This is a genomic window from Billgrantia campisalis, assembly GCF_022341425.1.
GTDB classification, from domain to species: Bacteria; Pseudomonadota; Gammaproteobacteria; order Pseudomonadales; family Halomonadaceae; genus Halomonas; species Halomonas campisalis.
The window spans coordinates 1-54498 of sequence record NZ_JABFUC010000008.1 but is presented as its reverse complement, the minus strand read 5'-3'; the positions used below and the strand labels follow the sequence as shown (position 1 = coordinate 54498).

At 67.6% G+C, this 54498-nt stretch carries 55 protein-coding genes, 1 tRNA gene, 1 rRNA gene and 1 pseudogene (1 of these 58 only partly in view); 26 read left to right on the top strand and 32 right to left on the bottom strand.

Annotation, left to right across the window (positions count from 1 at the left end; genetic code table 11):
• The 4 genes from HOP52_RS11060 to HOP52_RS11045 all read right to left on the bottom strand — a co-directional run.
• Window positions 1-369, bottom strand: the 5' portion of a protein-coding gene (locus HOP52_RS11060; RefSeq protein WP_238977443.1) for a hypothetical protein. The gene continues 18 nt to the left of window position 1, outside the view; 369 of the gene's 387 nt are visible here — the first part of the coding sequence; its start codon is at window positions 367-369; its stop codon lies off the left edge, out of view.
• 277 nt (window positions 370-646) lie between these two features.
• The gene (gene lysS, locus HOP52_RS11055) at window positions 647-2197 is read right to left on the bottom strand and encodes a lysine--tRNA ligase (RefSeq protein WP_238977442.1); all 1551 of its coding nucleotides are present in this window, start codon (window positions 2195-2197) and stop codon (window positions 647-649) included.
• Window positions 2198-2201: 4 nt separating this feature from the next.
• A protein-coding gene (gene prfB, locus HOP52_RS11050; protein ID WP_238977589.1) for a peptide chain release factor 2 occupies window positions 2202-3297 on the bottom strand; the annotation gives its coding sequence in 2 pieces (ribosomal slippage) (window positions 2202-3224 and window positions 3226-3297; 1095 coding nt in all).
• A gap of 197 nt (window positions 3298-3494) precedes the next feature.
• On the bottom strand, window positions 3495-4826 hold the full coding sequence (locus HOP52_RS11045; protein WP_238977441.1) for an OmpP1/FadL family transporter: 1332 nt from the start codon (window positions 4824-4826) through the stop codon (window positions 3495-3497).
• A 303-nt stretch (window positions 4827-5129) separates the two neighbouring features.
• Between HOP52_RS11045 and HOP52_RS11040 the strand changes: the two genes are divergently transcribed.
• The 3 genes from HOP52_RS11040 (at window position 5130) to HOP52_RS11030 (ending at window position 8711) form a co-directional block, all read left to right on the top strand.
• Window positions 5130-5570 carry a MerR family transcriptional regulator gene (locus HOP52_RS11040; protein WP_238977440.1) on the top strand — a complete coding sequence of 147 codons (441 nt, stop codon included), beginning with the start codon at window positions 5130-5132 and terminating at the stop codon, window positions 5568-5570.
• On the top strand, window positions 5567-8146 hold the full coding sequence (locus HOP52_RS11035) for a heavy metal translocating P-type ATPase (protein ID WP_238977439.1): 2580 nt from the start codon (window positions 5567-5569) through the stop codon (window positions 8144-8146). The genes HOP52_RS11040 and HOP52_RS11035 overlap by 4 nt, the downstream gene beginning before the upstream one ends.
• Window positions 8147-8291: 145 nt before the next feature.
• Window positions 8292-8711, top strand: coding sequence for a VOC family protein (locus tag HOP52_RS11030; protein WP_238977438.1), 420 nt, complete (start codon window positions 8292-8294; stop codon window positions 8709-8711).
• Between the two features lie 13 nt (window positions 8712-8724).
• On the opposite strand, the gene HOP52_RS11025 is transcribed toward HOP52_RS11030, so the two are convergent.
• The 11 genes from HOP52_RS11025 to ffh all read right to left on the bottom strand — a co-directional run bounded on the left by HOP52_RS11025 (window position 8725) and on the right by ffh (window position 20204).
• A complete protein-coding gene (locus HOP52_RS11025) occupies window positions 8725-9342 on the bottom strand; it encodes a YitT family protein (protein ID WP_238977437.1) in 618 nt (205 codons plus the stop codon).
• A 124-nt stretch (window positions 9343-9466) separates the two neighbouring features.
• The gene (locus HOP52_RS11020) at window positions 9467-11269 is read right to left on the bottom strand and encodes a single-stranded-DNA-specific exonuclease RecJ (RefSeq protein WP_238977436.1); all 1803 of its coding nucleotides are present in this window, start codon (window positions 11267-11269) and stop codon (window positions 9467-9469) included.
• Between the two features lie 335 nt (window positions 11270-11604).
• The gene (thrC, locus tag HOP52_RS11015) at window positions 11605-12993 is read right to left on the bottom strand and encodes a threonine synthase (RefSeq protein ID WP_238977435.1); all 1389 of its coding nucleotides are present in this window, start codon (window positions 12991-12993) and stop codon (window positions 11605-11607) included.
• Between the two features lie 210 nt (window positions 12994-13203).
• Window positions 13204-14520: a homoserine dehydrogenase gene (locus HOP52_RS11010; protein ID WP_238977434.1), complete on the bottom strand. Its 1317-nt coding sequence runs from the start codon at window positions 14518-14520 to the stop codon at window positions 13204-13206.
• 75 nt (window positions 14521-14595) lie between these two features.
• Complete coding sequence (locus tag HOP52_RS11005) at window positions 14596-15342, bottom strand: DsbC family protein (RefSeq protein ID WP_238977433.1); 747 nt, start codon at window positions 15340-15342, stop codon at window positions 14596-14598.
• Window positions 15343-15345: 3 nt separating this feature from the next.
• Complete coding sequence (gene xerD, locus HOP52_RS11000; protein ID WP_238977432.1) at window positions 15346-16245, bottom strand: site-specific tyrosine recombinase XerD; 900 nt, start codon at window positions 16243-16245, stop codon at window positions 15346-15348.
• Window positions 16246-16369: 124 nt separating this feature from the next.
• Complete coding sequence (gene rplS, locus HOP52_RS10995) at window positions 16370-16726, bottom strand: 50S ribosomal protein L19 (protein ID WP_238977431.1); 357 nt, start codon at window positions 16724-16726, stop codon at window positions 16370-16372.
• A gap of 164 nt (window positions 16727-16890) precedes the next feature.
• Window positions 16891-17652, bottom strand: coding sequence for a tRNA (guanosine(37)-N1)-methyltransferase TrmD (gene trmD / locus HOP52_RS10990; protein WP_238977588.1), 762 nt, complete (start codon window positions 17650-17652; stop codon window positions 16891-16893).
• A gap of 35 nt (window positions 17653-17687) precedes the next feature.
• Complete coding sequence (gene rimM, locus HOP52_RS10985; RefSeq protein ID WP_238977430.1) at window positions 17688-18245, bottom strand: ribosome maturation factor RimM; 558 nt, start codon at window positions 18243-18245, stop codon at window positions 17688-17690.
• A gap of 23 nt (window positions 18246-18268) precedes the next feature.
• Window positions 18269-18517, bottom strand: a complete 249-nt coding sequence (rpsP, locus tag HOP52_RS10980) for a 30S ribosomal protein S16 (RefSeq protein ID WP_102652817.1) — start codon at window positions 18515-18517, stop codon at window positions 18269-18271.
• A gap of 259 nt (window positions 18518-18776) precedes the next feature.
• A complete protein-coding gene (gene ffh / locus HOP52_RS10975; protein WP_238977429.1) occupies window positions 18777-20204 on the bottom strand; it encodes a signal recognition particle protein in 1428 nt (475 codons plus the stop codon).
• Window positions 20205-20550: 346 nt separating this feature from the next.
• Between ffh and HOP52_RS10970 the strand changes: the two genes are divergently transcribed.
• A complete protein-coding gene (locus tag HOP52_RS10970) occupies window positions 20551-21351 on the top strand; it encodes a cytochrome C assembly family protein (RefSeq protein ID WP_238977428.1) in 801 nt (266 codons plus the stop codon).
• A 75-nt stretch (window positions 21352-21426) separates the two neighbouring features.
• Complete coding sequence (locus tag HOP52_RS10965) at window positions 21427-22722, top strand: HlyC/CorC family transporter (protein ID WP_238977427.1); 1296 nt, start codon at window positions 21427-21429, stop codon at window positions 22720-22722.
• A gap of 155 nt (window positions 22723-22877) precedes the next feature.
• Here the strand turns inward: HOP52_RS10965 and HOP52_RS10960 are convergent, their stop codons facing one another.
• Both HOP52_RS10960 and HOP52_RS10955 read right to left on the bottom strand, forming a co-directional pair.
• Entirely contained in the window at window positions 22878-23603 is a 726-nt protein-coding gene (locus HOP52_RS10960; RefSeq protein ID WP_238977426.1) for a 1-acyl-sn-glycerol-3-phosphate acyltransferase, read from the bottom strand.
• A complete protein-coding gene (locus HOP52_RS10955) occupies window positions 23600-24217 on the bottom strand; it encodes a TetR/AcrR family transcriptional regulator (protein WP_238977425.1) in 618 nt (205 codons plus the stop codon). Before HOP52_RS10955 ends, HOP52_RS10960 begins: the two co-directional genes overlap by 4 nt.
• A gap of 137 nt (window positions 24218-24354) precedes the next feature.
• Between HOP52_RS10955 and HOP52_RS10950 the strand changes: the two genes are divergently transcribed.
• Window positions 24355-25041 (top strand): SOS response-associated peptidase, encoded by a 687-nt coding sequence (locus HOP52_RS10950; protein ID WP_238977424.1) that lies wholly within the window; start codon window positions 24355-24357, stop codon window positions 25039-25041.
• Window positions 25038-27929, top strand: a complete 2892-nt coding sequence (locus tag HOP52_RS10945; protein ID WP_238977423.1) for an insulinase family protein — start codon at window positions 25038-25040, stop codon at window positions 27927-27929. The genes HOP52_RS10950 and HOP52_RS10945 overlap by 4 nt, the downstream gene beginning before the upstream one ends.
• Window positions 27930-27999: 70 nt before the next feature.
• On the opposite strand, the gene sbcB is transcribed toward HOP52_RS10945, so the two are convergent.
• The 4 genes from sbcB to minC all read right to left on the bottom strand — a co-directional run bounded on the left by sbcB (window position 28000) and on the right by minC (window position 31601).
• The gene (gene sbcB, locus HOP52_RS10940; protein ID WP_238977422.1) at window positions 28000-29490 is read right to left on the bottom strand and encodes an exodeoxyribonuclease I; all 1491 of its coding nucleotides are present in this window, start codon (window positions 29488-29490) and stop codon (window positions 28000-28002) included.
• An 83-nt stretch (window positions 29491-29573) separates the two neighbouring features.
• The gene (gene minE / locus HOP52_RS10935; protein WP_102588074.1) at window positions 29574-29825 is read right to left on the bottom strand and encodes a cell division topological specificity factor MinE; all 252 of its coding nucleotides are present in this window, start codon (window positions 29823-29825) and stop codon (window positions 29574-29576) included.
• Window positions 29822-30640 carry a septum site-determining protein MinD gene (minD, locus tag HOP52_RS10930; protein ID WP_238977421.1) on the bottom strand — a complete coding sequence of 273 codons (819 nt, stop codon included), beginning with the start codon at window positions 30638-30640 and terminating at the stop codon, window positions 29822-29824. The genes minE and minD overlap by 4 nt, the downstream gene beginning before the upstream one ends.
• 229 nt (window positions 30641-30869) lie before the next feature.
• Complete coding sequence (gene minC / locus HOP52_RS10925; protein ID WP_238977420.1) at window positions 30870-31601, bottom strand: septum site-determining protein MinC; 732 nt, start codon at window positions 31599-31601, stop codon at window positions 30870-30872.
• 268 nt (window positions 31602-31869) lie between these two features.
• Here minC and HOP52_RS10920 point away from each other — a divergent pair, with 268 nt between their 5' ends.
• A complete protein-coding gene (locus HOP52_RS10920) occupies window positions 31870-34653 on the top strand; it encodes a DUF349 domain-containing protein (protein ID WP_238977419.1) in 2784 nt (927 codons plus the stop codon).
• A 147-nt stretch (window positions 34654-34800) separates the two neighbouring features.
• Here the strand turns inward: HOP52_RS10920 and phbB are convergent, their stop codons facing one another.
• A complete protein-coding gene (gene phbB / locus HOP52_RS10915; protein WP_238977418.1) occupies window positions 34801-35547 on the bottom strand; it encodes an acetoacetyl-CoA reductase in 747 nt (248 codons plus the stop codon).
• A gap of 196 nt (window positions 35548-35743) precedes the next feature.
• Between phbB and HOP52_RS10910 the strand changes: the two genes are divergently transcribed.
• The 3 genes from HOP52_RS10910 (at window position 35744) to HOP52_RS10900 (ending at window position 37299) form a co-directional block, all read left to right on the top strand.
• Window positions 35744-35820: transfer RNA gene (locus tag HOP52_RS10910), tRNA-Met, on the top strand.
• Between the two features lie 511 nt (window positions 35821-36331).
• Window positions 36332-36802, top strand: a complete 471-nt coding sequence (gene parS / locus HOP52_RS10905) for a type II RES/Xre toxin-antitoxin system antitoxin (protein WP_238977417.1) — start codon at window positions 36332-36334, stop codon at window positions 36800-36802.
• Window positions 36802-37299 carry an RES family NAD+ phosphorylase gene (locus HOP52_RS10900; protein ID WP_238977416.1) on the top strand — a complete coding sequence of 166 codons (498 nt, stop codon included), beginning with the start codon at window positions 36802-36804 and terminating at the stop codon, window positions 37297-37299. Before parS ends, HOP52_RS10900 begins: the two co-directional genes overlap by 1 nt.
• A gap of 45 nt (window positions 37300-37344) precedes the next feature.
• Here the strand turns inward: HOP52_RS10900 and HOP52_RS10895 are convergent, their stop codons facing one another.
• Window positions 37345-37602: a hypothetical protein gene (locus tag HOP52_RS10895; RefSeq protein WP_238977415.1), complete on the bottom strand. Its 258-nt coding sequence runs from the start codon at window positions 37600-37602 to the stop codon at window positions 37345-37347.
• Between the two features lie 276 nt (window positions 37603-37878).
• On the opposite strand from HOP52_RS10895, the pseudogene HOP52_RS10890 reads away from it, so the two are divergent.
• The 3 genes and pseudogenes from HOP52_RS10890 to HOP52_RS10880 form a co-directional block, all read left to right on the top strand.
• A pseudogene (locus HOP52_RS10890) lies at window positions 37879-38046 on the top strand (IS3 family transposase); the annotation flags it as partial.
• Window positions 38047-38368: 322 nt separating this feature from the next.
• The gene (locus HOP52_RS10885) at window positions 38369-38572 is read left to right on the top strand and encodes a hypothetical protein (protein WP_238977414.1); all 204 of its coding nucleotides are present in this window, start codon (window positions 38369-38371) and stop codon (window positions 38570-38572) included.
• Between the two features lie 9 nt (window positions 38573-38581).
• Complete coding sequence (locus HOP52_RS10880; RefSeq protein WP_238977413.1) at window positions 38582-39244, top strand: hypothetical protein; 663 nt, start codon at window positions 38582-38584, stop codon at window positions 39242-39244.
• Window positions 39245-39306: 62 nt separating this feature from the next.
• On the opposite strand, the gene HOP52_RS10875 is transcribed toward HOP52_RS10880, so the two are convergent.
• The 3 genes from HOP52_RS10875 to HOP52_RS10865 are packed head-to-tail and all read right to left on the bottom strand — an operon-like array spanning window position 39307 to window position 41867.
• Entirely contained in the window at window positions 39307-40209 is a 903-nt protein-coding gene (locus HOP52_RS10875) for a protein phosphatase 2C domain-containing protein (RefSeq protein ID WP_238977412.1), read from the bottom strand.
• On the bottom strand, window positions 40199-41182 hold the full coding sequence (locus HOP52_RS10870; protein WP_238977411.1) for a kinase: 984 nt from the start codon (window positions 41180-41182) through the stop codon (window positions 40199-40201). Before HOP52_RS10870 ends, HOP52_RS10875 begins: the two co-directional genes overlap by 11 nt.
• Before the next feature lie 16 nt (window positions 41183-41198).
• Window positions 41199-41867: a vWA domain-containing protein gene (locus HOP52_RS10865; protein ID WP_238977410.1), complete on the bottom strand. Its 669-nt coding sequence runs from the start codon at window positions 41865-41867 to the stop codon at window positions 41199-41201.
• A gap of 186 nt (window positions 41868-42053) precedes the next feature.
• Between HOP52_RS10865 and HOP52_RS10860 the strand changes: the two genes are divergently transcribed.
• On the top strand, window positions 42054-42983 hold the full coding sequence (locus HOP52_RS10860; protein WP_238977409.1) for a tetratricopeptide repeat protein: 930 nt from the start codon (window positions 42054-42056) through the stop codon (window positions 42981-42983).
• A 79-nt stretch (window positions 42984-43062) separates the two neighbouring features.
• On the opposite strand, the gene HOP52_RS10855 is transcribed toward HOP52_RS10860, so the two are convergent.
• Window positions 43063-44256 (bottom strand): MalY/PatB family protein, encoded by a 1194-nt coding sequence (locus HOP52_RS10855; RefSeq protein WP_238977408.1) that lies wholly within the window; start codon window positions 44254-44256, stop codon window positions 43063-43065.
• 45 nt (window positions 44257-44301) lie between these two features.
• On the opposite strand from HOP52_RS10855, the gene HOP52_RS10850 reads away from it, so the two are divergent.
• From HOP52_RS10850 to HOP52_RS10815, 8 genes are all read left to right on the top strand, one after another.
• Window positions 44302-44736: a hypothetical protein gene (locus HOP52_RS10850; RefSeq protein WP_238977587.1), complete on the top strand. Its 435-nt coding sequence runs from the start codon at window positions 44302-44304 to the stop codon at window positions 44734-44736.
• A 31-nt stretch (window positions 44737-44767) separates the two neighbouring features.
• Window positions 44768-45595, top strand: coding sequence for a hypothetical protein (locus HOP52_RS10845; protein ID WP_238977407.1), 828 nt, complete (start codon window positions 44768-44770; stop codon window positions 45593-45595).
• A gap of 100 nt (window positions 45596-45695) precedes the next feature.
• Entirely contained in the window at window positions 45696-46109 is a 414-nt protein-coding gene (locus HOP52_RS10840) for an acyl-CoA thioesterase (protein WP_238977406.1), read from the top strand.
• A complete protein-coding gene (gene ybaK / locus HOP52_RS10835; protein WP_238977405.1) occupies window positions 46106-46576 on the top strand; it encodes a Cys-tRNA(Pro) deacylase in 471 nt (156 codons plus the stop codon). The genes HOP52_RS10840 and ybaK overlap by 4 nt, the downstream gene beginning before the upstream one ends.
• 87 nt (window positions 46577-46663) lie before the next feature.
• Window positions 46664-46993 (top strand): hypothetical protein, encoded by a 330-nt coding sequence (locus HOP52_RS10830; RefSeq protein WP_238977404.1) that lies wholly within the window; start codon window positions 46664-46666, stop codon window positions 46991-46993.
• Entirely contained in the window at window positions 46965-47486 is a 522-nt protein-coding gene (locus HOP52_RS10825; protein ID WP_238977403.1) for a DUF501 domain-containing protein, read from the top strand. Before HOP52_RS10830 ends, HOP52_RS10825 begins: the two co-directional genes overlap by 29 nt.
• A gap of 57 nt (window positions 47487-47543) precedes the next feature.
• Window positions 47544-48095, top strand: coding sequence for an LOG family protein (locus HOP52_RS10820; RefSeq protein ID WP_238977402.1), 552 nt, complete (start codon window positions 47544-47546; stop codon window positions 48093-48095).
• Window positions 48096-48128: 33 nt separating this feature from the next.
• The gene (locus tag HOP52_RS10815) at window positions 48129-49100 is read left to right on the top strand and encodes an NAD(P)H-quinone oxidoreductase (protein WP_238977401.1); all 972 of its coding nucleotides are present in this window, start codon (window positions 48129-48131) and stop codon (window positions 49098-49100) included.
• A 35-nt stretch (window positions 49101-49135) separates the two neighbouring features.
• On the opposite strand, the gene HOP52_RS10810 is transcribed toward HOP52_RS10815, so the two are convergent.
• Window positions 49136-49636 carry a 3'-5' exonuclease gene (locus HOP52_RS10810; RefSeq protein WP_238977400.1) on the bottom strand — a complete coding sequence of 167 codons (501 nt, stop codon included), beginning with the start codon at window positions 49634-49636 and terminating at the stop codon, window positions 49136-49138.
• Window positions 49637-49690: 54 nt separating this feature from the next.
• On the bottom strand, window positions 49691-50209 hold the full coding sequence (locus tag HOP52_RS10805) for a tetratricopeptide repeat protein (protein ID WP_238977399.1): 519 nt from the start codon (window positions 50207-50209) through the stop codon (window positions 49691-49693).
• 224 nt (window positions 50210-50433) lie between these two features.
• Between HOP52_RS10805 and HOP52_RS10800 the strand changes: the two genes are divergently transcribed.
• On the top strand, window positions 50434-51465 hold the full coding sequence (locus HOP52_RS10800) for an NADP(H)-dependent aldo-keto reductase (RefSeq protein WP_238977398.1): 1032 nt from the start codon (window positions 50434-50436) through the stop codon (window positions 51463-51465).
• Window positions 51466-51556: 91 nt separating this feature from the next.
• Window positions 51557-52336 (top strand): peroxide stress protein YaaA, encoded by a 780-nt coding sequence (yaaA, locus tag HOP52_RS10795; RefSeq protein WP_238977397.1) that lies wholly within the window; start codon window positions 51557-51559, stop codon window positions 52334-52336.
• 29 nt (window positions 52337-52365) lie between these two features.
• Here the strand turns inward: yaaA and HOP52_RS10790 are convergent, their stop codons facing one another.
• A complete protein-coding gene (locus HOP52_RS10790) occupies window positions 52366-52941 on the bottom strand; it encodes an isochorismatase family protein (RefSeq protein ID WP_238977396.1) in 576 nt (191 codons plus the stop codon).
• 131 nt (window positions 52942-53072) lie between these two features.
• On the opposite strand from HOP52_RS10790, the gene HOP52_RS10785 reads away from it, so the two are divergent.
• Window positions 53073-53900 carry a Tim44 domain-containing protein gene (locus HOP52_RS10785; protein WP_238977395.1) on the top strand — a complete coding sequence of 276 codons (828 nt, stop codon included), beginning with the start codon at window positions 53073-53075 and terminating at the stop codon, window positions 53898-53900.
• A gap of 53 nt (window positions 53901-53953) precedes the next feature.
• Here the strand turns inward: HOP52_RS10785 and HOP52_RS10780 are convergent, their stop codons facing one another.
• On the bottom strand, window positions 53954-54148 hold the full coding sequence (locus HOP52_RS10780) for a hypothetical protein (protein WP_238977394.1): 195 nt from the start codon (window positions 54146-54148) through the stop codon (window positions 53954-53956).
• A gap of 233 nt (window positions 54149-54381) precedes the next feature.
• Window positions 54382-54497 (bottom strand): 5S ribosomal RNA (gene rrf / locus HOP52_RS10775).
• Window position 54498: the final 1 nt, after the last annotated feature.

Sequence of the window (54498 nt, the reverse complement as noted above, 5' to 3'; positions counted from 1 at the left end):
CAGCAGCAAGGAGTCGTCCACCTCGGAGATTTCCAGCGCCGCTTCGTTGTCCAGATCGATGGCCAGGTAGCTGTGCTCGATCTGCAGGAAGCGCTGGAACAGCGACCAGTCGATGGTCTCGGGCCACTGCCGTTCGTCCTCTTCCCAGGCACGCAGCTCGGTCTCGAGGATCTCCAGGTAGCGCTCGCGCACGAACCCCTCCAGGGCCTCGGGCGTGTCCATCTCGGGGATCAGGTAGACGGTGCTTTCGCGTTCGACGTCGGACAGCGTCAAATCGTCGTCCCCCATGGTGGGTTCGAGCGCATTGATCCAATCCACGAAGTGCCGGGTCGGCCTAACGCTCAGGGCGGAGCGGTTGAGCAGTTTCATCACGGTCTCCTCGACGTCGAAACGGTGATCATTATGGGCGCTAGCGCTGCTGCTTACCAATACTTCCGCTTTAGAGGCAAGGCTGCTGAGGCAAGGCCGCTCGGGGCTGATCTGGCAACGGGTCTTTGGGGAGGCATGGCGCAGGGGGAATACCTTCGAGGAGGCGCACCGAGCCCATCCCTGGGAGCTACCGGCGCCATCCATGGCGCCGGACCTCCACTGCGGTATTCCCCCTGTGCTTACTACGGCCACAACGCCTGGCCGAAGCGCAGCCCCCTCACTCCACCTCAGGCCGCATGGCGGGGAACAGCAGCACATCGCGGATCGAGGCGCTGTCGGTGAACAGCATCACCAGGCGGTCGATGCCGATGCCCTCGCCGGCGGTGGGCGGCATGCCGTACTCCAGTGCCCGGACGTAGTCGGCGTCGTAGTACATCGCCTCCAGGTCGCCGGCCTCCTTCTCGGCCGCCTGGGCGCGGAAGCGCTCGGCCTGGTCCTCGGCGTCGTTGAGCTCCGAGAAGCCGTTGGCGATCTCGCGGCCGCCGACGAAGAACTCGAAGCGCTCGGTGACGAAGGGATTGCTGTCCTTGCGCCGCGCCAGGGGGCTCACCTCGGTGGGGTACTCGGTGATGAAGGTCGGCTGCTTGAGGCGGTGCTCCACGGTCTTCTCGAAGATCTCGATCTGGACCTTGCCCAGGCCCCAGCCGTCCTTGACCTCGATGTCCAGGCGCTCAGCGATCTGGCGGGCGGCGGCCTCGTCGGCCAGCGCCTCGGCATGGATATCGGAGTTGTACTCGAGGATGGCATCGAACACCGTGATCCGCTTCAGCGGGCTGCCGAAGTCGTACTCGAAGGTCTCGAGCACTTCGCCCTCGCTGTTGCGCACGGTGTTGACCACGGTGGTGGTGCCCAGTACCTGCAGGGCCACGCTGCGCAGCATCTCCTCGGTGAGGTCCATCAGGTCATTGTGATTCGCATGGGCCTGGTAGAACTCGATCATGGTGAACTCGGGGTTGTGCCGCGTGGAGAGCCCCTCGTTACGGAAGTTGCGGTTGATCTCGAAGACCTTCTCGAAGCCGCCCACCACCAGTCGCTTGAGGTAGAGCTCAGGCGCGATGCGCAGGTACATGTCGATGTCCAGCGCATTGTGGTGAGTGACGAAGGGACGCGCCGTGGCGCCGCCGGGAATCGGCTGCAGCATGGGGGTTTCCACCTCCATGAAGCCGCGCTCCTCGAAGAAGCGACGCATGGCGCTGATCACCCCGGCGCGGGTCTCGAACACCTGGCGCGAATCGGGGTTCATGATCAGGTCCACGTAGCGCTGGCGGTAGCGCGCCTCCATGTCGGTGAGGCCGTGGAACTTGTCGGGGAGCGGGCGCAGGCTCTTGGTCAGCAGCGTGGCCTCTTCCATCATCACGTAGAGGTCGCCCTTGCCCGACTTGTGCACCGGGCCGCGGGCGGCGACGATATCGCCGATGTCCCAGCCCTTGATGTCCTCCAGCACCTCGGCCGGCAGCCCCTTCTTGTCGACGTAGAGCTGGATCAGCCCAGAGGGGTCCTGGATCACCAGAAAGGGCCCCCGCTTGCGCATGATGCGCCCGGAGACCGCCGCCCGGCGATTCAGCGCCTCCAGCTCAGCCTTGTCCTTGTCGCCCAACTCATCGACCAGCGCCGCGGCCAGGCTGTCACGGCGAAAGTCATTGGGAAAGGCGCTCGCGCCGCGCGCGGCGGCCTGCTCCCGGCGCGCCGCCAGCTTGGCGCGGCGCTCGGCGATCAGGCGGTTCTCGTCGTTCTGCGGGCTATCCTGGGAGGGGCTCTCGTTGGCCATTTCGTTACAGTCCTTGCTTGAGGCTGGCGACAATAAACTGGTCCAGATCACCATCCAGCACCTTGTCGCAGTTGCTGGTCTGCACGCCGGTGCGCAGGTCCTTGATACGCTGGTCGTCCAGCACATAGGAGCGGATCTGGCTGCCCCAGCCGATATCGGCCTTGGAGTCCTCGGCCTCCTGCTTGGCGGCGTTGCGCTTCTGCATCTCGTGTTCCCACAGCTTCGCCTTGAGCTGCTTCATGGCGAAGTCGCGGTTGGCGTGCTGGCTGCGCTGGCTCTGGCAGGCCACTACGATGCCGGTGGGCTCGTGGGTGATACGCACCGCGGAGTCGGTGGTGTTGACGTGCTGGCCGCCGGCGCCGCTGGAGCGGTAGGTATCGACGCGCAGGTCCGACGGGTTGATCTCCACTTCGAAGCTGTCGTCGATCTCCGGCGAGAGAAACACCGAGGCAAAAGACGTGTGCCGACGACCGCCGGAGTCGAAGGGACTCTTGCGCACCAAGCGGTGCACGCCGGTCTCGGTACGCAGCCAGCCGAAGGCGTAGTCGCCCTGGATATGCAGCGACGCCGACTTGATGCCCGCCACCTCGCCAGCGGAGGCCTCGATGATCTCAGCCTTGAAGCCGTGATGCTCGCACCAGCGCAGGTACATGCGCAACAGCATGTTGGCCCAGTCCTGGGCCTCGGTGCCGCCGGAGCCGGCCTGGATATCCAGGTAGGCGTTGTTCTGGTCCATCTCGCCGGCGAACATGCGCCGGAACTCGAGGGCCTCCAGGCTGGCGGCCAGCCCGTCGAGCTCCTTCTGGACCTCGGCGACGGTGGCCTCGTCCTCCTCCATCTCGGCCAGCTCCAGCAGGTCGCGACTATCGCCAAGCCCCTGATCGAGCTCGTCGATGGTGGCCACGATCTGCTCCAGGGAGGCGCGCTCCTTGCCGAGTTTCTGGGCGTAGTCCGGGTCGCTCCAGATGTCGGGATCCTCGAGCTCGCGGGTGACTTCCTCTAGCCGATCCTTGCGTTCGGCATAGTCAAAGATACCCCCTCAGGACATCTGTCCGCTCAGACAGGTCCTTGATGAGGTTGTGAATCGGGTTGGTTTCCAGCATGGGGCGTCTCGCCTTGATCTGCAGTGGAAAAGCGGCCGGCGCGGCGCGGCCTCTGGCCAGCGCCCCGACGGCACGGAAAAGGCGCCTATTGTAGCGAAACTGGCGCCCCCCCGCATCCGCCGCGGCCGCAGTGCCTGAACGCAGACGACCCGGCCGAAGCCGGGTCGTCTGCATCGCGATCAACGGACCCGCCGTCAGAAGCGGTAGGTCAGCTGGGCGCCGAAGCCGTGGGCCTCGTTCTTGTAGTCGGCGGAATAGGTGGCACCGCCAACCCCTTGGAGCAGGTCGTCACGCTCCTGGCTGACGAAGGTGCTGCGCTCGGAGAGATAAGAGTAGGCGAAGTCCAGGGTCAGGTCGTCAGTGGGACTCCAGCCGGCGCCGATGGAGAAGATCCGGCGATCATCGGACGGAATCCGCACGCTGCGGAACTCGTCATCGGTCGGCGTGGTGTCGATGGTCACACCAGCACGCAGGGCCAGCTGGGGATTCAACTGGTACTCGCCCCCGACGGAGTAGGCCCAGGCATTGGAGTAGTTCTGGGTTTCCTGGGTGATAGTGTCGCCCTGGCTGCCGGTGACCAGGATCTGGTCGAAGCGACTCCAGCGCGCCCAGGAGGCCCCGAACATCAGCTTGAGGTTATCGCTCATCTGCTGGGTGACCGAGAGGTTGACGGTTTCCGGGGTGGTCAGATCCAGGTTGGCATCGTCCGCGCGAACCACGTTGCCCATGGGATCGAAGGCGCGAAAATCCCCGGTGAGCGTATAGGAGACCTTGGAGCGGTAGGTCAGGCCCAGAGTGGTTTCCGGCACCGGCTGGAAGATCACCCCCAGGTTGTAGCCCCAGCCATCGTCATCACCGTCCACCCGTGAATCGATATCGGCCGACGAATTGAAGCTCGGCTCCGACGGCAGCTGGCGGCGCAGTTCGCCATTGATCCGGTTGTAGGTCACGCCGGCCCCGACGGCCCACTGGTCATTGAAGCGGTAGGAGACGGTGGGCTGGGCGCTGATGACGCGCACCTCGGTGTAGTCGCCAAAGTAACGGCCCTGGAAGTCGTTCTCGTAATCGGTCTTGGCGCCGAAGGGCGCATAGACACCAAAACCGAAGGCCAGACGCTCATTCACGGGCTGAGCGTAGAACGCAAAAGGCACCAGTGTACCGGGCACCATATCCCCTTCGTTTCCGCCCGGAATCTCGCTCACCGGCACCTGCATGCCGACGGGAGCCCCGCCCTGGGCCACTCCCGCATCCAGGGTCCGCTGGGCCTGGACGTTTTTGATATCGCTGTTGACGTTCAGATAGGTCCCGCCAGCGGTGACCTGGGCGCGATCCAGAAACGACATCCCCGCCGGGTTGCCGAACACGATGGTAGCGTCGTTGACATTGGAGCTGCGCCCGGCGTGGCCGTAGCCCTGGCCGCTGACGCTCTGCTCATTGATCTGGTAGCCGCCGGCGCTGGCCTGGCTGGCGAAGGCAGCGGCGGCGATGGCCACCGCCCAGGTGAGCTTGTTGAACTTGTTATGCATGATTCTCGACGTCCTCTTGCTGAAGCGTGCTGAAGCGCGTTTGTAATGCACCCTCCCCGGGGCGCTGGCCTGCTGCTCCCCGTTTTCGCCTATCGCCGCGCCAGGTTCAAGGGCAAACGTTCGTTTTAATGCGCAATCCTCTAATACTTTGGTAGCACGGTCGTTTGAATGCATGAACTTTCATGATCTTAGCCAACACCTCCGCAAATTACTCATGCGCCCGATTGTCGCCCTTGACCTTTGGGTAACCCAAAGGTTTTACACTACCCCCCCCAGACACTCAAAGCCATTGAGGCCCTCCCCATGAAGGTCAGTGAACTGGCAAGGCAGGCCGGCGTCACCGCCGAGACGGTACGCCACTACACCCGCGAGGGGCTGCTGCATTCCGAACGCCACTCGGGCAACGGCTACCACCTCTACACCCAGGCCGACCTGGAGCGGCTGCGCTTTATCCAGCGCGCCCGCACTCTGGGCTTCGGCGTGGCGGAGATCCGCGACATTCTCGACCACGCCGACCAGGGCGACTCCCCCTGCCCCATGGTCCGCGACCTGTTGGCCAGCCGGCTCCCCGAGATTCACCAGCGCATCGCCGAGCTGCAGGCCCTGGCCGAGCGCATGGAGCAGGCCCTGGACGCCTGGGCCGAGATGCCCGACGGCACGCCCGACGGCCACAGCCTGTGCCGACTGATCGAAAGCCTCCCCGAACCGCTGAGCCGCGACCGCGTGGCCAAGGAGACTCAATGACGACGTCCCAGCCCCAGGTACGCACCGTGCCGGGAATGAACTGCCAGGGCTGCGTCAAGCGCATGCGCGAGGCGATCCAGGCCGCTGACCCAAGCGCCGAGGTAGTCGGCACCCCCGCGGAGAAGCACCTGGCCGTTACCACAACGCTGGATGCCAACACCCTGGACCAGGCCCTGGCCGATGCCGGCTATCCGCCCGGCGAGCTTGAAGAGGCAACAAGCGAAGCCGCGAGCGTCGGCACCGGGCCACAACGAGCGGCAGAGGCGAAGCCCACAGCGGCCCTGGAGGCCACCGCCGACGAGCGCGCCGTCACGCGGCGACTCTCGATCAGCGGCATGACCTGCGCCAGCTGCGTCAGCAGCGTAGAGCAGGCCCTCACACGCGTGCCGGGCGTGGTCGGCGTGGAGGTCAACTTCGGCACGCGCAGCGCCCAGGTGCGTGGCAGCGCCTCCGAGGCCGAGCTGGTCGCCGCGGTGGATGCCGCCGGTTATGACGCCGAGCCGATCCACGACCTGCGCCAGGCCGAGCAGGCCCGCGCCGAGAAGGACGCCCGGGAATACCGTCGCCGCCTGCGGGGAAGCGCCTGGTCGCTGGCCCTGGCGGTGCCACTGATGGCCAGCATGTTCGTCTACCATCCCCACCCGGTGGGCATGGGGCGGCTGTTCTGGCTGGTGGTGGGGCTGCTCACCCTGGCGGTACTGGTCGGCCCCGGTCGCCACTTCTTCGTCAACGCCTGGAAGAACCTCAAGCATCACCAGGCCAACATGGACACCCTGATCGCCATGGGTACCGGCACCGCCTGGGTCTACTCCATGGGCGTGGTGGCCTTCGCGCCCTGGCTGCCCGAGGTGGCCCACGGCATCTACTTCGAGGCCTCGGCGATGATCATCGGCCTGGTGCTGCTGGGCAACGCCCTGGAGCTGCGCGCCCGGGGCCGCACCAGCGAGGCGCTCAAGCGCCTGCTCGACCTGCAGAGCCGCACCGCCCGGGTGATCCGCAACGGTGAGGAACGCGAACTCGACATCGACGAGGTGCGCCAGGGCGACCATATCCGCGTGCGCCCCGGCGAACGGCTGCCGGTAGACGGCGTGGTCACCGAAGGCCAGAGCCATATCGACGAATCGATGCTGACCGGCGAGCCGCTGCCGGTGGCCAAGGGTGAGGGCGAGGAGGTCAGCGCCGGCACCGTCAACGGCAAGGGCTCGCTGGTCTATCGTGCCACCCGGGTGGGCGCCGACACCCGCCTGGGGCAGATCACCGAGCAGGTGGCCAGCGCCCAGAACTCGCGCCCACCCATCGGCCAGCTGGCCGATAAGGTATCGAGCATCTTCGTGCCGGCGGTGATGATCATCGCCGTGCTCACGGCGCTCGCCTGGTTCAACTTCGGCGCCGAACCGAGGGTGATCCATATGCTGGTGACCGCCACCACGGTGCTGATCATCGCCTGCCCCTGCGCCCTGGGCCTGGCCACGCCGATCTCCACCATGATCGGGGTCGGCAAGGCCGCCGAGCACGGGGTGCTGGTGCGCAGCGGCGATGCCCTGCAGACCGCCAGCAAGCTCACCACCCTAGTAGTGGACAAGACCGGCACCCTCACCGAGGGCAAGCCCAGCGTGACCGAAGCCGAGGTGCTCGACGGCGACGAGCGGGCCATCCTGGGGCTGGTCACGGCCCTGGAGCGCGGCTCCGAGCACCCCCTGGCGGCGGCGCTGATGGCGCACGCCGAGGAGGCCGGCGCCGAACCCGCCGAGATCCGAAACTTCGATAGCGTCACCGGCGGCGGCGTGAAGGCCGAGACCGCCGACGGCAGGCCGCTGCTGCTGGGCAACGCCCGCCTGCTCGAGGAGGCCGGCATCGACCTGGCCGCCGGCGCCGAGCGGGCCGACGACTGGGAGAGACAGGCGCGCACCGTGGTGTACCTGGCCATGGACGGCCGACTTGCCGCGCTGTTCGGCATCAGCGACCCGCTGCGCCACGATACCATCGAGGCAGTGAAGCGCCTGCAGGCCGACGGCCTCAGGGTGGTGATGCTGACCGGGGACAACGTCCACACTGCCGCGGCCATCGCCCGGGAGGTGGGCATCGACGACTTCCGGGCGGGGCTGTTGCCCGAGGACAAGCACGCCGAGATCGAGCGGCTGCAACAAGCCGGCGAGGTGGTCGGCATGGTCGGCGACGGCATAAACGATGCCCCGGCCCTGGCCCGCGCCGACGTGGGCTTCGCCATCGGCCAGGGTACCGACGTGGCCATCGAGAGCGCCGGCATCACCCTGATGCGCGGCTCGCTGCACGGCATTGCCGACGCCATCGAGATCAGCCGGGCGACACTGACCAATATCAAGCAGAACCTGGTCGGTGCCTTCGGCTACAACACCCTGTGCATTCCCATCGCCGCCGGGGTGCTCTACCCCATCACCGGCATGCTGCTCTCGCCGATGATCGCCGGGGCGGCCATGTCGCTGTCGTCGATCACCGTGGTCAGCAACGCCAATCGCCTGCGCCTGATGAAGACCCGGGGCGGCGGCAAGCGCGCCGCCCCGGACCCCGCGGGCACGCAAGAGGAGGCCGTCGCATGAGCTGGATCGTCAATCTCACCGGGCTGATCCTGATCGCCGCCATCGTCTGGTGGTTTTGGGCGGCCGGCTAGGTGGGCCCGCCTAGGGGCGGCCCGACGCTGACAGCTGCTAGGCTAATAACAGATGGCAAGACAGGGAGGAATGCATGCCCAGGCTCAACGGCGTACTGGAGACCGCGCTCTACGTGGAGGACATGGACCGGGCGCGGGCCTTCTTCGAAGGCGTGATGGGCCTTGCGCCCTTCAACGCCGACCACCGCTTCACCGCCTATGACGCGGGCGCCGGCACGGTGCTGCTGCTGTTCGCCCAGGGGGAGACGCTGGAGACGGTGATACTGCCCGATGACATGGGCACCATCCCGCCCCACGACGGCAAGGGTCGCGTGCACATGGCCCTTGCCATCTCCGCGCGGGAGCTGGCCGCCTGGGAGCGCCAGCTCGAGGATCACGGCATCGCCATCGAGGGCCGCACTCACTGGCCCCGCGGCGGCGAAAGCCTCTATTTCCGCGACCCCGACGGCCACCTGCTGGAATTGGCGACGCCCGGCGTCTGGCCTACCTATTGAGCGCGGCCCCGTTTCAGCTCACGCCCATATAGCGGCCGGGCTTATGGTTCAAGGCAATGATCAGGTTGAGGGCCACGGCCCCCAGCACCGATAGCCCGACCCGCTCGGCCGGCAGCACCAGAAAGGCGGCCAGCATGATCAGGCCGTCGATGCCGAGCTGCACATAGCCGGCGCGTAGCCCATAGCGGTCCTGCAGGTAGAGCGAGAGGATATTGATACCGCCCAGGCTGGTGCGGTGGCGAAACAGCACCAGCATGCCGATGCCGATCAGGCTGCCGCCCATCAGCGAGGCGTAGAGCGGGTTGAGGCTCTCGATCGTGATCCACTTGCCGGTCAGCTCGGAAAACAGCGACACCAGGCCGATGGCCACGAAGGTGCGCAGCGTGAACGACCAGCCCATGCGCTTGATCGCCAGGTAGTAGAACGGCAGGTTGATCAGAAAGAACCATACCCCGAAGCGCCAACCGGTGGCGTACTGCAGCAGGAAGGCCATCCCCGCGGTGCTGCCGGTGAGCAGCAGGGCCTGGGTGTAGAGGGTCACGCCGAGGGCCACGAACAGCGTGCCCACCAACATGGCCATGATGTCTTCGTAGTGACGGTGGGGGTCGGTGGGCAGGTCCTGGGGGTCCATGCGGAATCCTTGTGAGTCGATGCCTGGCCGGCGTGCGGGGCCTCGAGGGGCCAGCCGACGCCTGCCTGGGGAGCGGAGCAGGGCGCAGTTTACACCCTTGCGGAGCACGATGAGTTGACCGACCTCACAGCGCCTCGGCGTGCTCCACCATCAGCTGCAGCGATACCTGGCCGCGCCAGCGGTTGCGATTGAGCCGGTAGGCGCAGCGCAGCCGGTCGCCCTGCCCGAACGCCGGCAGCTCGCCCGGCGTCAGCGCCCGGAACCAGATCGCCCGCAGCATGGCCCGCCCCGCCGACAGAGACAGCATCAGATGGGTGCCGTCGGCGCCCACCGGACGCAGGCTTTCCACCAGGAAGTCGCCCATGAACAGCGGTGCCTCGAACTCGCGCCCGAAGGGTCCCAGCGCCTCCAGCTCTTCCAGGGTGTCGAGGTCTAGCTGCTCGGGAGTCAGCTCCCCATCGGTCAGGACCCTGGGGTAGAGCTCGGCCCCGCCCAGCTGCTCGCCTACCGCCCGCAGGAAGGCCGCCCGGAACGCCTCCAGCCGCTCGACCGGCACGCCGACCCCGGCGGCCCCGCGGTGGCCACCGAAGCGCGGCAGCGCCTCGGGCGCCAGTTCGAAGGTGCGCTGCAGGGCATCGCGCAGGTGCAGCGCCTCGATGGAGCGCCCGGAGCCGGTGAGCATGCCCGGCGCGGCGGCCGGGGTCAGCACCAGGGTCGGCCGCCCATAGGCCTGAACCAGCCGCGAGGCCACGATGCCCTGCACCCCGGGGTGGCCGCTCTCGAGAAAGACCACGATGGCCGGCTCGTCCGCGGCCAGGGCCGACATGGCCAGGGCTTTCGCCTCCTCGACCATGTCGGCTTCGATCGCCTTGCGCGACTGGTTGTCCTGATCCAGCACGTCCAGATAGCGGCTTGCCACATGATCCTGCTCGGCGAGCATAAAGTGCAGCGCCGCATAGGGGTCATCGAGCCGCGAGCGCGCGTTGATCCGCGGCCCCATCTGAAAACCCAGGGTCTCGGCGTTGAAAGGCACGCTGTCGGCGCCCAGGCGCGCCGCCATGGCCCGCCAGCAGGCGGCCTCCATGCGGTTGATCAGGGTCAGGCCATGGCTGACCACGGCGCGATTGGCGGGGCTGCCACCCAGCGACACACAGTCCGCCACCGTGCCCAGCGCCACATAGGAGAGCCAGGGCGAGAGTTTGGGTGTGGCCGCGGACAGCGCCCCCCACTCGATCAGCACGCTGCGGGCGAGCGACATCGTCAGCCAGGCCACCATGCAGCCGGCGATGGTCGGGTCGGGGTAGTCGCAGTCGTCGCGGGTGGGGTTGACCACGGCAAAGGCCGAGGGCGGCGGGCCCTCCACCGGCAGGGCGTGGTGGTCGCTGACCACCACGTCGATGCCCTCCCGCGCCAGGCGAGCGATGCGCGGCTCGTCGGAGCTGCCGCAGTCGGCGGTGATCACCAGGGCGGGACGCGGCGAGAGCGCCAGGGTGCGCTCCACCAGCGGCAGGCTGATGCCGTAGCCGTCATGGATACGGTGGCCGATCAGGCTATGCAGCTTCGCCTCCGGCACCCCAAACAGCTCCACCAGGGTGCGCCGGATCACCACGTGGGAGGTGATGCCGTCCACGTCATAGTCGGTGAGGATGCCGATATGCTCGCCCTCGACCACCGCCTGGGCGATGCGCTCGGCGGCGCAACGGCCGTCGGCCAGTCGCTCGGGGTGCTCGAGGTAACGCAGGCTGGGCGAGACCAGGGGGGTGAGCTCTCCCTGATAGCCGGCCAGGCGCCCGGCCAGCACCCGCGCCTGAAGCTCGGAGAGCCCCTCGCGCTGGGCGCGGGCGTAGAGGGCAGCGTCCCGGGGCCGCGGCAGGATGCGCGGCCTTAGGCGCTGATGAAGATCGATAGGGTCGCTAACAGCGTCCAAGCCAGGCTCCTCAAGAATTCAGCTTTGCACCCATGTGGCAAGAGACTACCACCGGGCAGAGCGAGGGGCGCCGGAGACAGGCCGAAAGGGAGGTCCGAGGACCAGGGATGGCCGAGGTAGCGCCCAGGGAGGGGTTCATAGCGCCTCCCTGAAGGCCTGTCGCCGGATCAGCCCCGAGCGGGCATCAGGCGACAGGCCTGTTCGGAGACGCTGTAAATACCTCCCTGTACGCTACTTTTTCCTTCCCTGGAAAAAGCCCCCCTCCAAACCTGCCCACGGCGCCCCTCGTTACCTCGCGCTTCCGGCTTCCGGCTTCCGGCTTCCGGCTTCCGGCTTTAGCGACGATTCTCGGCCACGAACCGCTGCACCGCGGCAAGCTCCGCCGGGAGCACGGTATAGCGCTCCTCGCGCTCCAGCAGGTCGTCCATATGCGGCGGCAGCGGCACGCCGGGGAAGCCCGCCTTGACCACCGCCTCGGCGAACTTGGCGGGGTGGGCGGTGGCCAGGGTGATCATCGGCACGGCCGCGTCGCCCCGCTCGCGCTCGGCGGCGCGGTAGCCGGTGGCGGTGTGCGGGTCGAGGATCTCCTGGGTGCGGTGGTGCGCCTCGCGGATCACCTCGAGGATGGTGGCGTCATCGACGCTGTGGCTGGCGAACTGCTCGCGCAGCCGGGCCAAGGGCGCATCCGCCAGGGCGGTCGGCTCGGCCTGGAAGCGCTCGAGCAGCGCGCTCACCGCCTCGCCGTCACGTTCGTAGGCCTCGAACAGCAGCCGCTCGAAGTTGGACGACACCACGATATCCATGGAGGGGGCGAGCGTCGCCACCAGCTCCTGCTTGGAGAAGTCGTTGGCGGCCAGGGTGCGGTGCAGGATGTCGTTGGCGTTGGTGGCGATCACGAAGCGCTCCACCGGCAGCCCCATGCGATAGGCCATGTAGCCGGCGAAGACGTTGCCGAAGTTGGCCGAGGGCACGCAGAAGCTCACCTTGCGCTGGGGCGCGCCCAGCGCCACGGCGGATGCCACGTAGTAGACGATCTGGGCCATGATGCGCGCCCAGTTAATCGAGTTCACCGCCACCAGCCGGGTGCCGTTGAGGAACGACTGGTCGGCGAAGCTCGCCTTGACCATGGCCTGGGCGTCATCGAAGTTGCCCTCGATGGCGACGTTGAAGACGTTGTCGGCCAGCACCGAGGTCATCTGGCGGCGCTGCACCTCCGAGACCCGCTGGTGGGGGTGGAGGATGAAGATGTCGAGATTGTCGCAGTGGCGACAGCCCTCGATGGCCGCCGAGCCGGTGTCGCCGGAGGTAGCGCCCATGATCACCGCCCGCTCGCCGCGCTTGGCCAGGAAGTGGTCGAGAATGCGGCCGAGCAGTTGCAGGGCCACGTCCTTGAAGGCGAGCGTCGGGCCGTGGAACAGCTCGAGCAGGAAGTGGTTGGCGTCGAGCTGATTCAGCGGCACCACGGCGTCGTGGCTGAAGGTGGCGTAGGCGTCGCGCACGATCTCGCGGAACGTCTCGTCGTCGATCTCGCCGTTGACGTAGGGCTTCATGACGCGAAAGGCGATCTCGGCGTAGGAGAGCCCCGCCATGGCGGACAGATCCTCGTGGGAGAGCCTGGGCACTTCCTCCGGCACGTAGAGGCCGCCGTCGCTGGCCATGCCGGTGAGCACGACCTCCTCGAAGGAGAGGGCGGGCGCTCGCCCGCGGGTGCTGATATAGCGCATCATTCGGTTCCTTTGCTCGCTCGGAGCTGACCCGGCAACAAGCCGTCGAAGAGGCGCTGTGAACCCATCCCTGGGCGCTACCGATGCCATCCCTGGCATAGGACCTCCTCTCCGGCCTGTTCCCGGCGTTCCTCTAGCAGCTTTTCAGTGTCCGCCGGTTTTCTCTTCTAGCTTCAAGCTTATGGCTTACAGCTTCGGGCGCAGCCCGGCTCATTCCTGCTCGTCAAGCGACTCGACGCGAATCCGCGTGACCGGCCCGGCGATATCGGCCAGCGACTCGATGTGGCGGATCGCCTCGTTCATGTGCTTCTCGCGGGTACGGTGGGTCAGCAGGATGATCGGCACCAGTTCGCCTTCGGTGGCCTCCTTCTGGATCAGCGCCTCGATGGAGATGCCCTGCTCGGAGAGGATGGTCGCCACGCGGGCCAGCACCCCGGGCCGGTCCACCGCCAGCAGCCGCAGGTAGTAGGCGGTGACGATATCCTCCATGGGCATGATCGGCATGCCGCCATCATCGTCGCCGATGCCGCTGAAGGCCAGGTAGGGGACCCGGTAGTGGTGGTCGGTGGTGATATCCCGCGCGACATCGAGCAGGTCCGCCACCACCGCCGAGGCGGTGGGCTCGGCGCCAGCACCGGCGCCGTAGTAGAGGGTCGGGCCCACGGCATCGCCCATGATGGCAATGGCGTTCTTCACGCCGTGCACATTGGCCAGCAGCCGCTCCTTGGGGATCAGCGTCGGGTGCACGCGCAGCTCGAGGCCGGCGTCGGTGCGCTTGGAGATGCCCAGGTGCTTGATGGTGTAGCCCAGGTTGTCGGCCTGCTCGACGTCCTCGGCGGTGACCCGGGAGATCCCCTCGGTGAACGCCTTTTCGAACTGCAGCGGCACGCCGTAGGCGATGGAAGCCAGGATGGTCAACTTGTGGGCGGCATCGATGCCTTCGACGTCGAAGGTGGGGTCGGCCTCGGCGTAGCCCAGCGCCTGGGCCTCGGCGAGGACGTCCTCGAAGGCGCGGCCTTCGCTGCGCATATGGGTGAGGATGTAGTTGCCGGTGCCGTTGATGATGCCGGCCACCCACTCGATGCGGTTGGCGCCGAGCCCCTCGCGCAGCGACTTGATCACCGGAATGCCGCCGGCCACGGCAGCCTCGAAGGCGACAATCACACCCTGCTCGTGGGCCGCCTGGAAGATCTCGTTGCCGTGCACGGCGATCAGCGCCTTGTTGGCGGTGACCACGTGCTTGCCGTTGGCGATGGCGGTCAACACCAGCTCTCGGGCCAGCTCATAGCCGCCGACCAGCTCCACCAGCACGTCCACGTCGGGATTGCGGGCCACCTCGAAGACATCGGTGGTAGTCTGGATGCCGGTGAGGTCGCACTCCGGGTTCAGGCTACGATGCGCCACCTGCTCGATGACGATCGGGCGGCCGGCCCGACGCGCGATCTCGTCGGCATTGCGCGTCAGCACGTTGAAGGTCCCGCCACCGACGGTCCCCAGCCCACAGATTCCCACTCTCACCGGTTTCAATGTCTTTCCCCTTTCAGTGTCGTGCAAAGTGTCTCAGCGTTGGTCAGCGGCCCATCGCGGGGCCGCTTGTCGTATCTACTCGGCCAGGCCCAGCATGCCGGCCAGGCGTTCGGCCGGCACGTAGCCGGGCACCATGCGGCCGTCGGGCAGCACGATGGCCGGGGTGCCCTGCACGCCGATTTCCATGCCCAGATGATACTGCGACTCGACCGGATTGTCGCAGTCCGTGCTGTTGTTCAGCGACTGCTGGCGCTTGGCCGTGGTCATCGCCTCGCTGGGGTTGTCGGCACACCAGATCTGCTCCAGCACCCGTGCCCCTTCGGCATTCATGCCGGTACGCGGGAAGGCGAGATAGTGCACCTCGATGCCCAACTCATTGAGCCGCGGGACCTCCTCATGGAGCTGGCGGCAGTAGGGACAGGTGGTATCGGTGAATACTACCAGTTCGGCGCGACTCTCGTCGGTGCCGCGGAAGATCACCCGCTCGGCGTCGGGGATCTTCGCCAAGCGCTCGGCACGCTCGGCGTTGCCGGCCTGCTCGGTAAGGTTGACCAGCCCCTCGGGGCCGTTCTCGTAGAGATCGCCGACCAGGAAATAGCGCCCCTCGGCATCGCTGTAGAAGGATTCACCGGTTTCCAGGCGCACTTCGAAAAAGCCCTCCACGGGCGTGGCCTGCACGCTGGACACGGGCATCGGCTGGCCACGCACTTCCAGGCGTTCGGCCAGCCGCTCGGCGGCGTCGGCCTGGGCGGTGAGCGGCAGGCCCAGGGCCATCAGCGGCAGGGTCAGGGCACCGACAAGACGAAGAGACGATAGGGTCATAGATCAACCTCGAGGATGATGTTCGGCATGCAGGGCTTCGAGTCGCGCCTGCGCCACATGGGTATAGATCTGGGTGGTCGATAGGTCTCGGTGACCCAGCAGCAGCTGTACGACACGCAGATTGGCTCCATGATTCAACAAATGGGTGGCGAAGGCATGGCGCAGCGTGTGCGGCGACAGCGGCCGCGTGATACCGGCGGTCCGCGCATGGGCCTTGATCCGGTACCAGAAGGTCTGTCGCGTCATGGCCCGGTCGCTCCGGCCGGGGAACAGCGCCGGCCGCGTCGCATCGGCCATCAGGGCGACGCGCGACGTGCGCTGATAGCGCGACAGCCAGTGTACGGCCTCTTCCCCCAGGGGCACCAGGCGATCCTTGTCGCCCTTGCCGCGCACCCGGACCACCCCCTGGCGCAGGTTCACCGCGTCCACGGAGAGCCCCACCAGCTCCGAGACCCGCAGGCCGCAGCCGTAGAGCACCTCGAGCATGGCCCGGTCGCGCAGCCCCAGGTCGGTGGCAAGGTCCGGGGCCGCCAGCAGCCGCTCTACCTCGGCTTCGTCGAGGGTGTCCGGCAGTGCCGGGCGCACCCGGGGCAGGCGCACCTCGGTGAGGGGGTCTCGGTCGATGAGGCCTTGCCCCAGCGCCCAGCGATAGAAGCCGCGCAGGCTCGACAGCAGCCGCGCATTGCTGCGCAGCCGATAGCCCTGCTCGCGGCGCTCCTCGAGCCAGGCCGGCAGCGCTGCCTCACCGGGCGCCAGCAGGGCACCGCCCGCCGCGTCGAGGCGCGCCGACCAGGCCTCCAGGTCGTGCCGGTAGGCGGCCAGGGTATTGGCGCTCGCCCCCAGTTCCAGCCAGCGCGCATCGAGGAAGGCGTCGATCAGGGCAAGGGAGCTGTCGGCCGTCATCCTGAAACCTCTCCGGCGCCGTCCGTGGCCCTGGCGCCAATGCAACGAAACCCCGCCCCGCGCAAGCGGTGACGGGGTTTCGCGGGGGGCGCACCCGCGGACGCGCCCTCGGCCGGCCCTGCTATCAGGACAGCTTTTCCTTGATGCGGGCGGACTTGCCGCTGCGCTCGCGGAGGTAGTAGAGCTTGGCCTGACGGACGTCGCCGCGACGCTTGACGGCGATGGAGTCCACCAGCGGGCTGTAGGTCTGGAAGGTCCGCTCGACGCCCACGCCGTGGGAGATCTTGCGCACGGTGAAGGCGGAGTTCAGGCCGCGGTTGCGCTTGCCGATCACCACGCCTTCGAAGGCCTGCAGGCGCTCGCGGCTGCCTTCCTTGACCTTGACCTGGACGACGACGGTGTCACCCGGCGCGAATTCCGGCACGGCCTTGCTCATCTGCTCGGCTTCGAGCGCCTGGATCACCTTGTTCTTGCTGCTCATGACAATGACTCCTTGATAACCTGACTGGCCGGTCCGCTTCGTTGCCGGCGAGTCGTGATCCCGGCGCTCGAGCGCGCGGGAGATGATGGGTGACGCAGGTCCGCCGCATGGGTGGCCCGAAGGCGCGGCCCTTAGCGTCTGGCGTCCTGCACCTCCGCCCTGGCCTAGCCGCTAGACAGGGCGTATTCCTCGATGAACTCGGCCAGCAGCTCGCGCTGCTCCTTGTCCAGCGTCCTGCCTTCCAGCAGGTCGGGGCGCCTGAGCCAGGTCCGCCCCAGCGACTGCTTCAGGCGCCAGCGCCGAATGGCGCCGTGGTTGCCGCTGAGCAGGACCTCCGGCACCCGACGCCCGTCGATCACCTCGGGGCGCGTATAGTGCGGGCAGTCCAGCAGCCCCTCGTTGAAGGAGTCCTCCACGGCGGAGTCCTGATGCCCCAGCACGCCGGGCACCAGCCTGGCCGCGGCGTCGATCAGCACCATGGCCGGCAGCTCGCCGCCGCTGAGCACATAGTCGCCGATCGACCACTCCTCGTCGATGTCGCTCTCCACCACGCGCTCATCGATGCCTTCGTAGCGCCCCGCCACCACCACCAGCGGGGGGCCCGAGGCGAGCTCCTGCACCCCACGCTGATCCAGCCGCCGCCCCTGGGGCGAGAGATAGATCACCCTGGGGCGTTGCCCCGTGGCCTGCTCGGCCCGCTCGCGGGCAGTGTGGATCGCCGCGCGCAGGGTATCGACCTTCATCAGCATGCCGGGGCCGCCCCCGTAGGGGCGGTCGTCCACGGTGCGATGCCGATCGGTGGCGTAGTCGCGAGGATTCCAGAACTCCAGCGCGATTCGCCCCCTGTCCACTGCCCTTCCGGTCACGCCGTGGCGAGTGATCGCCTCGAACATCTCGGGAAACAGCGACACCACCCCGATCCACAGGCTCGGCCCGGGCGATGACTGCGCTGCCGGCTCGCTCAAAAGTCGGGATCCCAGTCGACGGTCATGACCGCGGCGTCCAGGTCCACGTCGAGCACGACCTCATCGGGCAGGAACGGCAGCAGCCGTTCACGGGCGTCGATGGCCGCCGGCTCCCCCTCGGGGTCACCCTTGACCACCATGACATCGTTGGCCCCGGTCTCGAACAGGTAGCGAATGCGCCCCAGCGTCTCGCCCTGGCGGGTCACGACGGTCAGCCCTTCCAGCTGATGCCAGTAGTATTCGCCGCGCGGCAGTTCGGGCAGTGCCGCCTTGGGCAGCAGCACCTCGGCACCCGCCAGGCGCTCCGCGCCCTCGCGACCCTCGACGCCTTCCAGCAGGGCCACCAGGCCCTTGCCGTGTCGACGGCCCTGCAGCAGCCGATGGCGACTCAGCACTTGGCCCTGGCGCAGCACCCACTCGGGGTAGTCGAGAATGCCGTCCATCGGGCTGGTGTGGGAGTAGACCTTGAGCCACCCCTTGACGCCGTAGGGGCTGGTCAACTTGCCCAGCACCACATGCCCCGCCAACTCGATGTCTTCGGCTTGCTCGCTCATGTCGTCACCGCAAAGCGACCGGTTCAGGCCTGCTTGCGGGCTTCCTTGACCAGCTCGGCCACGCGGTCGGACATCTGGGCGCCCTGGCTCTGCCAGTGGGTGATGCGGTCCAGGTCGACGCGCAGACGCTCTTCACCGCCACGGGCGATGGGGTTGAAGAAACCCAGGCGCTCGATGAAGCGGCCATCGCGCGCATTGCGCGAGTCGGTCACGGTCAGGTGATAGAAGGGACGCTTCTTGGCGCCACCACGTGCCAGACGAATGGTAACCATGGCGTTAACTGTCCTTCGGTTGAGGTTACGTTTAATACCGATCTGTGCCGAGCCCGGCAAATGGCCGGAGTCTCGGCATCCTGCTCGGAAAGCGGGCCGAGAGGCCCGCCTTCGCGTCATTCGGTCACTGTTGCAGTCAAGCGGGCAGCCGCGTCGTTGCCACGGTCCTGCCATGAAGACGCAGCATTCTACGGAAAACCGCTCAACTTGGAAAGCCCGGCGCGATATTCCTTTTCCAGGCGCGCTCCAGGGCGCCGGCTCAGCGCCTGGGAAAGCCGCCGGGGCCGCCCATGCCGCCAGGGCCACCCATCCCGCCGGGGCCGCCCGGACCGCCCGGACCGCCGCCGCCCATCATGCCGGACATCCCGCGCATCATCTTCTGCATGCCGCCCTTCTTGCCGGCCTTCTTCATCATCTTCTGCATCTGCTTGTGCTGCTTGAGCAGGCGGTTCAGGTCCGGCACCTGCAGGCCGGCCCCGGCCGCGATGCGCCGCTTGCGCGAGCCGTTGATGATCTCCGGGCGGCGCCGCTCCTTGGGCGTCATGGAGTTGATCAGTGCCTCGAGCTTACCCAGTTCCTTCTCGGGGCCGGGGCCCTGGGCCATCTCGGCCATCTGCCCCATGCCCGGCAGCTTGCCGAGCAGGCCGCCCATGCCGCCCATCTTCTTGAGCTGCTGCAGCTGGTCGCGGAAATCCTCCAGGTCGAACCCCTCGCCCTTCTTGACCTTCTTGGCGAGCTGCTCGGCCTTCCTCTTGTCGACGGTGCGCTCGGCCTCCTCGATCAGCGACAGCATGTCGCCCATGCCGAGGATGCGCGAGGCCACGCGATCGGGGTGGAAGGGCTCCAGGGCGTCGACCTTCTCGCCCACCCCCATGAACTTGATCGGCTTGCCGGTGATATGGCGCACCGACAGCGCCGCGCCACCGCGGGCGTCGCCGTCGGCCTTGGTGAGGATCACCCCGGTTAGCGGCAGGGCCTCGTGAAAGGCCTTGGCGGTATTCGCCGCGTCCTGGCCGGTCATGGCGTCGACCACGAACAGCGTCTCCTGCGGCTCGCAGACACGGTGCAGCTCGGCGATCTCGGCCATCATCGCCTCGTCGATGGCCAGGCGGCCGGCGGTATCGACCAGCAGGACGTCGTGGAACTGGATCTTGGCGTGCTTCAGCGCCGCCTTGGCGATGGCCACCGGCTTCTCGTCGGAGCGCGACGGGAAGAAGTCGACCCCCACCTCGGCCGCCAGGGTTTCGAGCTGGTCGATGGCCGCCGGGCGATAGACGTCGGCCGAGACCACCAGCACCTTCTTCTTCTCGCGCTCGCGCAGATAGCGGGCCAGCTTGGCCACCGAGGTGGTCTTGCCCGCCCCTTGCAGGCCGGCCATCAGCACCACCGCGGGCGAACCCTTGAGCGACAGCCCCTCGTTGGCCTCGCCCATGATCGCTTCCAGCTCCTGCTGGACGATCTTGACGAACTGCTGCCCCGGCGAGAGGCTCTTGGAGACCTCCTGCCCCACGGCGCGCTCGCGCACGCGCTCGATAAAGGCCTTGACCACCGGCAGGGCGACGTCGGCCTCGAGCAGCGCGCGTCGCACCTCGCGCAGGGTGTCCTTGATATTGTCCTCGGTCAGACGCGCCTGACCCTTGATGGACTTGAGCGTCTGCGACAGGCGCTCACTGAGATTCTGGAACATGGGCCACTCCGGCTGCGATCCTGGCAGTACCTGACGTCCCGCCGTGCGGGGGCGCTTGCAAGACAGGGTCTGTGACGATTCGCCACACGCGACAGGCGTCCTGCGTTACCCGCAATACTGTAAAACAGGCATGGCCGACCGTCATTGTCGAACGTCGCATGGCGGTGATTGGGTGGGAATTATACGCCTTGTGGCCGGCAGTCTCCATGCGGCCGTCCGCCGCCGCGGCAACCGCCCCCCGCTGTGCGAGTCTGCACGAATTGGGTATAGTGGCGACGACAACCGCGCTACACCTGTCAACACTCGATACGCTTAGACGCCGGCAACGGCGCACGGATGACAACTGATGCAGGCGCTTTCACTGGCCGTCATGGCCCTGATTTTCTATATGGGTGCCGCCTCCTGGCAGGCGATGACGCTACTGCGCCGCGCCCCGGCGCGGCCCGCCCTGGTGCGCACGCTGGGTCTGCTGGGCCTGCTCTGCCACCTGCCCCTGGTCGCCAAGCTGATCAGCCTGAGCCCCGGCATCCTGCCCGGCCTGTCGACCAGCGCCGTGCTGCTGACCGCGATCATGGTCGCCATGCTGCTCATCGTGAGCCTCGCCAAGCCGGTACTCAGCGTGGCGGTCGCGCTATTCCCCATCTCCGGCCTGGCTCTGCTGCTGGCCGTGGGACTGCCCAGCCCCGAGCGCACCGGCGGCATGACCCCGGGCATTGCCCTGCACGCCATCAGCTCGGCGCTGGCATTCGCGGTGCTGGCCATCGCCGCCATCCAGGCGGTGCTGCTGGGGCTCCAGAACCAGGCCCTGCGCCACCACCACACCCGCGGCATCGTCCAGTCGCTGCCACCGCTGACCACCATGGAGCGGGTGCTGTTCGAGCTGATCTGGGCCGGCATGATCCTGCTGACCCTGTCGATCATCAGCGGCTTCGTGTTCCTCGACAGCATGTTCGCCCAGCACCTGGCCCACAAGACAATCCTGTCGCTGGCCGCCTGGGTGATCTTCGCCGTGCTGCTGATCAGCCACCACATCCTGGGCTGGCGCGGCATGCGGGCCGTGCGCTGGACGCTTGGCGGCTGCGCCGTGCTGCTGCTGGCCTACTTCGGCAGCAAGTTCATGCTCGAGGTGGTCCTGCAGCGCGGCTGAGGCACAAGTCGCCTTGACACTGTCAGGCCGAAACCCTACAACACGTGGCTGATACGCCAGTGAGGAACCTTCGACTTGAGCGACGACTTCCCTGTGGGATTGCTGTTCGGCCTGCTTCTCCTGCTCGTCTGCCTTTCTGCTTTCTTCTCCAGTTCCGAGACCGGCATGATGTCGATCAACCGCTACCGCCTGAGCCACCAGGCCGGCAGCGGCGACAGTCGCGCCAAGCGGGTCGTCCGCCTGCTGGCCCGCCCCGACCGCCTGATCGGCGTGATTCTGATCGGCAACAACCTGGTCAACAACCTGGCGGCCGCGATCGCCACGGTGCTGGCCATCCACTTCTTCGGTGAAGTCACCGGCCCCGCCATCGCCCCGCTGCTGCTAACCATCGTGATCCTGATTTTCGCCGAGGTAACACCCAAGACCTATGCGGCGGTGAAGCCGGAGCGGATCGCCTTCCCGGCATCGCTGGTGCTGGAGCCGCTGCTCAAGCTGCTCTACCCGCTGGTATGGCTGGTCAACGTCATCTCCAACGGCCTGCTCAAGCTGCTCGGGGTCAAGAGCATCGAAGGCGGCGGCGACAACCTGACCCGCGACGAACTGCGCACCGTGGTGCACGAAGCGGGCACCCTGATCCCCCACCGCCACCAGGCGATGCTGCTGTCGATTCTCGACCTCGAAAACGTCACGGTGAACGATATCATGGTGCCCCGCCACGAGGTGGTCGGCATCGACCTGGACGATGAACTCGAGGATATCCTGACCCAGGTTCGCACCAGCCAACACACGCGCATTCCCGTCTACAAGGGCGACATCAACAACATCATCGGCATGCTGCATCTGCGCAACGCGGCACGCTTCCTGTCGCGCGACGAGGTCACCAAGGCCTCGATCGTCCAGGAGGCCCGCGAGCCCTACTTCATCCCCGAGTCGACGCCGCTGCACACCCAGCTGGTCAATTTCCAGAAGCAGAAACGGCGCATCGGCATCGTGGTGGACGAATACGGCGACGTGGAGGGGCTGGTGACGCTGGAGGACATCCTCGAGGAGATCGTCGGCGAGTTCACCACCGACGTGGCCGGCCAGGACCAGGACATTCATCGCCAGGACGACGGCAGCCACCTGATCGACGGCACCGCCAACATTCGCGACATCAATCGCCTGCTGGGGTGGCAGCTGCCCACCGACGGCCCCAAGACGCTCAACGGCCTGATCCTCGAGCACCTGGAGTCCTTTCCCGACGGCCCCGCCTGCCTGCAGATCGGCACCACACGCATGGAGATCCTCGAGGTGCGCGACAACCTGATCACCGCGGCGCGCTGCTGGCAGGCGCCGCGTCGGCCGTCTCGCGCCCGCGGCAAGCCGAACTAAGGAAACACTGCACAAATGCCTGCGCGAGCGAATCGCTGCGTTGCGCGGTGCGCGGAAGCCTCACATATACCCCATATGCTCCGGTTCCTGTGCTCCGTGCGCCTTGCGCTTCATCTCGCTCGGCGATTTGTTCAGCGCTTCCCTAAGCGGCGCCGTCAGCGACGCTGAAGCGGCGGCGCGGCCGTGCGCGCGCAGGTCCAGGGCTCGGCATCGGCCTTGAGCGCCCTCACCCTTGCCTCCAGCCGATCCCGCCGCGCCAGCCGCGGCGGGATCGGCTCGCCGAAGTGGAGCGCCACCCGGGGGCGCAGGCGACGCGGCCACTTGGTCAGCGCCGGACCGCCATGATGAGAGGCCCAGGAGCCCCACAGCCCGGCCAGGCCGGCCGGAATCACCGGCACCGGATCCCTGGCCAGGATCAGCTCGATGCCGCGCCGGAAAGCATGGATCTCGCCATCCGGGGTCAGCCGCCCCTCGGGAAACAGCATCACCACTTCCCCGTTGCGCAGCGCATGGCTGATCTCATCCAGGGCGCGGCGCACGCTGCCGGGGTCCCGGCGGTCGGCGTCGACCGGAATGGCCCCGACCAGGCGAAACAGCCAGTTGAGCCAGGGCGACTCGTAGATGGGACGATCCATCAGAAAACGCAGCGGACGCGGGCTGGCCCCGCCGAGGACCAGCGCATCCATGAAGCTGACGTGGTTGCAGACCACCAGCGCCGCGCCGCGTACCGGAATGACCTGGCGGCCGCGTAGGCGCAGCCGATAGACACAGTGGATCAGCAGAAACACCAGCCGGCGAATGATCGGGCGCGGGCGACGGGAACAGCGCCACCCGCCCACGGCGGCCAGCAGGCCGAGCAGCCCCAGAAGCGAGAGGTTCACGTCATATCGGGCCGGTACTTGAGCCCGGCAAGCGTGGTGGTCAACAGCTGGTCGAGCAGCTCGCCCACCTCGAGCTGCTGACCCTGCCAGTAGCCCAGGCGCTCGTTGAGCCCCAGCAGCACCAGGCCGTGCACGCTGCCCCACAGGGTGCGGCCCAGGCGGCGCGCCTCCAGGTCGCCCAGCGCCGGCTGGTACTCCTTGAGGGTAGCCTCGACGCGCAGAAACAGCGCCTCGATCATGTCGGACTGACGCTGATCGAGCTCGCCTTCCTGGGCCAGCGGATAGTCGAAGAGCAGCTGCCAGCGGTAGGGTTCGCGCTGGGCGAACTGCCAGTAGGCCAGGGCCAGGGCCTTCAGCCGCGGCTCCGGCGCCATCTCCTGCTCCAGCGGCTCGATGACGCTACGCAGCAGGCTCAGGGTGTTAATGTTCACATGCTGCAGCAGATTGCCGAAGCTGCCGTAGAGCTTGAGCAGGGTGCTGGGGGCACAGCCCACCTCGCGCGCCAGGGCACGCAGCGACAGCGTATGGACAGGATTGTCCTGCAGCCAGGCATCACAGGCCGCCATGACCTGGGCATGGAGCGCTTCGGGCGCATGCTGTCGGGGACGGGCCATCGGGCTCCTCGCGCGGACGTTAATTTCAGGCCCCATCATAGCGCAGATCGAACACTGTTTTCGAGCATCCGCAAGCGGCCTCTTTTCAGCCCCCTTCGACTTGGCTACTCTGGGTCCCCCCGATACCCGGAGACTCCATGGCCGGCCGCCTGTTCATCCCCCCCCTTGATGCTGCCCGACTGCTGCCGGATCTGCGCCTCGACGCCCCCCTGGTGACCGCCACCAACCTGGCACCGCGACGCCCGCTGTCGATCATTCGCCTGGATGCCGGCACCGCCTGCCTGACCCGCGCCTTCTGGGGGCTGACACCACCCTGGCTGACGGTACTCGACCATGCCCCACACTGCGCCCGGGCCGAATCGCTGCAGGCGCGCCCCATGTTCCGCGACGCCTTCGCCGCCCGCCGCTGCCTGGTGCCGGCCGGCGGCGTCTACGTGTGGAAGCCCCAGCCACGCTTCAAGCAACCGTTCCTGGTCACCCGCACCGACCGCCGCCCGCTGCTGCTCGCCGGGGTTTGGTGCCGCTACCACACCACCCTGACCGACCACACCGACTCGATGGCCCTGATCACCGTGCCCACCAGCCCGCTGCTGGCGCCGCTCAGCGACCGCCTGCCGGCGGTGATCGACGCGGCCGACGCCCCGCGCTGGCTCGATCCACAGACCTCTGCCGAGGCAGCCCGCGCACTGCTGATTCCCGCCCCTCGGGAACTGTTGGGGGCTTTTCCGGTATCAAGACGAGTGAACAACCCCGCGAATCAGGAACCGAGCTGCGCGCACCCCACGGGGCCCATGCTGCGCTGGACGCCCGAACAGGAGAGATGATGCCTACCCTTGCTGCAACGCTGCCGGACCGCCTTGCCCCCCGCCGAGCCCTGCCGCTGGCGCTGGCGCTCCCCCTGCTGCTCATCGGCACGCTGCTCGGGTCCGCCGACGCCAGCCAGTCGGATGCGGCGGCCACCGAGGCGGCCATCGCCGAGGCCATCACGCCCCGCGTCAGCCCCCACGACACCCGCGACTATCGGGTGCTGACCCTGGACAACGGCCTGACCGCCCTGCTGGTCAGCGACCCCGAGGCCGACCGCGCCGCCGCCTCGATGAACGTGGCGGTGGGCAGCGCCCAGGACCCCGACGACCTGGCCGGCCTGGCGCACTTCCTCGAACACATGCTGTTCCTGGGCACCGAGCCCTATCCCGAAGCGGATGGCTACCAGCGCTATATCCGCCGCCACGGCGGCAACTTCAACGCCTTCACCGCGCCCCAGGACACCAACTACTTCTTCGATATCGAGCCCGATGCCTTCCCCGGGGCACTCGACCGCTTCAGCGAATTCTTCCTGACCCCGCTGTTCAACGCCGACCAGCTGGAGAGCGAGCGCAACATCGTGCACTCGGAGTATATGGCGCGGATCCGCGACGACGGCCGACGCGAGAATGACGTGCTCAACCAGGTGCTCAATCCCGACAACCCCACCACCGGCTTCTCGGTGGGCAGCCGCGAGACCCTGGCCGACCCGGCCGACGGCGAACCGACGCTGCGCGAGCGGGTGATCGACTTCTACGAACGCCACTACGACGCCAACGTCATGCAGCTGGCGCTGGTCGGCCCACAGTCCCTCGACGAGCTGGAAGGCCTGGTCACCGAGCGTTTCGCCGATATCGCCGACCGCGGCCTGTCGCGGCCCGAGATCGAAACGCCCCTGGCCCGGGAGGATGAGCTGCCACGCTATCTCGAGGTGCAGTCGGTCAGCGACCGGCGCCAGCTGCGCTTCCTGTTCCCGGTCCCCGACCCGATTCAGCACTACCAATACAAGCCGGCCGACTACCTGGCCAATCTGCTCGGCCATGAGGGCGAGGGCAGCCTGCTGGCGGTGCTGCGCGAGGCGGGGCTGGCCGATGGCCTGGCCGCCGGGGTCACCCGCGGCGACGGCCACCACGCACTTTTTGCGGTCAGCATCAGCCTGACTCCGGCCGGGGCCGAGCGCCTCGACGACATCCAGGCCTCGCTGCTCGAGGCCATCGAGCTGATTCGTGACGAGGGGCTGGACGAATGGCGCTACGACGAACAGGCCCGGCTCGCCGAGCAGGAGTTCCGCTTCCAGCAGCACGGCTCACCGCTGCAGGGGTCCATGCGCCTGGCCATGAACCTGGCGCGCTTCCCGGTGGAGGACGTGCAGTATGCCGCCTACCGCATGGACGGCTTCGACCGCGAACTCATCGAGGACTATCTGGACAAGCTGCGCCCCGAGCGGCTGCTGCGCCTCTACAGCGCCCCGGACGTGGAGGGCGAGCGGGTCTCGCCGTGGTTCAACGCCCCCTGGCGGGACATCACCGACTCGCTCGACGTCGAGGGTGAGCCGCTGGCCGGCCTGGCCCTGCCCGAGCCCAACCCCTTCATCGCCGAGGACCTGACGCTGCTCGAGGAGCAGCACGAGCGCCCCTCGGCGCTGGTCGACGAGGAGAGCTTTTCCCTCTGGCACATGAGCGATGCCAGCTTCAACACCCCCAAGGTGGAGTGGCGCTTCAGCCTACAGCACCCCGAGGCCAGCGCCGACCCGCGCCGGGCCGTGCTGTCACAGCTGCTGGCCGGCTGGCTCGACGACAGCCTCAACGAGGACTTCTATCCGGCGCGGCTGGCCGGCCAGCGCGCCGAGGCCTACGCCCACGCCCGCGGCATCACGCTGGCCTTCTCGGGCTGGCGGGATCGTCAGGAGCAGCTCATCGAGCGCACCCTGGCCCAGCTCAAGGAAGCCGAGATCGACGCGGCCAGCTTCGAGCGCGTGCGCTATCGCCTGCAGCGGGAATGGCGCAACGCCCCCCAGGCCGCACTGTTTCGCCAGGGCCACCGCACCCTGACCGAGGCGCTGATGCGCCCCCAGTGGCCGACCGAGCAGCTACTGGAGGCGAGCCAGACACTCGACGCGAACGACCTGCGCGACTACCGCGAGGCCTTCCTTGACGCGCTGCGCCTGGAGGCCATGGCGGTGGGCAACCTCGACGCCGAGCTGGCCATCCGGGTGGGTCAGGCCGTCGCCGAGACCCTGGAGCCCAACCTGACCCAAGAGGCCATCCCCGACCTCACCCCGCTGCGCATCGAGGGTGAGCTGCCGCCGCTGCACCCGGTGACCAGCCGCGAGGAGTCGCTGGTGCTGCGCTACCTGCAGGGCGCCGACCGATCGCTGGCGACCCAGGCCCGCCTGGCGGTGCTCGGCCAGGTGCTCGATACCCCCTTCTACCACCGCCTGCGTACCGAGGAGCAGCTGGGCTATGTGGTCAACGCCGGCTACCGCCCGCTGCTGGACGCCCCGGGCCTGAGCCTGCTGGTGCAGTCGCCGGACACCCCGAGCGCGGAGATCCAGACGCATATCGATGCCTTCCTCGACGACTTCAGCGAGCAGTTGGCGGCGATGAGCGACGCAGACCTGGCCACCTACCGCCAGGCGGTCCACGATGAGCTGCTCAAGCGCGACACCAGCCTCTCCGGCCGCACCAATCGGCTATGGCGGGCGCTCTCCTTCGGCGATACCGACTTCGACCGCCGCGAGCGGCTGGCCGCCCGGGTGCTCGAGGTCGGCGTCGAGGAGCTGCAAGAACTGTGGCCCGAGCTGCGCGAGACCGCCGTGGCCAGCGTCACCTTCGACCCCGGCACCGAGCCCAGCGACGTGGCCGCCCTGACGCACCACCTGGAGCCGCTGCCCGAGGCGGAGGAGTGAGGTGTGAGGTGCGAGGTGCGAGGTGTGAGGTGTGAACGCAGCGCCCGGCCAGATGGCCGGGCGGGAAACGTCAGCCGAAGGCCTGAGGCGGCATGATCGCCTCCACGTGCATCACCAGCTCCTCGAGCAGCTGGCGGTCGCGGTCGCCAAGCGCCACTTGGTTGAGCCGCTCGATCTCGCGGGCGAAGTCCTTGAGCGTAAAACCGGCCAGCGCCGCGTCGTTCATTCGCTCCCAGCGGAAGGCCTCCCAGCGAGACTGCTCCTCGCTGGTGAGGGTGTCCGGATAGCTGCGGGCCCGATAGCGAAACAGCATCTCCTCGAGACGCGGGTCCTGAAAGGCGAAGCGCGCCTCCACCAGATCCCAGGGATCAGTATCGCGTACCCGCTGCATCTGCTGGCGATCCGCGGGGGAGAAGAAGCCCCCGGCGTAGAGCATCAGGTCCGGGTCGGCCGGCCCGGCCGGGGGCGGCTCGGCGAACACCGCGGCCGCCTTGGCCGAAGCCTCGGGGCTTTCCGCCAGATGCTTCCAGTGGCGACGACAGGCCTCCAGGTCCAGGCCCAGGCGCTCGACGATATCGCCATATTCCCCCTGGCGCGGCCCCTCCACGTCCTTCAGCGCCGCGGCGGGCAGGATCACCGGACTCTTGTTGATATGGATCACCTTGAGCGGAATCCGCTCCTCCCCCTCCGCCAGGTCATCGCTGCTGATGAAGACCCGCTGACGAATCTGCTCGGCTTCGAGGGCCAGCAGCGGGGCGGGGTCCACCGAGAGGTCGTAGACGATCACCCCGTTGGGGTTGGTGGGATGCTCCGCCAGCGGCATCACCAGGGCGCTGCAGCCACGGCTGGCGGGATAGCGGCGCGACACGTGCAGCACCGGCTTGCGCTGGATGACATCGAGGCGGCGGGCCGCCTCGCGCTTGCGACGCAGCGACAGCAGGTAGTCGAAGAGCTTGGCGTTGCGCTCCTTGAGCAGGCGCGCCAGGGCAATGGTCGCGCGCACATCGGCCAGGGCGTCGTGGGCGCCGGCATGCTCGATGCCGTTGGCGGCGGTGAGGTCCTCGAGGCGAAAGCTCGGCGCGCCGTCCTCCCGGGTCGGCCATTGGATCCCCGCCGGACGCAGGGCATGAAAGGCCCGCACCGCGTCGATCAGGTCCCAGCGGGAGTTGCCGTTCTGCCACTCACGAGAGTAGGGGTCGAGCAGGTTGCGATAGAAGAGGTGCCGGCTGACCTCGTCGTCGAAGCGCAGGCTGTTGTAGCCCAGCGCACAGGTGCCGGGCTCGCTCATCAGGGCGTGGATGCGCCCGGCGAACTCGGCCTCCGGCAGCCCACGGCGCCGCGCCTGCTGCGGCGTGATGCCGGTGATCAGGCAGGCCTGGGGGTGGGGCAGGAAATCGTCGGCCGGCTGGCAGAACCACTCCACCGGCTCGCCCACTTCGTTGAAGTCGGCATCGGTGCGAATCGCGGCGAACTGCGCGGGGCGGTCGCGACGCGGGTCGGCGCCGAAGGTCTCGTAGTCGTGCCACAGGAAGGTCATCGGGGCGGCATCGGGCTTCGCCATGGGCGCGGGATCTCCTGACTCTGCGTCGCTGAAGGCCACAGCCTAGCACAGCACCGCAGGCGTCTCAGCCCAGCCCGTCCCGCTCAGGCCCGCGGCAGGGTGACGTTGAGCTCCAGCACCGAGCAGTTGTCCTCGCTGTCCAGGCTGATGTTGATGGCATCGTCGTCCACCTGGACATAGCGGCGGATCACCTCCAGCAGCTCCTTCTCCAGCATCGGCATGTAGTCGGGCTGGCCGCGCTGGCTGCGCTGATGCGCCACGATGATCTGCAGCCGCTCCTTGGCGACCGACGCGGACTTCTTGCGTTCGCGCTTGAGGAATTCGAGCAACTTCACCGGCGACCTCCTCCGAACATACGGCTCAGCAGACCCTTCTTCTGGAATTCATGGAAGCGTAGCGGCACTTCCTCGCCGAGCAGGCGCGACACGGTATCGACATAGGCCTGTCCGGCATCGCTCTTCTCGTCATGGGTGACCGGCACCCCCTGGTTGGAGGCCCGCAGCACCGCCTCGGACTCCGGAATCAGGCCGATCAGGTCGATGGCCAGTATCTCGCGGATGTCATCGAGGTTGAGCATGTCGCCGCCGTCGACACGCGCCGCATTGTAGCGGGTAATCAGCAGGTGCTCCTTGATCGGGTCCTCGCCCTGTTCGGCCCGCCGGGTCTTGGACGCCAGCAGGCCAAGGATGCGATCCGAGTCGCGCACCGACGACACCTCGGGATTGGTCACCACGATCGCCTCGTCGGCGAAGTACATGGCCAGTTGGGCGCCGCGCTCGATGCCCGCCGGCGAATCGCAGAGGATATAGTCGAAATCGCTGCTCAGGGTCTTGAGCACCTTCTCGACGCCCTCGAGGGTCAGCGCATCCTTATCGCGGGTCTGGGAGGCCGGCAGGATATGCAGGTTGTCGACCCGCTTGTCGCGGATCAGCGCCTGGTTGAGCCCCGCCTCGCCCTGGATGACATTGACCAGGTCATAGACCACGCGGCGTTCACAGCCCATGATCAGGTCGAGGTTGCGCAGTCCCACGTCGAAATCGATCACGGCGGTCTTGTTGCCGCGCAGCGCCAGCCCGGTGGCGATGGCCGCTGCGCTGGTTGTCTTGCCGACCCCACCCTTGCCGGAGGTCACTACGATGATCTTGGCCAAGTTGTGCGTCCTTTCGATAACGATAAAAAAGTGAAAATTCAGTCGCTGCCGGAGCGCACCTAGGAGTCTGTCGGGCTTGACCAATCGTAGCGAGAGATTCGGGTTTCGAGACAAGTTGATCGATCTGTTGAGGCGAATAGCGAGCTCTTTAACGAAACAGATCGAATGAAATTGGCCGAAAATCCGGATTTCGCAGTAGATTAGAGTTAAGTCCGACAGGCTCCTAGCGCTAGAGCGGCATGATCTCGAGCTGGGCATCGCGCAGCGCGACCTGCACCGCCGAGCCCAACAGCTGCGGGTCGATGTCCTCGAGACGTTTGTAGTTGCCGGCCACCGACAGCAGCTCGCCGCGCAGCTCGCGACAGAAGATGCCCGAGTGGGTGTCACCGTGAATGCCGGCCAGCGCCCGGCCACGCAGCGCCCCGTAGACGTGCACGCTGCCGGCGGCCAGCACCTCGGCACCGGCGTTCACCGAACCGATGACCACCAGATCGCCCTCGGGGGCGGTGACCTGCTGCCCGGAGCGAACGGTGCCGCGGTAGATGCGCCCGCCGCTGGCCACGCTGATGGCCTTCTCGGCCTCCTCGGCTTCGCCTTCGGCCGGCGCCACGCTCTCCAGCGGCCTGGCGCGAACGCCGTCGCTGGGCGGGAACCAGCCCAGGCCCAGCGCCCAGGCCGACTGCTTGACGGGATCGGGCCCGCCACGCACCGCGACCGGCAGCAGCTTATGGGCCCGGCATGCGGCGCAGATCCGCTCCAGCGCCAGGTGAGGCTCATCGAGCTTCTCCACCGCCAGCACCACCGGGGTGTTCTGGAAGAACGCCGGCGACTGGCTGAGCTTGCCGGAAAGCTGCTCGCGAATGCGCTCGGGATCGGCGCTGGCCAACTCCATGACCGTCATCGGCAGCATGCCCCCCTTGAAGGTGAATGCCATGCTTGCCCTGTCCAGGTTGAGACTCATTGCCGGGCTCCACTCGGTGATGTCGGGTCGTAGGACTAAAGCTAAGCGAGTCCCCCCAACCCTGCAACCAATGATACGGCCAGCGAGCCGGTAATAATATTGTCGCCATCTGGCCACACTCGACCGGCCGAGCAGACTTTTCTGCCGCTGCGGCGCATGCTTAGATAGCAAGGAAACAACGATTGCCGACCATGGTAGCGACAATCGCGGCTCGCGCAGGCACTTTTCCGACAGCGCCTCGCCACGCGCCCAACGCTCAGGATACCCAATGCACGGATTTCTTCGACGCTTTCTTGCCCCGCGCTGGCAACATGCCGACGCCCAGGTACGCTGCCAGGCCGCCGGCCGGCTCGACCCTGCACGCCCCGACCAGCGCCAGGCGCTGGAGCGGCTCTGCCTGGACGATGACCCCCGGGTCCGGCGGGCTGCGCTGGGGCGGCTCGATGACCCCGAGGCCCTGCTGCGCCTGCTCGCGCAGCGCCCCGACAATCCTGAGCTGCATGGCTATCTGACCGAACTGCTGTGCGGCCAGACGGGTGGCCTGGAGCTCCCCCGCCGACAGGCGCTGGTCGAGCAGCTGGACGACGCCACCCTCCTCGCCGCTATCGCCCTGCAGGGCGACAACCAGCAGCTGCGCCTCGCCGCCCTGGCGCGCCTGGACGAGGAGGAGGCGCTCATTCGCCAGGCCTGCGACAACGGGATCGCCGCCGTGCGCCATGCCGCCGCCGCCCGGGTCACCAGCGAAGCCGGCCTGCAACGCCTGGCCCAGCAGGCACGTCGCGACCGTCAGGTCATGCGCCAGGCCCGCGAGCGGCTCAACCGGCTGCGCGCCGACGCCGCCTCGCTGAAGGCCGCCCGCCAGCGGCGCGAGACCCTGCTCGCCTCGCTGGAAGCCCATGCCCGCGCCCCCTGGGAGCCGCTCTATGCCGGTCGCTACCGACACCTGGTACGCGAGTGGGAGGCGCTGGAGGATTTGCCCGACGCCAGTCAGGAGCAGCGCTTCCAGGATGCCAGCCTGCGCTGTCGCAAGGTGATCACCGACCACGAGGCTCGCGAACATGCCCATGCCGCGGCGAACCGCCGCCACGAGCAAGCGACCGAGGCGCGCGAGGCGCTGCTCGAAGCGCTGGAGGAGAGCCTCGCCGGCCTACCCCGGGGCGACACCCTCAATGAGCAGGACATCGCCAGCCTGCGCTCCCAGAGGCTGCTGCTGGCCAACCGCTGGCAGGCCCTCTCCGACCTCCACGTCACCGACGAGGCCCTGCGCCAGCGCTACGACGCCGTGATGGCCGACTACGACAGGGTCATCGCCGCCTGGGAACGCCTCGTCGCCCGTCGCGAGGAGCTCGAAGCGGCCCTGGCCGACCACGACCACCAGCGACTCACCGCCTGCCTAAAGGCGTGCGACTGGCCTGGCGACCTGCCCGACACACCGCTGCTGAAGCGGGCCCGAGACGAGCTGGCCGGCGCCTCCGCCCGCCAGAGCGAAGACCTGGACGCCCAGCTGGCGCGCTTCGGCGAGGACCTTGCCCTGCTCGAGCAGCTGCTCGACCGCGGGGCCTTCAAGGGCGCCAGCCGCCTGCACCAGAGTCTGAAGCATCGCGCCGAGACGCTGCCGGCGGCGCAGCTGCGCCCGCACCAGGCCAGCCTGAAGCGGCTGGGCGCACGCCTCGCCGAGCTGCGCGACTGGCGCGGCTTCGTTGCCGGCCCCAAGCGCGAACAGCTGTGCCAGGCCATCGACGAGCTGGCCAACGACGGCGGCCTGGCCGATGCCGAACTCGACCGCCGCCACCGGCAGCTGGTGCGCGACTGGAAAGGGCTGGGCGATGCCGCCGCCAAGCGCGAGCTGTCTGAACGCTTTCGCGCCGCCTCCGATCGCATTCATGAGCGCCTGGGACCCTGGCGCGACCGCCTGGCCGCCGAGCGCACCCGCAACCTGGAGGCCCGCGAGGCGCTGTGCGAACAGCTCGAGGCCCTGCTCGCCTCACCCGCCGACAACGCCGACCCGGATGCGCTGCGCCAGATCCGCGACCAGGCCCGACAGGAGTGGCGCCGCCATTCGCCGGTGCCTCGCGAACAGGCGGAAGCCGTCGGCCGCCGCTTCGGGCGTATCCGCCATGCCCTGCAGGGGCTCATCGACCAGCGGGCCGAGGAGGTCGCCGAGGCCAAGCGTCAGCTGATCGACCAGGCCCGCACTCTGCTGGAACAGCGGATGCCCCCCGCCGCCCGCGCCGAGGAGGCCAAGGCCCTGCAGCAGCGCTGGCGCCAGCTGGGGCGCGCGCCCCGCGGCGAGGAACAGGCGCTGTGGCGCACCTTCCGCGAGCTATGCGATCAGATCTTCGCCGCCCGGGAGGCCCAGCGCGAGGACCATGTGCAGCGCGCCCGCCAACGCCTGGATGAGATGCAGGCGCTGATCGACCGCCTGGATGCCTGGCATCCGACCCGCCATGCCGACGGCGAAGTCCTGGAACAGGCCATCGACCAGGCCGCCGCCCTGGAACCGCTGCCTTCCGGTCGCCGCACCGAAGGCATGCGGCGCCGCTGGAGCGGCATCGTGCGGGCCCGTCGGGAGCGTCTGACCCGCCTCGCCGTGGTCGAGGAAATTCAGCGCTGGCAGGCCTGTCGGCCGCTGCTGGACGCCCATCTTCAGGCCGACGCGACGCTGCTAGAAGGGGGCGAGGCGGAGAGCATTCCGCTCGACGACGGCCTGGCGCTACCCGCGGACATGATCGCCGCCCACGAGCAGCGCAATGCCTCTCGCCGCCAGCCCGCCGAGCCCGAGGCGATCACCGAGCAGCTGGCCCGACTGCGCGTTCACCTCTCGCTGCTGGCCATGGGCCGGGTCCACCAGCACGACGAGCCCCTGCGCCTGGCCATCCAGGTCGAGCGGCTCAACGAAGGGCTCGGTCGCGAGCTCACTCGCGCCGAAGAGGTCCGCGCCGTGCTGCGCAGCCTGCTGGCCACCGGCCCGGTCTCGCCCGAACAGTGGCAGCGCGAAGTGGGTGAGTTCGACGCCCTGCTGACGCGCCTGACCCAGCTCCCCCCGCCCTGAGACGCCCCTGCCGCAGGCAACAGCCGGGATTCCCGCGACGGCGCACGACCCGGCAGGCACCGCGCCAGTGCCGAAGCACCACCCACGAACGCAAGCGGGAGGCCGAAGCCTCCCGCACACTGAATCGACAAGATCGCGGTCGACGGTTCAGCCCATGAACTGGCCTCCGTTGATATCGATGTTGGCCCCAGTGATGAAGCCGGACTCCTTGTCGGCCAGGAATACCACGAGTCGCGCGATCTCCTCCGGCGTGCCATAGCGCTTGACCGGAATGGCCTCGCGAATCGCCTCGCGCACCTTCTCCGGAATCTTCATGATCATGTCGGTGGCGATATAGCCCGGCGACACGGTGTTCACGGTAATACCCTTGGTGGCGGTCTCCTGCGCCAGCGCCATGGTCAGGCCGTGCATGCCCGCCTTGGCGGCGGAGTAGTTGACCTGGCCGAACTGGCCCTTGCGGCCATTGATCGAGGAGATATTGATGATGCGTCCGTAGCTATGCTCCAGCATGCCCTCGATGACGCCCCGGCATGTGTTGAAGACGCTGTTGAGGTTGGTATCGATGACTTCATGCCACTGCTCGGGCGTCATCTTCTTCAGGGTGCCGTCCCGCGTGATACCGGCGCAATTGACCAGTACGCTGATGGGACCGTGGGCCTCTTCTATCTCCTTGACGCCGGCCACACAGGCGTCGTAGCTGGTCAGATCCACCCCGGACAGGGCGATATTGTCGAAACCGTCGGCCTTCTGGGTTTCGAGCCAGGCCTTGGCCTTCTCGGGATTGTTATAGCCCGCCACGACCTGATAACCCGCTGCGGCAAGCGCACGGCAGATCGCCGATCCGATGCCGCCGGTTCCGCCGGTTACCCAGGCAACGGGTGCTGATTGAGCCATATTCCACCTCCCTGATAATGACATGTCGACAAGATTGCTTGATGCAAATCAAAAGTCCATATACAACAGGATGCTGCCTGACGGGGTCTCCTTCAAGGCATCCTTTATGATTATGGACCCTTTGGCTCCAAGTGCACGAGCGTTGAATGATTACTTGACACACCGCCCCCAATGCGTAGAATACGCACCACGTCGATGCGGGGTGGAGCAGTCTGGTAGCTCGTCGGGCTCATAACCCGAAGGTCGTCGGTTCAAATCCGGCCCCCGCTACCAAATTTAGAAGAGGCAGGTCAGTTTTCCACTGGCCTGCCTTTTTCGTTGCCTGTACGTTCGTTGCCGGCGCGAACCGAACCGACGACCGTCGGTTCGCTGTTCATTTCAACGTCAGCGGCCCCCGCTACCAAATTCAGAAGAGGCAGGTCAGTTTCCTACTGGCCTGTCTTTTTCGTTGCGAGCGCGAACTGAACCGACGACCGTCGGTTCGCTATTCATTTCAACGTCGGCGGCCCCCGCTACCAAATTTTAGAGAGGCGGATCAGTCACTTACTGATCCGCCTCTTTTTCGTTGCCTACGCGAACGCCAGCTTGTGACACCACTGTGACATCCCAGTGCCCAGTCCACGGATTAGTGCTTACCGGCCGCTCAGGCGCGACGACCTTCAGCCAAACACTGTTGCATGCTCCCGTACCGCTTCTGGTCAAGGTACGACAGTAACAGAGCCTCGACATTTCTGCCACGTGACTCTATGATAATGCCAGATGACAGAACCAAGAGGGTAACGCAATGGCTGTTGCCGAGATCCAACCCGAACATGCTCCTGACATCCTTCAGCGCACTCTGCAGCGCCTGATCGGCAGCCGTGCTGACAAGGCGCGCTCGGCATTCGAGATCCACGAGCTGATCGAGCAGGGGCTCCCCTCCCAGGACATCATCAGCTTCGTGGAATCCATCGACCTCTTCCATGACAAGATGGTCGTGGCCAAGGTGATCGGCATGTCCGAGCGCACGCTCTACCGCCGGGTCAAGAATCCAGAGCCGCTGAGTGCCGAGCAGAGCAGCCGCGCCTGGCGCTTTGCCGAGATCCTCACCCGGGCGGAAGACGTGTTCGGCGACCCCGAAGAGGCACAGCGCTGGATGAACACCCCCGCCATGGGGCTGGAGGGACGTAAACCGATCGACTTGATTACCACCCAGGTGGGGTATGAGCTGGTCGACGACTTCCTTACCAGGATGGACTACGGGGTCTACAGCTGATGGCGGAGCGCCCTGACGCCGGTGATCTCTGCCTTTGGCGGCTGGAGCGCAAGCGCCATCTGGCCGGCTGGGATAGCGGCATCGGCGCGGAGCTTGCCGGCGGCCGCTGGAACTCCAAGGGGCGAGCCGCCGTCTATGGCTCCCTCGACCCCTCCACCGCTATCCTCGAGGTCGCCGCCCACAAGGGCTTCAAGGCCCTGGACACCCTACCCCACGTGCTGCTCTGCGCCCGCATCCTGGCACCCGAGCGTGCTTACCGGGTTACCGCTGACTCGCTTCCCAACCCCAACTGGCTGATACCCGGCTCGCCCGGACAGGGTCAGCAGTCCTATGGCGACTGGCTCCTGAACCAACACCCCTTCCTCATCGTCCCCTCCACAGTATCCCGATACAGCTGGAACATCGTCATGAACCCGGTGACGGCCGAGGGGCTTTACGACGTTGTGCTCGAGGAGCCCTTTGCGCTGGATACCAGGCTGAATCCACCGCGCTCTTGAGGTTGCCTGCACGGTTAACCAGCTGCTTACTGAATCGAAATACCATCAATCAAGACCAAGGGACTTCATCACTTCACCCTCGGAGACAACATCAGTGGTAACAACCGCATCTTTCAAAAGAAGCTTGCCACTGAGAAGTCTGTCGAGATGGACATCAAATGAGTCAAAATCAGGGTGCAGGGCCGTTGGAATATAGATGAAGACATCTCTTTCCTGTCCAATTCGGTAAACCCTGTCAGTAGCCTGAGCCTCCTTGGCCGGATTCCAATGACGCTCCAGATGAATGACATGGTTGGCGCTCACGACGGTCCCCCACTGTCAAGCCTACACCAGCAGCCACCGGGCCTCCAAGAAAGCCGGGACGGTTCACTATGTCGCATTACGTCGCATTAAGTCCACTTGCTGCCCTGGGCAATCACCCAATCGACTTAGGTTATCACCACCACAGACAGGCTCACAGCCATCAAAGCGGCATGTGTGACCTTTTGTTGAGGCGAGCATGGTCAATTCCTTGAAGCGGTGCTTGTGATCATCGAGATGCTGGAAAGGGCGCATGTAGGGGCTGAGCCGGATCACTCCTTCGGTTCACTGAAAAGCGAGTGGCTGGCTGGTCAGCGATACTGGAGCCGACAGGCAGCACGACGTGACGTGATCGAATACATCGAGATGGAGTACAACAGCTGCCGGCTCCACTCGACCTTGGGCTACCAGACGCCGAGGGAGATTGAACTGGCAGCAGCGGCTTGAAAATGTGTCTGCTCTAACTTGACCAGGTCAACTCTGCATGATAAGCCAACAGCAGACGTTGACATCCTATGGCTTCCCCGGCTACCTTGCAGTCAGCGCCGATTTGAGTCTCAGCTTGCGGGCGCTCTACAAATTCAGCTAAAGCGACGCCGACAGGCCCGCTTTAGCACATGCAAAGCGGGTTTTTTGTTGCCTGGCCAACAGGCTGCCGCCGATTTAAGCACCAACTTGCGGGCGGGATACAAGTACAGCTAAAGCGGCGCACGACTCCTCTCCCCGAGTCGGCGCTTGCCGACCACGACAGGGGATTCAGGAGTCCGACATGACCGATCTCGCACTGCCCACCAAGGACCGCCCTCGCCTACCCTCCGCCACAGCGGCCCGACCGCACAACACCGCACCGATCAACCCCGTCTTGCTCCATGACGACATCGTGCGTCCGGCGCTATGCAACGACGCCATCCTGGCCGGCAAGCGATTGCCGCACAGCGAGCACGATACTCATGGCCGGCACCGGACCAGTTGAGAGGGGGCGATGACGATGGATTTACTTCAGGAACTGCAGCTCAGAACCCACCACCTGACGCCGACGGACGTGCTGCGCGTCATGGGCTACTCCCAGCCAACGCCCTCGGCGAAGACACATTACCTGGGCGTCCGGCAGAGTCCCTATCTCGGCCTGGAGGGCGAGTATCGCGACGAGCGCTTCGGCGAACGAGGCTTCCTTGAGGCACTGTGCCGCAGCGTCGGCATTGACGAGACCGACAGCCGGCCAGCCATCGACTCCGTGCTCGAACGCCTCGCGGAGGACCGGGCCGCCTACCGACACTGGCTGTTCGCCGACACGGACTTCGTGCGGCGATCCAACCCGACCACCCCGATCTTCGCCATGGCCTTCACCGAGCACTTGCGCCGCTTGAAGTTTCCCCTCGGCTTCTGGCGCCTGTCCTGGGAGGAGCGCCTGGCAGCGGCGTGCCAGAAAGCGCGGGAGCATATGCACGAGAGCGGAGGGCATCTCGTGACCTGGGGCGAGATCCAGCGCTACCACTACGTCTTCGCGGAGGGGCGAAGCATCGTCATATCCCCCCTGGGGGAGGTGCTCGACGAGCGGACCGATTTCGATCCGCCCAAGGCCACCTTCGGGGTGGAAGGCAGTGACCAGAACCTTGGCAGCCTCTTCACCGACGAGAACGACTGAGAACTGTGATCGTGCCCAGTAATCGTGGACACCGGTCCACGATTACTGGGCAAGATCAGGGATCACGACTCGGCCAGCAGCGCCTCGAGCGAGCGTGAGGCCAGGGCGATGCCGCGGTCGTCGCCGGTGGTGCCGCGGCAGAAGGCCTCGCCGTAGAAGAGGCGCACCAGGTCGCGCTGCCGCAGTCGGCCGCCGCGCAGGTCGTCGAACCAGTGGCTGAGCTGGCCGGAGACCCGGCCGCCGTCGCTGGCGACGAGCTTCTCGGCCGCGCCGTCGCTCATCACCGCCGCCCCGGTCACCCGGTCGAGCGCCTGGCTGCCGCTCTGCACCTGCTCGGGGGAGAGCCCTTCGTCGATGAACAGCGTCTGGTTGGCGAACTCCCCCTTGCCGGGCTTCCCCAGGGTCGTCAGCTGCGGCGCGAGCTGGGGGCCGGCCGGTTCGTCGGCTGTCGAGTCGACCGTCACCGCCCGCTCCACCACGATGGCGCCATCCCCCACCTTGAGCCACAGCAGCCGCTCACGCCCCAGGATCAGCACCGAGAGCGTACAGCGCAGGTCGCGCACCGGCCGGCAGTGTTCGCCGGCCAGGTCGTGCAGCACCCCCTTGGCGTGCTTGACCAGCAGCAGCGCAAACTGGCGCAGCGCCTCGCCGGCCGGCTCGGCCGCCGTATCCAGCAGTTCGACTAGCTGGCCGTCCAGGGTCTCCACCAGCCGCAGGGTCGCACCGACGACCGCTCGAGCCCCCCGGTCGGAGGCCGGCGAGCTGCCGGCACCGTCGGCCACCGCCAGGACCGTGCGCGGCCCGTCGACGGCGCCGGCGGCGTCCTGGCAGGGCACCGGCGGCTTCGCCTCCAGGTGCCCCAGGCCGGCCACCGCGGCAGCCAGGACCTGCCAGCGAGAGGGCATCTCGTGCTCACCGCCGGTTGCCTCCGGGCCCGGCAGGGCCTGGCGCCATTCATCCAACATGTCGCCCTCCCGAGGACGGTGGGCCGCCCGGCTTGACCAGCCGACGGGCACACTCCCCCTGGTCCATCTGCTGTCGATACGTCTCAAGGGCGGCGTGCCACTGGGCCAGGGTGGCGCGCCGGCTCGGCACGTTGGCGCCCTCGGTGAAGGTGGTGACGAACATGTCGCGAATCGCCTCGGGCAGCTCGCTCCACAGTTCGTACCAGGCGCCCTCCGGCACGTCGCGCTGGCCGCGGCCGTAAGCGAAGTTGCCGCGCCGCAGGTTCCTGACCGGATCGTCGCCGCCGACGATGTCGTAGGGGTGGCGCCCCAGCATCAGGCACTTGAAGAGCACGATGGCCAGCGAAAACGCCTCGCTCTGGGGGTTGCGCACGATATCGCGAAAGGCGACCCCCTGGTGCTCCTTGGGGGTCATGTCCGGGCTACCCACCGGGCAGGGGTAGAAGGTGCCGGCCACGCGCAGCTGGTAGCTGTCGCAGTCGATCAGCGTGACCTGCCCGCTGCCCGGCACGCAGTAGACGTTGTTGAGGTTGTAGTCGCCGATGCAGATGCCCGCCCGGTGCAGCTGCTGAACGATCTCGATGAAGCGGATCAGGTAGCCGACGATCTGCCGGCGATCGAGGTTGGGGAAATAGCGCTCGTAGAGCAGCGCATGGGCCAGAAAGCCCATCTTCACGCCCCGCGCCCGGTACATGGCGAAGCCGATCCAGCGATGCCGGTCATCGAAGACGCGAATCAGCGGCCAGCACACGTCCTGGGTCATGTCGCTGTCGCGCAGCTCGCGCATGGCCTCCACCTTGCGGTGCAGCTCGTCGCCGCGCTTGTCCAGCACCTCGGGGTAGTACCACTTGACGATCACGTCGGGCCGTCCCTGCAGGGCGAAGATCTCGCCCTCGCCCCCGCGCGCCAGGCGCTTGCCGAGTTTGCGCTGCTTGCCCAGCGCATCCGTTACCACCCGTCCCCACAGTGCCACGCGTCCTCCTTACCGGTCAGATACTGTCCCAACCGTCCGTGGGGGGAAGCTTGATCTGGGCGGTGGTCGAGGCCGACGCCGAGACCCGGCTCATGCTGGCCGACAGCCACAGGAAGAACTCGCGGAACTTCAGGCCGTCCAGGCGCTTGGCCGGGCGCGTGGAGAAGGCCCCCAGCGCATCGAGATCGGCCTCCTCGACGCCCACCGGCATCACCACCATCTTGCGCTGCTGCGCCAGCGACCGGGCGCGCGCCGCCACCGCCTGCCAGTCATCGGTGGGCACGCCGTCGCTGATCACCACCAGCCACGGCTGGTAGTAGGCCACGCCGGCCTTGCGATAGGCGGCGGTGCGCTCCTCCAGGCGGTCCAGCGCCAGCTTCATCGCCGAGCCCAGCGGCGTCAGCCCGGTGGCGTTGAACTGCCGGCACTGGGAGATGTTCATGGCCGTGGTGAACGGCAGCTGCTCGGTGACCCGACCGCCGGCGGTGATGACGCCGAGCTCGACGGAGCAGGCGGCCATCTCGTCCTCCTTGATCGAGGCGATGAACTCCTGCACGCCGGCGTTCAGTTCCCGGATCGGCTGGCCGAACATCGAGGCGGAGGTATCGAGCACCAGCATGCAGGCACAGCGAGGGGAAGGGTTCTCGATCAGGTCGCTACTGGTGTTCAGCTGATATGTCGCCATCGACGGTTCCTCGTATCTGAATGCCTGGCCATGTGACTGCCAGGCGACCACGAGCCTACCATAGGGCTTGCCCCGGCGGCAGGTCGGGGAGCGGGCAAGCCCCCCGATCAGTGCCTCGCCCCTTGAATCCGCGCCCCGCCACCCGCATCTATCTGCCAAATTCACTCTTGCGCAAGGCCATAGCCCATGTCCATCGTCGACCCTCGCAGCGGCGCTCCCCTGACCGCCAATGAATCCGCCGACGCCCCGACCCAGGCCGCGCCGACGGATGAGCAGCTGATCATCGACGTCGATCGCGACAACATCCAGCAGCTGCTGGAGGTCTCCATGCAGGTGCCGGTCCTGCTCGACTGCTGGGCCCCCTGGTGTCAGCCCTGCAAGACGCTGACGCCCATGCTGGAGAAGCTCACCCGGGAGTACGCCGGCACCTTCATTCTCGCCAAACTCAATATCGATGAAAACCAGGACATCGCCGCCCAGCTGGGGGTGCGCTCGGTGCCCGACGTCAAGCTGATCAGCCAGGGCGGGCTGGTCGACCAGTTCCAGGGCGCGCTGCCCGAGAAGGAGATTCGCGAGTGGCTGGGGCGCTATTTCCCGGCCCCGGAAGCAGCGCCGGCGAGCCCCGAGGAGCAGGCCGCCGAAGCGCTCGAGCGGGGCGACACCGCCACCGCCCGCGCGCTCTATGAGCAGCTGATGCAGGCCCACCCCGAGCACTACCCCTACCAGGTGGCCCTGGCCCGCACCCTGGTCGCCGAGGGCCGCGGCGAGGACGCCCGCGCCCTGCTCGACAACCTGCCCCCCGAGGAGCGCGACGCCCCCGCGGCCCGCGGCGTGCGTGCCAGCATCGAGTTCACCGAGGAAGCCCCCGACGACGACGAGCTGGCCGCCCTGGCCGGCCGCGACGACAGCGAGGCCCGCTACAAGCGTGCCCTTCGCCAGGTCGCCGACGGCGACTACGAGGCGGGCCTGGAGGGGCTGCTCGAGCTCATGAAGCGCGACCGCGCCTACGGCGACGATGCCGCCCGCCTGACCCTGCTGCGGGTCTTCGACGCCCTCGGCGCCGACCACCCGCTGACCGTGACCTACCGGCGCCGTCTCTTCACCCTGCTCTACTGACGCCCCCGGCGAGGGCCCGCCCCGGGCGGCAGGGGGCGGGCCTCGCGCCACCCGCTACGATGGCCACGGCACGAGAGCGTCAGACCCGAAGCACGCCGTCCAGGCGGGTCAAGGCAGCCTCGAGCTGGGTGGCGGTGGTGCCGAAGTTGAGCCGCGCAAAGCCCGGCCAGCCGAAATCGGCGCCGTCGGAGAGCGCCACCCCGGCACGCCCCAGCAGCACGCGCTGGGGCGACACTGCCCCGCCTTCGCCGCAGCGCCCGGCCAGCCCTTGCGCCCGGCGCAGGTCCAGCCAGGCCAGGTAGGTGGACTGCGGGGGGCTCATGGCCACCCCGGGCCAGGCGTCGACGCGGCGCACCAGGGTACGGCGATGGTCGCGCAGCACCGCCAGCAGCGCTTGCCGCCAGGGCTCCCCTTCGGCATAGGCGGCCTCGGCCGCCACCAGCCCCAGCACGTTGGCGTCCGGCGTCAGGCCCCGGATGCCCGTCGCGAAGCGCCGGCGCAGCGCGGCATCGGCGATCACCGCACAGGCGGTGGTGAGACCGGCCAGGTTGAAGGTCTTGGACGGCGCCCACAGCGTCACGGTGCGCGCCGCCAGCTCGGGAAAGGCCGCCGCCAGCGGACGATGGCGGGCCCCCTCGTCGAGCAGCAGGTCGCAGTGCAGTTCGTCGGAGACCACCAGCAGGTCGTGGCGCTCGACCAGCGCGGCGAGGCCCGCCAGCTCCTCGTGGCGCCACACCCGCCCGGTGGGGTTGTGGGGCTGGCACCACAGCAGCAGCCGGGTGTCGGCGGTGATCGCCGCCTCCAGGGCGTCGAGGTCGAGCTCCCACTGGCCATCCGGCGCCGCGGGCTCGGCCAGGGGCGCCCGCTGGGGCAGGCGGCCGGTGCGCTCGGCGACCCGCAGGAAGGGGGGGTAGATCGGCGTGACGGTGAGCACGCCGTCGCCCGGCTCGGTCAGCGCCAGGCTCGCCAGATGCAGCGCGGGCACCACGCCGGGCAGCCACAGCTGCCAGTCGGGCTCGATGGCCCAGTCGTACTCCCGGGCGCTCCACTCGCAGAGGGTGCGGCGCAGGCTGTCGGGCACCAGGCCGTAGCCGTAGACGCCATGCTCGACCCGGGCGCACAGCGCCTCGATCACCGCCGGCGGCGAGCGGAAGTCCATGTCGGCCACCCACAGCGGCAGCACGCTATCGTCGTGGCGATGCCATTTCTGGGAGGGCCAGTCGCCCCCCGAGGGATGGCGGCGCTCGACAGGCGTGGCAAAATCGTACTCCATGTACCTTCCTCGAATCAGGGAAGCAGCGAAATGATCACCGAAACCATGCCGCAAAGCGGCTTCTATGCCAAGGTGCGCCAGGGCATGCCGGCGCTGATCGACCAGTGGCGTCACCTGGGACGGGGCGAGCCCGACCGGCTGGCGCTGATCCTGGCCGAGACCGCCCGCGTGGCCAAACTGGGCGAGCCCGAGGCGACCCCGGATGGCGCCACCCTGGCCGCCTGGAGCCGCCCCGAGGCGAGCGATACGATTCCGCTCTGGGCGGCACGCACCGCCGCCTTCCTGGTGATGCAGATGCCCGCGCGCCCGCAGCCCCACAGCGACGAGGAAGCCAGCGCCTGGGCCTACTGCTGGCTGCTCAACCGCGACTTCCACGACGTCGAGGCCGCCCGGGCGGCGCTGCCCGACCACCTGCGCGACACCCTGACCCACGCCGTGGGCGCCGCCTGGGCCGACCGCCAGGGGCTGCGCCTGGTCTGAGCCCCGCTCTCCCATCAACCAAGGATGACGGATGGACGTTCCCCTGAGCTGGCAGCTGGCCAAGCTGCTGGTCTCGATCGGCATCGTGCTGGGTCTCTCGGCGGTCGCCGAGCGGGTCAGCACCCGCCTCGCCGGGCTGCTGGCCGGCTATCCGCTGGGCACCGCCATCGCCCTGTTCTTCATCGGCCTGGAGATATCGCCGGGCTTTGCCGCCGAGAGCGCCGTCTACAGCCTGGCTGGCTTCACCGCCACCATGGCGCTTGGCGGCGGCTACCTGCTGTGCGGCCGCCGCGACGGCCTGAAGGGGGTGCTGGCCGGCAGCGCCGGGGGGCTGGCCGCCTGGCTGATCGCCGGCCTGATCCTGACCCGCTTCGACTTCACCCGCCTGGGCGGCACCCTGACCACCCTGGCGGCCATCGTCGTCTTCACCTGGCTCTACCGGCACCTGCCCGACACCCGCGCCGCGGTGAGGGGTGGGTTTCGCTGGCCGGCGCTGGGCATGCGCGCCGTCCTGGCCACCGCCATCGTCTTTCTGATCACCGGGCTTGCCCATGTGCTGCCGGCCGCCTGGGCCGGCATGCTGGCCGCCTTCCCGATCTCCATGTACCCGCTGCTGGTGATCCTGCACCTCACCCACGGCGCGGCGCCGGCGGCCACGGTAATCAAGCACTACCCGGCCGGGCTCGGGGCGCTGCTCTGCTACACCCTGTGTGTGTCGCTGACCTACGCCACCCTGGGACTGGCCGTGGGCACCCTGGCCGGCTTCGGCGTCGCCACCCTGTGGCTGCTGGCCTGGATGCGATTCCAGGCCTGGCATGCCAGGCGCCGTAGGCCGCCGGTGGACGAGCCGGGCGCTTGACCTAGCGTTTGCTCGGGGCAATGCTGTAGTTCTCCTGACCGGCGGCGGCTACCCGCGCAGCACCAGCCGCCGACCCGCCATTCATAACAAGGACACGCCCATGTTCGTACGCACCATCGAGCCCGCCTTCTACGACACCGATGCGCTGGGGCATATCAACAACACTCGGCTGCCGGCCTGGTTCGAGTTGGCACGCAACGACCTCTTCAAGCTCTTCACTCCCGACCTGGACCCGCGCAAGTGGCGGCTGATCATGGCCCGCATGGAGATCGACTACCGCGCCGAGCTGCTGTACGGCAGCGATATCGAGCTGCGCACCTACCTCTCCCGGCTCGGCACCAGCTCCTTCACCGTGACCCAGGAGGCCTGGCAGAATGGCGTGATGGCTAACCTCGGCCATACTGTGTTGGTCCAGTTCGACCACGTCGAGAAGCGCGCCATGCCCATCGAAGGCGAGCTGCGCGCGGCGCTGGAGGCCCACGTAAAGCCGGTGACGGAGCCCGCCGACGCATGACCCCGGCGATCAGACAGCTCGAGCGGGAGGGGGTGGACTTCACCCTGCTCAGCTACGAACACGACCCCCGCACCCCGGCCTACGGCGAGGAAGCCGCCCAGGCGCTGGGGCTCGACCCCCAGGGCGTGTTCAAGACCCTGGTCGCGCGGCTCGACGACGGCCGCCTCGTGGTCGCCATGGTGCCGGTCCGGGCACGGCTCGACCTGAAGGCCCTGGCCAGGGCCGCCGGGGCGCGCAAGGCCGTCCTGGCCGAAGCCGCCGAGGCCGAGCGCGCCACCGGCTACGTGGTCGGCGGCATCAGCCCGCTGGGCCAGAAGCGGCGCCTGGCCGCCTACCTCGACGCCAGCGCCCAGGCCCTCGCGGCGATCCATGTCAGCGGCGGCCGGCGCGGCCTGGAGATTCGCCTGGCGCCCGGCGAGCTAATGCGCCTGAGCGGCGCCCGAACGGCGGAGCTGGCGCGGCCCTGAGGGTCGCGAGCCGAATCCCTCCGCACACTGTCTCATTACACAGGCTCACCCACAGGCCGTGCCCCTCTCCCCGACCAGGAGCCACCCATGTCCATCCGCTACAACCTGTGGCTCGACCCCGACAACACCGCCCAGCACCGCGCGGTCGAGGCCGACCTGGAGCGCTACTTCATGGAGCGCTTCGCCGACTACCCCCACATCCGCTTGTTCGGAGCCGACCCCTACGATTATGATGCGCCGTTCAATCGCCTCTACGACGTGCTGATGGCACGGGCCAACGAGTACTGCGAGCGGCGCTGGGCCGGCTATGTGCCGACGCCCGAGCAGCTCAACCGGACCTTCTTCCGGGCCGTGGGGCGCTCCACCAAGTTCGTACGGGACCCAAGCGATGGTGCTCCAAACCGATCAGACGCCTGACCCCCGCCAGCTGGCGATCATCGCCGAGCAGCTCGGCCGGGCGCCGCGCGGTATCGAGGCCGTGGCGGCGGTCGACGGCGAAGGCACCCCCCTGGTGCTGCGCATGGCCCCCATCGTCGACGGCAAGCCCTTTCCCACCCTCTACTGGCTCAGCTGCACGCGGCTCAAGGTGGTGATCTCCCGCCTCGAGGCCAGCGGCGTGATCAAGCAGCTGGAGACCCGGCTGCAGGAAGACCCCGACTTCCTGGCCGCCTATCACGCCAGCCACCACGACTACGTCGACGCCCGCTGGCACCATATGCGCGACGCCCAACGCCGTGAGGTCGCCCACCTGGGCTACGAAGAGGTGCTGACGCGCCGCGGCATCGGCGGGATCGCCAACTGGGATCAGGTGCGCTGCCTGCACACCCAGTACGCCCACCACCTGTGCGGCGACAACGTCATCGGTCAGTGGATGGACGCAGAACACGGCGTGGTCGACTGCCTACCCTGAGACTCCCCCTCCGTGCAGCCGGGCTGCTAGGATGACAGCCTTGCCAAGGAGATGAGCATGTCGAGATTCTGTGTCTATCTGGGCTCCCGCGATGGCCGGGACCCCGCCTTCCTCGAGGCGACCCGAGCGCTGGGCCAGGAACTGGCCAAGCGCGGCCATGGCCTGGTCTACGGCGGCGCGCGCATCGGCCTGATGGGGGAGCTGGCCAATGCCGTGCTGGCCGCCGGCGGCGAGGTGATCGGCGTGATGCCGGACCACCTGGTCGAGCGCGAGCAGGCCCATGAAGGGCTGCCGACGCTGATTCGCGTCAACAACATGCATGAGCGCAAGGCCAGCATGGCCGCCCATGCCGACGCCTTCATCGCGCTGCCCGGCGGCATCGGCACCCTGGAGGAGCTGTTCGAGGCCTGGACCTGGCAGTATCTGGGGCTGCACGACAAGCCCATCGGCGTGCTCGACACCGCCGGCTTCTACTCGCCGCTGCTGAGCTTTCTGGATAGCACGGTGGCCCACGGCTTTCTCAACGCGCGCACCCGCGACTGCCTGCTCGACGCCGAGGAGCCCGGCGCCCTGCTGGACGCCCTGGAGGCCCGCCTGGCCACCCGCTGAGCCCCCGCTTCGCCACCCAAGGAGACACTGCCCATGCATGCCATCCATATCGAAGCGCAGCGCCTGGACTGGCGCGAGACTCCCGCGCCAGACGGCCCGGCAGCGGGCGAGGTGCGCATCCGGGTCGCCTGGGCCGGCGTCAACCGCGCCGACCTGATGCAGCGCGCCGGGCACTATCCGCCGCCGCCGGGGGTCACCGAGATCCTCGGCCTGGAGGTCAGCGGCGCGGTGAGCGAGACGGGGCCGGGCGTCGAGCGCTTCCGCGCCGGCGACCGGGTCTGCGCCCTGCTCGCCGGGGGCGGCTATGCCGAGGAGGTGGTGGTGGACGCCCGCCAGGTGCTGCCGCTGCCCGACGGGGTCGGCCTGCGCGAGGCCGCTGCCCTGCCCGAGGTGTTCGCCACCGCCTGGCTCAACCTGTTCATCGAGGGGCGGCTGGCCCCCGGGGAGCGGGTGCTGCTGCATGCCGGCGCCAGCGGCGTGGGCACCGCCGCCGTGCAGCTCTGCCGCGCCTTCGACCACCCCTGCTTCGTCACCGTCGGCAGCGATGACAAGCTCGCGGCCTGCCGCGAGCTGGGCGCCGCGGCCGGCTGGAACCGGCACCAGGGCAGCTTCGTGGAGGCGGTCAAGGCCTGGGGCGGTGCCGATGTGATTCTCGACCCGGTGGGGGGCGCCTACCTGGCCGACAACCAGCGGGTGCTGAATGCCGACGGCCGGCTGGTGCTGATCGGCCTGATGGGCGGACGCAGCGCCGAGCTGGATCTGGGCAGGATGCTGATGAAGCGCCAACGGCTGATCGGCTCGACGCTGCGCGCCAAGGCGCCTGCCGCCAAGGGGGCCATCCTCGACGCCCTGCTGGCCCATGTCTGGCCGCGCCTGGCCAGCGGCGAGATCCGAGCGCTGATCGATCAAAGCTGGCCGATCGACGAGGCCGAGGCGGCCCATGCCCATCTGCAGCGCGATGCCAATATCGGCAAGGTGCTGCTGTCGATCAGCGGCGAGGGGTAGCGAAACCGGCGGCGGCGCGGCGGGCCGAGCGGTCGTCAGGGGCCAGCGGCGAGCTCGCGGGTACGCAGGTAGGTCAGCTGAAGCAGGCGGGCGTCCTCGCCGGCGCGATGACGGTGGATGCCGAGCTCCTGTACCAGCGCCTCCCGCGTGGCATGCCACAGCGCGAGCTGGCGCTCGTCGAGCAGAATCCTGAGCGCCTCGAGGCGAAAAGCCGGCAGCATCCCGGCGTGATGGAAGAGCAGCGACAGCCAGGTATTGTCATAGCCCCAGCTATCGCTGTAGGCAACGCCGACGCTGGCCAGCTCGTCGTTGAGCCAGCGCGCCACCTGGACCACGGGCAGCCCTTCGCGCTTGAGGCGCGCACGCGAGATGCCGTGCAGGAGTTCGGCCTTGGGGTCCCAGTGGGTCCACTCCGCCAGCGGCTGCACCAGGAAGGCACAGTGGCTGCCGTCGGCCCGTGCCAGGCCGACTTCGATGGGGTAGCTACCGCGCCCGAATCCGGACGCCTCGATATCCAGCAGTGTCGGCAGCGTCACGGATGGGTCCGTCCTCGTGATCTGGGCCCAGGGGGGCGGGTGGCGTAAGAGGGGTCAGTGTCGCGTCTGAGCGCCTTGGCTGTCCAGCTCCGCGCCTTCCAGGCGAGCATGACGATCCGCCAGGGCCTGCCAGTGGGCGGCATGGGCGGCGTCCACCGGCAGCCCGAGCTCACCGTTCGCGTAGGCCTTGGCCAGGCGGCCGGCCGCCAGCGGATGGCCCGCCTCGCCGGCCCGGGCATACCAGGTCACCGCACGATCCTCGCGGCGGGGATACTGCACGCAGCCGTGTTCATGGATCCGCCCGGCCTGATACTGGGCCTTGAGATCGCCGGCCTGGGCGGCCTCCAGCACGTAGCGGGCGCCGCGCGCCTTGTCCTGAGGGCTGGCACCGCGGTGGAACAGCATATGACCGTAGAGCGACAGGGCCGCGGGATGCCCCGCATCGGCACAGCGCTGGAAGAGATGCATGGTCAACCGCTGAGTGCGCGGCGAACGCGGCAGCCAGCGGGTATGGAACAGCTGCTCCGCGAGACGATACTCGAGTCGGGTGAACAGTGACGATGCCTGCGTCATGGCAAACAACCTTGCATCCGTGTTTTTCCGCATGACGAAGCGCACCGTCCCGTGGTCGCCGTCATGGCCTGAAAGAGCTCGCCGTCCAGCCTCCGCCGGGGCCGCTGAGGGTCGCCAGCATACGCCCGCCCTGTCGGCGACTCAACCCCTGCCATTTGCTGCCCAGAATGCCCCCGGCTACCATGGCGGGCAACACCGGCAACCCCCACTGACAGGAGCGACGGATGCAGACGCGAGCGCTTGGCAACACCGGCATCGAGGTCAGCCGCCTGTGCCTGGGCACCATGACCTTCGGCGAGCAGAACAGCGAGGCCGATGCCCATGAACAGCTCGACCGCGCCGTGGCCTTCGGCGTCAACTTCATCGACACCGCCGAGATGTACCCGGTGCCCCCCAACGCCGAGACCCAGGGGCGCACCGAAACCTATATCGGCCGCTGGCTCAAGGCCCGCGGCAGTCGTGACGATGTGATCATCGCCAGCAAGGTCAGCGGCCCCGGGCTCGACTATCTGCGCGGCGGCTCGCGGCTGACCCGCAAGCAGATCCACAGCGCCATCGACACCAGCCTGTCACGACTGCAGACCGACTACCTTGATCTCTATCAGCTTCACTGGCCGGACCGGAAGACCAACTTCTTCGGCAGGCTCGGCTATACCCACGATGAGGACGAGGACGCCACCGCCCTGGAAGAGAGCCTCGCCGCGCTCAAGGAACTGGTGGAGGCCGGCAAGGTGCGCGCCATCGGGCTCTCCAACGAGACCCCCTGGGGCGTGATGCAAGCCCTGCGGCTGGCCGAACGGCTCGACCTGCCGCGCATCGTCAGCGTGCAGAACCCCTACAACCTGCTCAACCGCAGCTTCGAGGTGGGCCTGGCAGAGATCGCCCACCGCGAGGACGTGGGCCTGCTGGCCTACTCGCCGCTGGGCTTTGGCGTGCTCTCCGGCAAGTATCTGGACGGCGCGCGCCCGGCGAATGCCCGCCTGACCCTGTTCGAGCATTTTCAGCGCTACACCACCCCCCTGGCCGAGGAGGCGACCCGCGCCTATGTGGAGCTGGCTCGCGAGCACGATCTGGACCCGGCCCAGATGGCGCTGGCCTTCGTCAACTCACGCAGCTTCCTGACCAGCAACATCATCGGCGCCACCACCATGGAGCAGCTCGAGGACAACCTGGAGAGCGAGTCGCTCAAGCTCGAGCAGAGCGTGCTCGACGGTATCGAAGCGATTCATCAGCGCTGTCCCAATCCCTGCCCCTGACAGTCGCGGGGCTATCGCGGCGATAGCCCCGCCTGTTGTCTGCCCTTGATATACTTGGGGTTCTGATTCGCCAGGCCACAGGAGCGCCCCGATGCTGAGCGTCATCTCCCCCGCCAAGTCGCTGGACTTCGAGTCCCCGGCCACCACGTCACGGTACTCCCAGCCGGATTTTCTCGACCGCAGCCGGGAGCTGATCGATATCCTCGTCGACTACTCACCCCAGCGGCTGAGCGAATTGATGGGCATCAGCGACAAACTGGCGGGGCTCAATGCGGCACGCTTCGCCGAGTGGCACACCCCCTTCACGCCGGAGAACGCCAAGCCCGCCGCCCAGGCCTTCCAGGGGGACGTCTACCTCGGCCTTGAAGCCGGGAGCTTCAGCGACGAGGACAACGCCTTCGCCCAGCAGCACCTGCGGATTCTGTCGGGGCTCTACGGCCTGCTGCGCCCGCTGGACCTGATCCAGCCCTACCGCCTGGAGATGGGGACCAAGCTGGCCAATCCCGCCGGCAAGGATCTCTACGCCTTCTGGAAGGACACCCTGACCGAGGCGCTGGACAGGGCCGTGGCGGAGAGCGGCTCGCCCGTGCTAGTCAACCTGGCCTCCAACGAGTACTTCAAGGCCATCGACGCCAGGCGCCTCAAGGCCCGGGTCATCACACCGGTCTTCAAGGACGAGAAGAACGGGCAGCTCAAGATCATCAGCTTCTATGCCAAGAAGGCCCGCGGACTGATGAGCGCCTGGATGATTCGCCAGCGGCTGGATGATCCCGAGGGGCTGAAAGACTTCGATGTGGCGGGCTACCGCTTCAATGCCACCCTGTCGGAGGGCGACAGCCTGGTCTTCACCCGCCGTGAAGACCAGCGCTGAGAGCTCAGCCCGACGCCTGAAGCTCGCGACTAGAAGAAGCGCAGCGGCCGTGCCGAGCGCGGCTTGAGAAAGCGGCGATGGACGTCCTTGAAGCGCTCGCTGTCGCAGCGGTGCAGCCACTCGTAGGCCACCATGTCAGCACTCACCGGCACCGCCCCCGAGCGCGTCATGCGCTCGCGGGCCAAGCTCGCCTCCTCGGCGCGCCGGCTCACCGCCGCATCGGATAGCCAGTAGACCTCGTAGCCCGCCTCGAGCAGCCCGAGCCCGGTTTGCATCACGCAGATGTGCGCTTCGCTGCCACACAGCACGATCTGGCGCCTGCCGCTGTCGGCCAGGGCGCCGGCGAAGTCCGGCTCCTCGTGGGCGTTGAAATGCACCTTCTGCCACAGGCGGTGTCCGGGCAGGGCCTCGAGCAGGCGCGGCTCGCTGCCGCCCATGCCCTTTGGGTACTGCTCGGTCACCCACACCGGCACTTCCAGGGCCTGGGCGACGCCGCCCAGCCAGGCCGCCTCGCTGACCGCCTGATCGCCTCCCTCGATGACCGGCAGCAGGCCGGCCTGAAGGTCGACGATCAACAGTAGGCTCTTGTCATCTTGTATGCGCATGCGAGGTCCTCTTGGGTTGTCGTATGCCGTTGTATCCACCGATCACATCACGGCTCCCTCTGGCCAGCATACCCGCTAGAATGGACGGTCTGAACACTTACCGAACAATCCCACCACACGGAGTCTTCTCGATGCGTCACTTCCTCGTCATGCTGGTCGTCGGACTGCTGACCCTTGGCCCGGCCATGGACTATGCCGAAGCCCGCCGCATGGGCGGCGGCGGCAACGTCGGCAGCTTCTCGCGCTCGGCCGACCGGCCGGCCGCGGCCCCCAACCAGGCAGCACCGGCTCGCCAGGGCCAGTCCCAGGCCGCCGGCGGCTCCCGCATGCCGGGCATGCTGGGTGGCCTGCTCGCCGGCGGCCTGCTCGCCGCCCTGTTCTTCGGCGGGGCCTTCGATGAGCTGCGGATGATGGATATCCTGCTGGTCGCCGGCCTGGCTTTCCTGCTGTTCCGGCTCTTCGCCCGCCGCCGCCCGGCCCTGGCCAGCCAGGCCCCGGCACAGCGGGTCGAAGCGGAGACTCAGGAACAGCCCCAGGCGTTCCAGGCCGATACCGCCCCTCTGGGAGCGGGCAGCCGCTTTGGCGGCGACCCCGAATGGTTCGACCGGGAACGCTTCCTGGGTGGCGCCAAGGAGCATTTCATGACCCTGCAGCGCGCCTGGGACAACAATGACTTCGCCGGCATTCAGGAGTACGTGACGCCGGCACTGTATAACCAGCTGCGCCAGGAGCGCGCCAACCATCCCGCCAACAACCGCACCGAGATCGTGCGCTTATTCGCCGAGCTTGGCGATGTCCGCGAGGTCGGCAGCCAGGCCGAGGCCACGGTAATCTTCCACGGGATCCTCGAGGAGAACGGCGAGCAGACCGAGTTCAACGAGACCTGGCATTTGATTCGTGAGCTACGGGACGACGCTCCCTGGTACCTGCAGGGCATCGAGCAGAACCCGGCAACCTAGGGACCAAAAGGCCGGGCATTGGCCCGGCCTTGCAAGACACTGTCAGGATGACATCAGTCGCCCTCCGCGGCATCCTGGATCTCTTCTCCCATCTCCTCGATGCTCTCACCGGCCTCCTCCATGGCCTCATCGATCTTCTGACCCGCCTCCTCGGCCGGCCCGGGATCATCCTGGCAGGCCGCCACCCCTACCGCCATCATCGTCACCAGCAGCAACAGGCCCAGCTTGCGCATCACATCTCGGTTCATGGGTGTCTCCTCCTGAGCACGCTCCGTTATGGATAGCGACCTGATTTACCCTAGTGGTCACCGGGAGAAAGTGCCACCAACACCGGAAACCCCATGTAGCGAATTGTCACAACTCTCCTTTCACCGACACCAAAACGACGAAACCCAGCCTCTTTCGAAGCTGGGTTTCTGAATATTGGGAAGCCACATACGACAAAACCCCGACCAATGGCCGGGGTTTTGTCGAAATAAGTGCCTGACGATGACCTACTCTCGCATGGGGAAGCCCCACACTACCATCGGCGCTGAGCGGTTTCACTGCTGAGTTCGGCATGGGATCAGGTGGTTCCCACTCGCTATGGTCGTCAGGC

What these genes read in the sequence shown, in the direction of transcription:
- lysS (WP_238977442.1), bottom strand. Translation starts at nt 2,197, where the DNA reads ATGGCCAACGAGAGCCCCTCCCAGGATAGCCCGCAGAACGACGAGAAC.
- HOP52_RS11045 (WP_238977441.1), bottom strand. Translation starts at nt 4,826, where the DNA reads ATGCATAACAAGTTCAACAAGCTCACCTGGGCGGTGGCCATCGCCGCC.
- HOP52_RS11040 (WP_238977440.1), top strand. Translation starts at nt 5,130, where the DNA reads ATGAAGGTCAGTGAACTGGCAAGGCAGGCCGGCGTCACCGCCGAGACG.
- HOP52_RS11035 (WP_238977439.1), top strand. Translation starts at nt 5,567, where the DNA reads ATGACGACGTCCCAGCCCCAGGTACGCACCGTGCCGGGAATGAACTGC.
- HOP52_RS11030 (WP_238977438.1), top strand. Translation starts at nt 8,292, where the DNA reads ATGCCCAGGCTCAACGGCGTACTGGAGACCGCGCTCTACGTGGAGGAC.
- HOP52_RS11025 (WP_238977437.1), bottom strand. Translation starts at nt 9,342, where the DNA reads ATGGACCCCCAGGACCTGCCCACCGACCCCCACCGTCACTACGAAGAC.
- thrC (WP_238977435.1), bottom strand. Translation starts at nt 12,993, where the DNA reads ATGCGCTATATCAGCACCCGCGGGCGAGCGCCCGCCCTCTCCTTCGAG.
- HOP52_RS11005 (WP_238977433.1), bottom strand. Translation starts at nt 15,342, where the DNA reads ATGACCCTATCGTCTCTTCGTCTTGTCGGTGCCCTGACCCTGCCGCTG.
- xerD (WP_238977432.1), bottom strand. Translation starts at nt 16,245, where the DNA reads ATGACGGCCGACAGCTCCCTTGCCCTGATCGACGCCTTCCTCGATGCG.
- rplS (WP_238977431.1), bottom strand. Translation starts at nt 16,726, where the DNA reads ATGAGCAGCAAGAACAAGGTGATCCAGGCGCTCGAAGCCGAGCAGATG.
- rimM (WP_238977430.1), bottom strand. Translation starts at nt 18,245, where the DNA reads ATGAGCGAGCAAGCCGAAGACATCGAGTTGGCGGGGCATGTGGTGCTG.
- rpsP (WP_102652817.1), bottom strand. Translation starts at nt 18,517, where the DNA reads ATGGTTACCATTCGTCTGGCACGTGGTGGCGCCAAGAAGCGTCCCTTC.
- ffh (WP_238977429.1), bottom strand. Translation starts at nt 20,204, where the DNA reads ATGTTCCAGAATCTCAGTGAGCGCCTGTCGCAGACGCTCAAGTCCATC.
- HOP52_RS10970 (WP_238977428.1), top strand. Translation starts at nt 20,551, where the DNA reads ATGCAGGCGCTTTCACTGGCCGTCATGGCCCTGATTTTCTATATGGGT.
- HOP52_RS10955 (WP_238977425.1), bottom strand. Translation starts at nt 24,217, where the DNA reads ATGGCCCGTCCCCGACAGCATGCGCCCGAAGCGCTCCATGCCCAGGTC.
- HOP52_RS10950 (WP_238977424.1), top strand. Translation starts at nt 24,355, where the DNA reads ATGGCCGGCCGCCTGTTCATCCCCCCCCTTGATGCTGCCCGACTGCTG.
- HOP52_RS10945 (WP_238977423.1), top strand. Translation starts at nt 25,038, where the DNA reads ATGATGCCTACCCTTGCTGCAACGCTGCCGGACCGCCTTGCCCCCCGC.
- sbcB (WP_238977422.1), bottom strand. Translation starts at nt 29,490, where the DNA reads ATGGCGAAGCCCGATGCCGCCCCGATGACCTTCCTGTGGCACGACTAC.
- minC (WP_238977420.1), bottom strand. Translation starts at nt 31,601, where the DNA reads ATGAGTCTCAACCTGGACAGGGCAAGCATGGCATTCACCTTCAAGGGG.
- HOP52_RS10920 (WP_238977419.1), top strand. Translation starts at nt 31,870, where the DNA reads ATGCACGGATTTCTTCGACGCTTTCTTGCCCCGCGCTGGCAACATGCC.
- phbB (WP_238977418.1), bottom strand. Translation starts at nt 35,547, where the DNA reads ATGGCTCAATCAGCACCCGTTGCCTGGGTAACCGGCGGAACCGGCGGC.
- parS (WP_238977417.1), top strand. Translation starts at nt 36,332, where the DNA reads ATGGCTGTTGCCGAGATCCAACCCGAACATGCTCCTGACATCCTTCAG.
- HOP52_RS10900 (WP_238977416.1), top strand. Translation starts at nt 36,802, where the DNA reads ATGGCGGAGCGCCCTGACGCCGGTGATCTCTGCCTTTGGCGGCTGGAG.
- HOP52_RS10885 (WP_238977414.1), top strand. Translation starts at nt 38,369, where the DNA reads ATGACCGATCTCGCACTGCCCACCAAGGACCGCCCTCGCCTACCCTCC.
- HOP52_RS10880 (WP_238977413.1), top strand. Translation starts at nt 38,582, where the DNA reads ATGACGATGGATTTACTTCAGGAACTGCAGCTCAGAACCCACCACCTG.
- HOP52_RS10875 (WP_238977412.1), bottom strand. Translation starts at nt 40,209, where the DNA reads ATGTTGGATGAATGGCGCCAGGCCCTGCCGGGCCCGGAGGCAACCGGC.
- HOP52_RS10865 (WP_238977410.1), bottom strand. Translation starts at nt 41,867, where the DNA reads ATGGCGACATATCAGCTGAACACCAGTAGCGACCTGATCGAGAACCCT.
- HOP52_RS10860 (WP_238977409.1), top strand. Translation starts at nt 42,054, where the DNA reads ATGTCCATCGTCGACCCTCGCAGCGGCGCTCCCCTGACCGCCAATGAA.
- HOP52_RS10855 (WP_238977408.1), bottom strand. Translation starts at nt 44,256, where the DNA reads ATGGAGTACGATTTTGCCACGCCTGTCGAGCGCCGCCATCCCTCGGGG.
- HOP52_RS10850 (WP_238977587.1), top strand. Translation starts at nt 44,302, where the DNA reads ATGCCGCAAAGCGGCTTCTATGCCAAGGTGCGCCAGGGCATGCCGGCG.
- HOP52_RS10845 (WP_238977407.1), top strand. Translation starts at nt 44,768, where the DNA reads ATGGACGTTCCCCTGAGCTGGCAGCTGGCCAAGCTGCTGGTCTCGATC.
- HOP52_RS10840 (WP_238977406.1), top strand. Translation starts at nt 45,696, where the DNA reads ATGTTCGTACGCACCATCGAGCCCGCCTTCTACGACACCGATGCGCTG.
- ybaK (WP_238977405.1), top strand. Translation starts at nt 46,106, where the DNA reads ATGACCCCGGCGATCAGACAGCTCGAGCGGGAGGGGGTGGACTTCACC.
- HOP52_RS10830 (WP_238977404.1), top strand. Translation starts at nt 46,664, where the DNA reads ATGTCCATCCGCTACAACCTGTGGCTCGACCCCGACAACACCGCCCAG.
- HOP52_RS10825 (WP_238977403.1), top strand. Translation starts at nt 46,965, where the DNA reads ATGGTGCTCCAAACCGATCAGACGCCTGACCCCCGCCAGCTGGCGATC.
- HOP52_RS10820 (WP_238977402.1), top strand. Translation starts at nt 47,544, where the DNA reads ATGTCGAGATTCTGTGTCTATCTGGGCTCCCGCGATGGCCGGGACCCC.
- HOP52_RS10815 (WP_238977401.1), top strand. Translation starts at nt 48,129, where the DNA reads ATGCATGCCATCCATATCGAAGCGCAGCGCCTGGACTGGCGCGAGACT.
- HOP52_RS10805 (WP_238977399.1), bottom strand. Translation starts at nt 50,209, where the DNA reads ATGACGCAGGCATCGTCACTGTTCACCCGACTCGAGTATCGTCTCGCG.
- HOP52_RS10800 (WP_238977398.1), top strand. Translation starts at nt 50,434, where the DNA reads ATGCAGACGCGAGCGCTTGGCAACACCGGCATCGAGGTCAGCCGCCTG.
- yaaA (WP_238977397.1), top strand. Translation starts at nt 51,557, where the DNA reads ATGCTGAGCGTCATCTCCCCCGCCAAGTCGCTGGACTTCGAGTCCCCG.
- HOP52_RS10790 (WP_238977396.1), bottom strand. Translation starts at nt 52,941, where the DNA reads ATGCGCATACAAGATGACAAGAGCCTACTGTTGATCGTCGACCTTCAG.
- HOP52_RS10785 (WP_238977395.1), top strand. Translation starts at nt 53,073, where the DNA reads ATGCGTCACTTCCTCGTCATGCTGGTCGTCGGACTGCTGACCCTTGGC.
- HOP52_RS10780 (WP_238977394.1), bottom strand. Translation starts at nt 54,148, where the DNA reads ATGAACCGAGATGTGATGCGCAAGCTGGGCCTGTTGCTGCTGGTGACG.